We start from the raw sequence: 41,209 nt of genomic DNA, 5'->3' as shown, positions 1-41,209 counted from the left end.
TTACCGTGTTTCCTTTATCTCAGTCGATGCTCCTCCAGTTTGTACGGCGATGACCAAGGCGCTTGCGCTTTTGTTCATGCAGATAATGCTTCATACTGTTAATCAAGAATAAATAGCCTATACATTATTTTTTATTTCATCCATCAATTGTCGAGAACGTTTAGCATTACCCTCGGCAAAATTACGCAGTCGGTTTTGTAGTTCTTCATTGTCATGTATACGTTCAGCCATAATTAAGTATGTTTTCATCATTTCATTCTCTCTTTCTAACGACATTTGTAAGTTTTGTTTTAGTGACTTTTTAGATAATTCATCTTCGCTGTCATAGTCACGATCATAATCCAGTTCGTGATTCATTCTAATCCTCCTATAATTATATTCTTTTATGTTTTGCACATAAAAATCATCTTTTATTCTAAAAGACTGTTTTTTGATTCTTATGACTTCAATAAGAGGTAATATCCAAAAATTCCTAATCCTTTTCATTGCCGATAACATCGTATGTGAACTAGTTTTATCATAGATTTCTTTCAACAATTGCGCCAGATTGTAGCATAATGGATGAAAAATATATTGCTAAAGTAGAAAGGTTTTTTGAAGGCGTATTAATTACCTTTAGGGTAGCTCAATAAAAAACAAATTAGGTGTAATGATAATGTAAAGTGGTGTATAGTAAAAAGAAAAATTTTCCTTTATAACTAAGGGATGGGAGGATGCTATGGAAAAGCTAGAATATGAATGGGTAAAACAAACACGTCAGATTTTATTAGACCAGTGTAGAGAATTAAATGAAGATGACTTTACTAAAGAGTTAGAATTTGGTTTTCAGAGTATTAGAGATTCTTTAGTTCATCTGGCAGGTTGCTATCATGCTTGGCTAGGTTCTTTTGTACTTTCAGAAACATCATCACCATTATTTACGAAGGAAGTAATTAATAATATGAAGATAGATGATATTCAACGCTATTTTCAACAAGCTGATGTATATGTAGAGAGTGTATTTGAACATTTCAAAAACAAATTTGATGAGTTTATCGAAAAAGAGCCTTCTTGGAAAGCGGGCGGTGGGTTTGTAAGAAAAACGCCACATCAATTACTAATCCATTCAATTACTCATGAATCACATCATAAAGGACAAATTGTCGCAATGCTACGTCTACTTGGTCATATACCTAAAAATACAGACATATTGGGGTTGCCTGAAAAGGAATTCGCTAAATAAAAATAAAGAAGTCTTCCGCAATAGGGAGCTTTTATTGAAAAAAGATCACAGAAATGATCAATCTTTTTTTCAAAACATGCTTTTTCTTTTGCATGTTTATCAATAACAAGTATATAAGAAATTATACGCTCTCAATCACTTTAGAAAGTCTTTAGTAACAAAACCTTTTTCGAATATTGATAAAGCAATTTACGAGAAAATATTGATATCCATTAAGCAGTTTCTTTTGTCAAAAGAAAAATACTTAAATGAAGATGTAGAAGCATTAGATATCGCAGTTGAATGGATAAAAAGTGAGGGTATTTACTTTAAAAATGTCCCATATACCTTGCATGATGTAGCTTTAACCATTCAGCATTTTCGAAATAAAATGGTAAACCTAAAATAGAAACAAAATCTTATTGTTGAAATAATGGGAGAAATACGACCGTTTAAATAGAACAAGTAACTAAAGGATCTTCCAAGTTGAACTGCACCCCAATTGTTAGACACAACTAACAAGAAAAAGATGAAAATGTAATACTAAAGATACATATGGGAATTCAAAAAGTAGCAAAAAAGCTTGGTGTAGATAAAACGGGTTTTAGAGTCATAACTAATACAGGAACTCACGGACAACAAGAGGTTTATCATTTACATTACCATATTATTGGAGGTAGACAGCTTAAGTGGGAAATGTAAATGGTACTTATTCAATGAACGGGTTCACCTTTAGTTCAATAACGATCTTCGGCGTACTATTTGATGATCAACATATTGGTGAAGCAGGAAAATTTAATAGAAGGAGTGAGTCACATGTTAATCGGTCATATTAAGGAAATTGTTCGCCATCCTGTGAAGTCATTTTCCGGGGAGAGTGTGAAAAAAACAAACATAATGGAATATGGTTTATACGGGGACCGCAGCCATGCTTTTCTAGATGATACGAGAAAGGGAAAGTTTTTAACGATCACTCAATTCCCAGAGATGGTTACATATAAAGCAAGGTTTGCAGGAGAAGAATCAATGGAACAATACCCTAAGGTAGAAGTCATAACGCCAGAGGGTAAGGCTATGAATTGGGAAGATGAAGAACTCCTTGAAGAAATCGCAAGGAAATCGAAACGAACCATTTCGCCGATTACCTATACACCTGCCCGTGTACCTTTAGGGGCAATTGAAGAAGAACATATTCAACTTGTAACAGATGCCTCATTAATGAAATTAAAGGATATATGGGGAAAAACAGATGTCGATTATAGACGGTTCCGGCCTAATTTACTCATATCGTTACAGGAAAAAATTCCGTTTATAGAAGAAGAATGGTTCGGAAGACATCTCAAAATTGGAAGTGAAGTAGAAATCCAATTAAAAAGGCATTGTGAAAGATGCATGATTATTACCGTGGATCCTGAAAATGCAGACCGAGATGCCTCTTTGCTTAAAACAATTGTAAAGGAAAGAAAAAATCATTTTGGCGTTTATGCTTCTGTTATAAAGACCGGTCAAATTCATTTGGGTGATGAAGTGGTTTTGCTAAGATGACGCGTTTAACTACTAACGCGTCTTTATTTTACAATTAAGTAAAAAAGGAGTTGGTTAGTTTAGAAAAACTGAAATTGTTCCCTGGTCAAAAGAATGGGCCGAATTATACGCTAGTGAAGAGAGGATCCTTAAGGAACTATTTAGAGATGAATTGGTTGATATTTTTCATATTGGAAGTACCTCTGTAAAATCAATAGGGTATGCAAAACCAATAATAGATATTTTAGTAGTAGTTAGAAATATTGAACATGTTGATTTATACAATGAAAAAATGAGGTCTTTAGGATATGAACCAAGAGGCGAAAACGGAATATCTGGCAGAAGATACTTTCCTAAAGGCAAAGAGAAAAGAACCCACCATGTACATATCTATGAAGTTGGTAACGAGAATATCGAAAAACATTTAAGTTTTAAAAATTACTTGTTAAACAATCCAGAAGAAGCAAAAAAATATGGTGAATTAAAACTTGTATTAGCAAAACAGTTTCCAATTGATACGCATCGGTACCAAAAGGAGAAAGAAGCTTTTGTAAATGAGCTTGTTGAAAAATCTCTTAAATGGAGTTTCTTTAATAATTAGTTTTAAACTAGAGGGGACTAATAATGAAAATTCGTTTAGTAAAAGGATCAGACTACTATGCCATATCACCTCTAATAAATGAGTGGTGGGGCGGAAGACAAATGTCTGATAAGCTATCGAAATTATTCTTTGATCATTTTACAAACACAAGTTTCGTTGCTGAAAAGGAAGGGGAAATAATAGGTTTTCTGATAGGCTTTCTATCTCAATCACATCCTAATGAGGCATATATTCACTTTATAGGAGTTCATCCTGATTACAGAAAACATAATATGGGAAAAACATTATACAACGAATTTTTTAATAAAGTGAAACAAAATGACCGGAACATTGTCCGCTGTGTAACGTCTCCTGTTAACAAAGCTTCGATAGCGTATCATACCAAAATGGGGTTTGAGATTGAAAAAGGAGATAAAACAATTAATGGTGTTTCTGTCTTTACTGACTATGATGGACCAAATCAAGATAGAGTCCTATTTGTGAAACAGTTGGTTTAATTAAAAAGCTGCTTATTTTATAAATAGGCTTATTTCTTGATAAAGATGGGTGTTCTTTTGAGTATCATTATTTGAAAAATAGGTGATAGCTACATATATACCCAAGGCTTTTAAGGTTAATGAAGAACGAAAGTAAATATCTTTATCAAAATGAACAGTTATTGGCTGTTCATCAATTATGTGCGATTCTTCATTAAGGAAGGATCCCTTTTCTTTATACAATGAACTTATTTCTGTATAAATTTTCTATTTAGTGGAAAGATAAATGAGTAATTATTTTTGAGGAGGGTTTCATTTTGGCAGAAAATAAAGAGTTGAATGCTTCAAACGGAGAAGATGTGAAACGTGAGACGCTGACAACACGCCAGGGACATCCTGTAAGGGATAACCAAAATATCCGTACAATTGGCAATCGTGGCCCCGCAACTCTAGAGAATTACCATTTCATTGAGAAAATTTCCCACTTTGATCGAGAAGAGGTGCCGGAGCGTGTGGTGCATGCCCGAGGAACTGGAGCCTTTGGCTACTTTGAAACTTACGGAAAAGTTGGAGACGAACCGGTAGAAAAGTATACTCGCGCGAAGGTATTTTCCGGTGCAGGGAAGAGAACACCGTTAATGGTTCGCTTCTCTACAGTGGCAGGAGCGAAGGATTCGCCGGAAACCGCACGAGACCCACGCGGCTTTGCAGTAAAAATGTATACCGAAGATGGCAACTGGGATTTGGTTGGGAACAACCTGAAAATCTTCTTTATCCGTGATGCAATGAAGTTCCCTGATATGATTCACGCATTTAAAGCAGATCCTGCTTCGAACGTGCCAAATCCTGAGCGCATGTTTGACTTCGTTTCACGTACACCTGAAGCAACGCATATGATTACATTCCTATTCTCTCCATGGGGGATTCCCGCTACATACCGCCATATGCAGGGGTCTGGGGTAAATACCTATAAATGGGTAAATGACAAAGGTGAGGCTGTGCTTGTAAAGTATCACTGGGAGCCGAAGCAAGGGATCCGTAATTTAACACAAGAAGAGGCAAACGAAATTCAAGCGAAGAACGTAGGTCATGCGACGCAAGATTTATATGAAGCGATTGAGCGTGGAGATTATCCGGAATGGGAGCTTTTTGTCCAGATTATGGAGGATGATTACCATCCGGAACTTGATTTTGATCCGCTCGATGATACGAAGCTTTGGCCGGAGGAAAAGTTTCCATGGTTGCCGGTTGGTCGGATGGTTCTAGATCGCAATCCAGTGGATTTTCATGCAGAGATTGAGCAAGCAGCCTTTGGTACAGGGGTTCTTGTCGATGGAATGGACTTTTCAGACGATAAAATGCTGCAAGGCCGTACATTCTCATATTCCGATACACAGCGCTATCGTGTAGGAGCGAACTATTTGAAATTGCCTGTGAATGCACCGAAAGCTCCTGTTCGTACGAACCAGCACCGCGGCCAAATGGATATACGTGATCCGAAAGAGTCTGGAGAAAATCCGCATATTAACTATGAACCATCGATGCTCGGCGGCTTTGAGGAGGCAGGTAAAGAAAATCATCCGCCGCATCAGCCAACGTATAATGCGGCAGCAATGAGTGCGCCTATTGATCGTCCTAACAACTACGGACAAGCGGGTCACACATACCGCAGCTTTGAAGATTGGGAGCGCGATGAATTGATCAAAAACCTATCCGAAGCTCTTGCAGCATGTAATAAACGAATTCAGGATGCCATGATTGAGCACTTCACACAAGCAGATGAAGACTATGGCCGTCGTGTAAAAGAAGCTCTAGAAATGAAAATGAAAGAAATGAAAGAAATGGAAACAGAAAGCAAGGTTCCAGGCCGTGAAGCAGGTCAATCGAAATATGGTCAAGGATCATTAGCTGCGAACGAAGCAACAAGAGATGCTGTGAACAAAAGCCACGAAGCTGATCCTTATTAATGAAGAAGTAATAGGTTGTCTTAGATGGTTAGTGATTATAACCTGACTGGGCAGCCCTTTTTATATGGAAAAACTTTTGTAAAACAAGTGTTATTAGCTGAGAATTTGATTTATAACTTGTTAAGCGATCATGTGCAATGCTATTAGAATGGCATTGTTTTTTTTTGACAAATAAACAGGAAGTTTGATTTATGAAAGGAAATTTTATGTTGGATAGCGAATGCTCTTAAAGGAAACTATTTACATTTTAGGAGATGATAAAAATGAACATTGCCATAAAGGAATTGCCTGAATTAGAGGTAGCTTTTGTTAGACGGTTTGGAAGTTATTTTAAATCAACAGAAGATCATTGGGGACGATTGGTTAATTGGGCAGTAAATAATGGACTTTATCCACCTAAACAAAGTTTTATCGGAATATCATTAGATAACCCAGATGATGTATATGGAGAAAATTGTCGTCACGATGCCTGTGTTACGATTCCAGAGGGTTTTGAAAAGGAGAAACATATTCATAATGGCATTCAATTTAGAAAGCTAGATGGCGGGCAATATGCTTTGTATTCATTTTATGATACACCGGAAAAATTGAATCTTGCTTATAAATATATGTATGAAGAATGGTTAGCAACTAGCAAGTATGAAGCTGATTATGACCGGTTTAATCTTGAATTTAATTTGAATAATCCTGCTGAAGATCCAGAAGGGAAATGCAAGGTTGATTTATATGTACCGATAAAAAATCAATAAACAAATTGCGTACCTTTTGTTTCATCAATCTGGCGTAACGTGCCATTTTTGTGGGGAAATGAGAGAAAGAGAGTATGGAGGAAAGATGAAAATAATAGAACTACCAATTGAATTTGAATTTAATGGACAAAAAAATACCATATATCCTAGTTTAATTATCTTAAATAATGAACTAACCCTGGTCGATACAGGGTATGCTAATTTTTTGACGTTAATTGAAAATGAAATTATTAAAAGTGGATATGAAATGAAAAATCTAAAAAATATCATCATTACTCACTATGATGATGATCACATAGGTTCTTTATATGATTTCAAAGAAAAGTATCCCTGGATAAGCATTATAGCTAGTGAAATAGAATCAAAATACATTTGTGGTGAAAAGAAGTCAGAGAGATTGGTTCAAGCCGAAGAAATGCTAGAAAATTTGCCGGATGAAGAACAAGAATTTGGAGCGTGGTTTATACAGCAGTTAAAAAGTTTGAAGCATGTCCCAATTGATAGAAAGGTACAAGATGGAGATATGATTTTGAATAACAAATGCAGAGTAGTAGCAACACCTGGCCACACTTCAGGGCATATCTCCTTATATTTTCCTAGTTTAAAAAGCATCATAACAGGTGATGCAGCAGTTAAAGAGAATCATGAATTAGCTATTGCTAACCCTCACTTTTGTTTAAATCTTGAGAAAGCAAAACAGTCTTTGGCAAAGCTTAAAAATCTTAAAGCCGAACATTACTATTGTTACCATGGTGGAAAATTTACTTTTTAGTGGTAAAGGGACACTATTTCTTAATAAGAAAAATGGCATTTTTATTTAATGGAAAGATTACTAAAGTATGCGGTTCCATCTAAATTATTATGGGAAGGCGATTAATAAATTGAATTACATAAAAGAAATGAGAAAGCATATTGGTCATGAAACTCTATTAACAGTAGGGTGTGGGGTTATTATCGAAGATAACGGTATGATATTATTACAGCATCGTACTGATGAAGATAATTGGTGTATCCCAGGTGGAATGATGGAGGTTGGAGAAACATTCGAAGAAACAGCGAGGAGAGAAGTTTATGAAGAAACTGGATTAAATGTAACTAGTTTAGATTTGTTTGGTATATATTCAGGAGAGCAATGCTTTGTTCGATATCCGAATGGAGACAAGGTATTTAGTGTTCAAGTTATATTTATCTCTAAAAAATACAAAGGAAAGTTAAAACAAGTTGATGTCGAAAGTAGAGATCACAAGTTTTTCCGAAAGACCGATCTGCCTGTTCATATAAATCCACGCCAAAAACCGTTTATACTTGATTGGGTTAATGGTAAGGAAATACCAATAATAAATTAGTATGAAATATAATGATTTTTTCTTTACTAATGAGATCGATGCTTCAATAAACGAAGGATCGTTTTTTTGATAGTAAAGAAGGTAACAGTTTATTCAATATAGAAGGTTTATCGGAGGATGATGAACTATGAACAAACTTGATTTTATTCGTAAAGAGGAAAAGAAGTACCATGATTTTTGTTACGAGAATTATAAACTATTTGAAGAAGGTTCTTGGCTATCTAAACCCGTTAAAACAGTGCTGGATTACTGCCTTTATTAAAAAAAGACCATATCCAGGTATTAGATTTAGGGTGTGGAGTGGGAAGAAACAGTATTCCTATAGGCGATCATAATGGTAAGGTTGTCTGTGTTGATTTATTAGAATCGGCGTTAGAAAAATTGGGTCAATACAGTAAAGAATATGGTGTTAATGATGTAATTGTATTAGAAAAAGCTGATATAGGGGATTATCAAATTAAACAAAATAGCTATGACCTCATTGTTGCTGTATCTAGTTTAGAGCATGTGGCTTCAGAAACGATCCTTGAACATGTCTTTAGGCAAATGGAAGAAGGAACAAAAATAGATGGAATTAACTGCATTATTATCAATTCGGGAGTAGAAGAGATTGATATAAAAACAAATAAAAAAGTAGATGCCTTATTGGAAATTAACATCCGTACAGAAGATATGATCCGCAAATTACAACGTAATTACGATGGATGGGAAGTTTTAATGCAATTAGTAAAGCCTTTGGAATTCAAAATAGTGCGGAATAATAAAGATATATTATTAAAAACAAATGCAATAACTTACGTTGTAAGAAAAAGTAAATGATCTAACTATTAGTTTTCCCACAGGTCTAGTCGTCAGTATCCACCCGATCCCTCTGGAGAGAAATTGTTCCTTTTTTGCTTTTAGGAAAGGGTTTGAAATGACACTAGATGTATGTTTGGTTGTAAAGTTTGATACCATTTTATTGTATAAAGTTAAATAATCAACAAATACTAACAATATTGGACAAAATATAGACATAAGAAATCCGTCTTTCCTCTATAGTAAACACAATGAATATAGTATGCGGGAATGAGGAGAGTTTATGGAAATTGTTGAACGTTTATTTGCTCAGTATGGATATTTAGTGTTGTTGATTGGTCTTCCCTTGGAGCTAATTGCTTCCCCAATACCTCCTGGAAACTCGACATTAGCATACACCGGATATTTATCCTACAAAAAAATTCTCGATTTTCTACCAGCGCTTGCTGCGGCGTATTCAGGAGCATTGTTGGGTATAACAATTACATATTGGATTGGAAACAAGTTTGGTATGCCACTAATCGAAAAATACGGTAAATGGCTGCATTTGAAGCCGAAATATTTAAAGAAAACGAGAAATGCTTATGAAAAATATGGGAATAAAATGCTTCTTTTTGGTTTCTTCTTGCCTGGTGTTAGACAGTTTAACAGCTACTTTGCGGGTATCATGCATATACCCTATCGGACATTTGCTTTGTATGCCTATATAGGGTCATTCTTATGGGTATTGGTATTCATTGGTATCGGTTATGTGTTTGGGAATCAATGGCAGTTTGTTTTTGCTTGGATTGAGCATTTCTTGCTATTTATCTTACTTATCTTATGCTGTACAATTGTTGTTTATTTTCTATATAAATGGCGTAATCGGCTAAGAAACCAACAAGACATTCACAAAGGGGAATCTGAGTAAACGACTGCAAAAGATTTGACCTATCACTTGATAAGATTTAGCCAATAAAAAACTCAGTCATTCTTAATGACGAGTTTTTTATTGTGAATTTTTTTATTATAAAGAGGACTTTATAAAAAAGGGTTAATTTATCGGGTCTTTTTCAAACTGCTTATTAAAAACGATGTTGATTACGGCCTTGCCATCACTTGGGCAACCATTTGAGAGATCAGTAGGGAATAGAGAGAAAAACACATAGTAAACAGAAAAATAAACAAATTGATACAGTACAATATTAGGATGAAGAATTTCCTGAAGAATTAAGCCGTTAACAAGGATAATGGCTGCGATGTTAAAGATAGAACCGCCTAGATAAACAAAAATCCTTTTCGCTTTTCCATTCTTCTTTTGATGTAATGCTTTATATTTACACCAACCATCAAAAAAGTAAAGCTTACGGATATAAAGAGGGCCTATTTTGCACAGCATATTTCCTGTGCCGATATGGATATCTACATGACAGCCGAAAAGCTTTGCAAAAAATAAATGGCCGATTTGATGGATGATGGTCACAAGTGGAAATACTAAGAAAAGTGAAAGAAAGAATGTCCACATGTCTTCAAAGCCGAACAAGGTAATCCCCCTTTTTCAACAATGCTTTTAAATCACCTTCCCAAAATTAATAAAAACAAAACCTTTTAATAGAAAAGCTTTTTGTTATTATGATATTTTCAGATTCCAAGATAGGCAGAGAAAGAGATTATTTATATTTTGTATACGTGTGCTTTGCTTAATGATGAACTCGCCTTTTACCATTTGTATGATTTCGTTTTATTAACAAAATTCCCATTTACATTTTCTGGTTTAATGTTATTATCTTTTTAAGAATATAAGAGCACACGGAGATCAAAAATGGATATTATTATTGGAATCATTTTTGGGATAGATAAATGGAATTGGAACAATTAAAAATTTTTGACGATGACAGAAATCAAATCGGTGTTGCTTCCCGTAAGGATGTACATAGAATAGGATATTGGCATGAAGCGTTTCATTGCTGGTTCATTAGTAAAGAAGAAGGGACCGATTATATTTATTTGCAACTTCGCAGCGAGACTAAAAAAGATTATCCTAATTTATTGGATATTACGGCTGCTGGACATTTGTTGGCTGATGAAACGGTTAAGGATGGAATAAGAGAAATAAAAGAGGAAATAGGAATAGATGTTCTTTATGACGAATTAGTACCATTAGGCATCATTCATTATTGTGTCATAAAAGAAAATTTCATCGATAAAGAATTAGCAAACGCTTTTTTATATATAAGTGATCATACATTCGATGACTTTACACTTCAAGCTGAAGAGGTTTCAGGTATTGTGAAAGCTACATTCAACGATTTTGCCAAACTTTGGCTAGGTGAAAAAGAAACAATTAAGGTAAAGGGATTTAAACAAAATAAAGCCGGGGATAAAATCTTGATTGAAGAAAATGTGGGAAGGGATAAATTTGTTCCACATCAACCTTCATACTATAAATCTATTATCTTAAAAATAATAGAACGGATTGAATAGAGTCATAAAAAATCGATAGCAGGTGGTGCCAAAATGTTGATTAAACCAAAGGGCTTGCAGCCTGGAGATCTAGTCGCGACAGTCAGTACGTCATGGGGAGGAGCGGGTGATCCTGAAATAAGATGGCGTTATGAGCAAGGTGTAAAGAGATTAGAAGCAGTATTTGGCCTTAATGTGATCCCAATGCCGAATAGCTTAAAAGGTGGAGACTATCTTTATCACCATCCTCAAGCGCGTGCGGAAGACTTGATGACGGCATTTAAAGATAAGAAAATTAAGGGTATCTTTGCGAATATCGGTGGAGAAGACAGCATCCGCTTACTTCCTTATATTGATTTTGAAGTAATCCGTGCGAATCCAAAAATATTTGTAGGTTATTCAGATGTGACGATTTCACATTTATTTTGCCATAAAGCAGGGATTTCCTCCTTTTACGGTCCAGCTATATTAGTTGATTTTGCAGAGAATGTGGAAATGGATCCATATACGATTGAAATGGTAAAGCGAACATTTTTTTCAAATGAAGTTATTGGCGATATTCAACCAGCTAAGGAATGGACTAGTGAGTACTTGGAATGGGATATAGCCAATAAGCACCGAAGGCGTAAAATGAACAAGAACACAGGTTACGAGGTGATTCAAGGCTCCGGAGTCGTACAGGGACGTTTGATTGGTGGCTGTATTGAGGTACTTGAGTTTGCGAAAGGAACCGACATTTGGCCGAATCAGTCATATTGGGAGGATAGCATTCTTTTCTTTGAAACATCTGAGGAAAAGCCGGAACCTAATCTTATTAAATATTGGCTGCGAAATTATGCGACACAAGGAATTTTGCAAAAAGCGAAAGGTATTGTGTTTGGTAAACCACAAGACGAGAAATATTACGATGAATATAAAGAAGCCATAAAATCGGTGATGAAGGAATATCGGTTGGAGGAATTGCCAATCTTGTATAACTTGAATTTTGGCCATACTGAACCTAAATGTATTTTGCCATATGGCGCAATGGCGGAAATTAATTGTGAGAAGAAGACGTTTGCCATTTTAGAAAGTGGAGTGGAATAGTCAAAAATTTTATCCTTTGTTTTGGGGTGATATAGTGTCAATAAAAGGTCTTAACCATCTATTATTTTCCGTGTCCAATTTAGAGGATTCAATCGAATTTTATAAAAATGTGTTTGATGCAAGATTGTTAGTTAAGGGAAGAAGCACTGCTTATTTCGATTTAAATGGGATCTGGCTTGCGCTTAATGAAGAAAAGGATATTCCCCGTAATGAAATCTTGCAATCATACACACATATCGCTTTTTCAATAGATGAAGCAGAATTTGATCATCTCTACAACAAACTAAAGAAGTTAAAGGTAAAGATCCTCTCAGGCCGCCCAAGAGATGAAAGAGATAAAAAATCCATTTACTTTACCGATCTTGATGGCCATAAATTTGAATTTCATACAGGTACGCTGCATGACAGACTGGATTATTACAGACGGGAAAAAATACATATGGATTTTTACGATTAATTATTTCCTAGAGTTTTAAAATGATAACGATTAATTAATAACAGTCATAAAAAAGGAGGGATTTTAAATAATGAAACGAGTAGATGTTACATATGTACTGCTCTTTGATGAGTCGGGAGAAAATGTATTGATGGTTAAAAATAAGGGAGAAAAATCATTCTATTATACACTTCCTGGTGGAGCAGTTGAGCAAGGAGAAACATTAGAAGAAGCTGCCATTCGAGAAGTAAAGGAAGAAACGGGCTTGGATGTAGAAATACATGGTGTTTTCTCTGTCGGCGAGGCATTTTTCGAAGAAAAAGGACATCACGCCATTTTCTTTACTTTTAGCGGGAAAATAATCGGTGGGGAAATGAACATTTCAATGCCAGAAGAAATTGAAGAAATCATTTGGATGGATTCTCAAAAAGCTGAAAAATACATACATATAACAAGCGAATCAAAAGGAATGATATACAGTAAAACAACAGTGCCATATTTACTTAGAAAAAGAGTTATTCAGAATTCCTGAAAACAAATTATCCCAAAGGGGACAATCTATTAACATGAAACGAATTAACTACTCGATACAGTTAGTAAATCTGATGGAGCCTGTATCGAGTTTAACCTAGTATCTGTCAGTTAACTGTATCGTCCACAAAGAAAAAAACAGTGGAGGCATAGTTAGTATGAACATAAATAAGTTAAAAAAAGAATGGCTTGAATATGAAAAAGTACCATTTGAGGGATGGGATTTTTCTTATATAAAGGATAGCTGGGAAAATGAAACACTTCCCTGGGATTATACAGAAATTGTAAAGAAGTATTTGTCTTCAGATATAGAATTACTTGATATGGGCACAGGGGGAGGAGAATTCCTTCTATCTTTATATCATCCTTATGAAAAAACATCGGTAACAGAAGGCTGGGAACCTAATATAAATCTATTAAAGAGCAAATTGGTTCCTTTAGGGATAAAGCTAGCCCCGATAGGCGACGATGATATCATTGATTTTCCAGACAATCATTTTGATCTTGTTATAAATAGGCACGAATCTTTTCGTGTTGAAGAGGTAAAAAGAGTTTTAAAACCTAACGGTGTGTTCATTACTCAGCAGGTAGGCGGGGAAAATGGAAAACGATTATCCAATATGCTTATTCCGAACTTTCTTCCAAGCTATGAAACCTTTACTATGAAAACTGTGCTAGAAGTTTTAAACGAGCATAAATTTGAGATCATGTTTGCTGATGAATATTTTCCATACCAAAAGTTTTTTAATATGGAAGCGCTTATTTATTATGCCAAAGTGATCGAGTGGGAGTTTCCAGGGTTTAATGTAGAAGCTCACTTTAATCAGCTGTTGAATGCCTATCGTGAAATAACAAAGAATGGCTATATTTTAAACTATGAGCATCGATTTGTCATTGTTGCTTTTAATCATAAAGAAACTTAAATTCATCCCTTTTCAAAAATCGCTCATAGGAAGCTTATCAAATGAAACTTTTTTACGAAGATCTCGTATTATCTTTTATAAAAGGTAAAAGGGTGATAAATATGAATGCAAAGGGATGTATCAAGTGTGGCCATAATGGAGCTAAAACGAAAGAAATCGCAACCTCAGGTACTGGGTTATCAAAATTCATGGATATTCAACATAATCATTTTGTAGTTGTATACTGTACAAATTGCGGATACTCCGAACTTTATAATAAAAAGTCATCAAGATCTAGTAACCTATTAGATTTATTTTTTGGAGGTTAAAGGGTGTTTGGCTGTCAATTCAGCCAACATGTTTTAGTTTGCTGTGGAAACCATTTTTGTTTTTATATGTTTTACAAATTTGGTTCTACTAAAGAAGGATGAAACTTTCAAAAGATTAGGTGAGAAATGTGAGTACCGAGACATTACCAGCTTGGTTTTGGCTAATCTATTATTCATTTTTGTTTATAACATTTGGAACAGTCATATATAGCCTAATTCGAAAAAGTAATTTCCGAATGTCTATTACCCTCATCGTTTTTTTAATGACAGTTCCGGTCATTTCTTTGTTAGGTTGTATTGGAAGAGGAGAAGGGCAGAATGAATTTGAATATATATTTGCTCAATTCCTGCAAGGTGCTGTTTGGTCAATTTATGTGGTGATCGGGTACTTGTTTTTAGTTATTTGGTGGTTTGTGTTCAGCTTATCTAACAAGAAAATAAGGAATGTAAAAGGGTAGCTAAAAGTTTATATACAGCAGGATACTGGAAGCTGCAAAAAAGAAAGGGAAAGACAATTTAGTAAAATAACCGACTTGTTTAATGATATTTATATGAAAAAAACTAAATCATATTGGTTCCTGTTCCTTAGGCACCAATATGATTTTATCCAAGAGGGATTCTACATAATATTAGCTTTTAGTTTTATTGCTTAAATCGATCAGAATTTTCCCGGGCAAAGGCCCCGCCTTCTCTAATGGTTTTGGCTAGTGCTTCCTTTGCCAAGTTTTCCATACTCATTTCTTCCTTATAGCCTTGTTGATTAGAAGTCCTTACTTTCGATCTATTCATTGATTTGTTCGGCATTTTATCCCTCCTTTCTATCGTTAGTATGGTTTTAATTAGAAGAAAAAACAGAAGGGAAGGAAAAATAAACCCCAAAATTTTGCAAGTAAAGAAAGATGTATTAATGTCCTCATTTTTTTATCTAAGTGGATTGTAACTTCCCAAAGTTATTTTCATTTCTAATGAGCCTAATATGAATTGGTAATAAAAAGCCGAAAACGATAAGAAAAACAATAATTGACATTAACCAATCCCAGCCTTTATAGTTCATATACCCAACATTGACCATTCCAATATCTATGAGAAGCGATATGACAGTGAATATGATTGTTAACTTCCATTTGTTATTTTTTGTTAAGTAATTTAAATATAATATGGCAAGTGATGATGGTACAAAGGTATAACAAAGAGTATCTCCAAGTCCAGCTTTATTAGGGTGTCCTAGATCCAAGAGATCGAATTCCCTGGCAACAAGACCATCACAAAACCAAGTAACAAACCCTACAACCCCGAATGTAATATAGATTTCCCGCCAAGAAATGTTCTTTTTAGGAATAAAAAGGACGATAACAGCTAATAAAATGCTTACTGAAACAGGAAACCACAGTCCCTTGGCACCTAAGTCTAAATTTTCTATAAAACCCTGCATGTATTTTTGCTCCTTATTATTTTGTATTATCTTTTGTTATTGGTAATCGATATATATTGTGGAAAATAAAAAAGATAACAGGAATTATTTGAAATAGTGGCAGGCCTACGATGGGAAGAGTCCTTATTATAACAGCTGTGCTGCGAGTGGAGTTACAAAAAAGAGTGTGACCATTTACAGAGACGGTGCTTCAGCAAAATTAGAGTTGAAATTTAGTACAGTATGCAAAACGGCTTGGGCAAAAATCACGCTAAGTCGACCTGCAAAAACGGATGGAGAGGCAACTGCCTTAGTTGTTCGAAACACTGACAATAAGCAATATAGCTGTGCTTCTCCTGGAGGAAATGGTGAAATTAATAAAGGTCAAATGGGTTTCTGCAGAGGCCTTGCTGGTAAAGAAACTGGATGTACTGAAGAGGACAAAAAATGCTAGAACAGTTATGGAAATACACGACAAAATTCTCTTCAATGCTCTCATTAAACTCACCTCATTCCAAAAATTTCAAATACCACGTTATCTTACCCCCCTAATGGAATTTACTGGTAAGGGGATTTTAACCCAAATTTACTTTACAGTTTATAATCCGATATACCTCCAATTTGTAACAATTACTGGCAAATTTACTTAAAGAAGGAATTACTGCTAACAAAGGGAATTAGATAGTAAAAGATAATGATTATAAAGGAGGATATATAAAATTTGTCTTGATATTTGGACCGCAAGCAGTTGGGAAAATGACGGTTGGCCAGGAAAGAGAAATTAATGGACAATATTGATAAGCGAAATCGTTTAGACGAAACTCCTTTTAGTTATCGAATCAATAAAAATAATACAGTATTTTTAGATTATCATGGGAAACAAGTAAAAATTCTAAAAGGGAAAGAGGCAGAGAGGTTTTTAAGGAAAATCAGCATAGCTGAAGATGAAAAGGCAATACAAATAATAATGGCGAAGATAACAGGTAATTTCAAAAGAGGAAATGAAGGGAATCATCACTCGAAGAGATGATTTTACCAGCTATAACGTTCCATACTTTTAATAGGTTATGCTATTAACGAACACCCTCATGTAATAAAAAGGGTGTTTCGTCGTTTTATGTACCGTAACACCACACCTTTAAATGATCATAACCTTTAGAATCATAGCTCCTGTCGTGTATTCTTTTAGTCACAATATTGAGTTGGTTCGTGGCCTTATTCCTGATTCCCAATATACTCAAATGAGTAAATATGTGTTTTCGTAAGTTCAATAACTTCACGGATAAATTCTTCTTGAGTTTCTATAAAACCATTTTGGATCCAATTATGAAGGAGGCCGTAAAAGCCATAGGCTGTATAACGTTTGAAATAGTCCATATTCACTGGGATATTGTTAATTGTTTCGAAGATAAATTGTTCCTTATAGATTTTTAAGATCGTTTGCGGAAACCGTGTATGTAATCCTGGTAACGTGTCATCATAGTTGATCAACTCAAAAAAATCCCGGTTTTTATAAATATAGGAAACGATATTAAAAGATGATGTTTTAAGCTTGGAGGTATAAACCTTGTGACCAGATACATATGGTTTGCCTACTGAAGCTTCTAAACCTTGAAACATGGAAGCAAGTAAATCTTCAGCTAATTCAATTTTATCCGTGTAATGAATATAAAAGGTACTGCGGTTATAAGCGGCATAATCGACAATGTTTTTTACCGTAACGGAATGGTAGCCCTTCTCTTTTATAAGCTCTATTAATGCTTGTTTTAAATGTACTTCTGTACGATTTTGTCGCCCTGATGTTGTAATTTGTTCGTTATTCATGAAAAAACCTCCCTCAAAATAGACAGATTCATCATAAGTGTCTAACTAGTAGACACTTAATGATATCTTAATGATTGTGAAATGTGAACAAAGGAGTACAATTAAATTGTAAGCAATATAGTACTGATAGTAGATCTGTCTAGTACATTTCTCCAGTATGAGGAGAAAATTTTAACACTAGGAGGATGTATGATGGGTAAATTACAAGACAAAGTAGCTGTTATTACTGGTGGAGCATCTGGTATTGGAGCAGCAACCGCACGTTTATTTGTATCAGAAGGAGCCAAGGTGGTTCTTGTTGATTTAAATGAGGAAAAAGGAAAAGCCTTTGAAGTAGAGTTGAAAGCGCTTAATACTGAAGCTCTTTTTATAAAAGCAAATATTACGAGTGAAGAAGAAGTCGCAAATATCTTTAAACAAACGGTTGAAACATTCGGCAAGGTAGATGTTGTCTTCAACAATGCGGGAATCGGCCGCGTTCACCCTTCACATGATTTAGAGTATTCAGAATGGCGAAACACCGTAAATGTTGATTTAGATGGTGTTTTCTTAGTAGCACGTGAATCGATCCGTGAAATGTTAAAAACAGGTGGCGGTGCGATTGTGAATACAGCATCTATGTACGGTTTGGTTGGATCACCTGGTTCAGCAGCCTATAATGCAGCAAAAGGCGGTGTTGTTAACTTAACTCGTTCACTTGCACTTGAATACGCAGAAAAAAATATTCGAGTTAACGCGTTATGCCCTGGTTTTATTGATACACCTATTATTCCAGAAGAAAGCAAGCAAGTTTTAGCTGCATCCACACCTTTAAAACGCCTTGGTCAAGCTGAGGAAATGGCAAAATCCGTATTATTCTTAGCTTCTGATGATTCTTCATTCATGACTGGCAGCACATTAACAGTTGATGGTGGATATACGGCACAATAAAAAAATCATCGGGATGGATCTATTAATGACTGGGGATACTTACTAAAAGATATCTTTAATGCGAGATATTTTAATTGGGAATAATCTGAGGGATATCTCTATTAATGATAGGGTATTCCCTTAAGTTGGTAAAAAAGGAGGAAACTTAAATGAGCAATCGTTTTGATGGAAAAGTGGTCTTAATTACAGGTGCAGGATCTGGCTTAGGCCAAGCATCTGCTTTACAAATAGCAAAAGAAGGAGCAAAGCTATCACTCGTTGATTTAAATGCTGCTTCATTAGAAGAAACAAAAAGCAAAGTGTTAGAGGTTGCACCAAACGCAGAGGTATTGTTGATCACGGCAAATGTGGCAGATGAAAAAGCAGTTGAAAACTATGTAAATGAAACAGTTGAGAAATTCGGAAAAATCGATAGCTTCTTCAATAACGCAGGGATCGAAGGGAAACAAAACCTAACAGAGGATTTCGGCATTGAGGAATTCCATAAAGTAGTCAATGTTAACTTGAATGGTGTGTTTTACGGAATGAAGCATGTATTAAAAGTCATGAGAGAACAAGGTTTTGGTTCTATTGTCAACACAGCCTCTGTTGGCGGTATTCGCGGAGTAGGAAACCAATCCGGTTATGCAGCAAGCAAACACGGTGTGGTTGGATTAACAAGAAACTCTGGAGTTGAATATGGTCAATACGGAATCAGTATCAAAGCCATTGCACCTGGCGCCATCATGACACCAATGGTTGAAGGTTCGCTAAAACAAATTGATCCAGACAACTGGGAAGAAGTGGGTAAACAATTTGTGGAGCCAAACCCAATGAAACGTTTTGGTAAACCAGAAGAAGTAGGATATTTAGTGGCATTCCTGCTATCCGACCAGGCTGACTTCATCAACGCTGCCGTTATTCCAATCGATGGCGGACAATCTTATAAATATTAAGAAATGTGAAAGCATGGGGACTGCCTCGTGCTTTCTTTATGCCCAGATTTGTAACAATAGATCTAATTTGATGATTTATATCAGTGTCAGTGTCTTAAACCAATGGTCAGCATCTTTCAAAATATCAGTGCCCCTTCTTAATCAGTGCGATCTAAGATTTTTTCACGTCCTCTACGTATCTATCACTCACTTTCACTTTTTTTATTGAATATATAATTAAATTATTATATAGTAATATACGAATGAAAAATGGAGGTGTTTCAATGGCAGAATCATTCATTGAAATTGATAAAGCTGCAGTCATTTTGAAGCTATTAGGTGATAAAACAAGACTGGCAATGGTGAAAATGCTGGATTCTAATGATTGTTGTGTTTGTGAGTTTGTAGAGATTTTTAAGGCTAGCCAGCCTGCTATTAGTCAGCACCTTCGTAAGTTAAAAGATGCGGGAGTTGTCAAGGAATCAAGAAGGGGGCAGTGGATTTTTTATTCTTTAAATAAAAGCAGTGAATACTATCCGCTTGTTCAAAACATCCTTGAGCACTTGCCTGATCAGAATGACCGGGTTAAAGAATTAGAAGCACAGGGTTTACGAATTTCGTGTGACTAGATGGAGGATTTAACAAAATGACATCAATTATTTTGGCATCAGTGATCTTTTTACTCACACTTACGCTGGTTATTTGGCAGCCAAAAGGATTATCGATCGGATGGTCTGCATGTGGCGGTGCCGTTTTAGCACTCATCGTAGGTGTTGTTGATTTAAAAGATGTTTTGGATGTAACATCCATTGTTTGGAATGCAACATTAGCGTTTATTGCCATTATCATTATTTCACTTATTTTAGATGAGATCGGCTTTTTTGAATGGGCGGCTTTACATATGGCAAGAGCTGCACAAGGAAATGGCATAAAGATGTTCGTAAATGTCAGTATTCTTGGAGCGATTGTCGCTGCATTTTTCGCTAATGACGGAGCTGCATTAATACTTACACCTATCGTTCTTGCGATGGTTAGAAATTTACAGTTTAGCGAGAAAATGGTCTTTCCATTTATTATCGCGAGCGGGTTTATCGCAGATACCACTTCACTGCCGTTAGTAGTTAGTAACTTAGTGAATATCGTATCCGCTGATTTTTTTGGAATTGGGTTTGTTGAGTTTGCAACTCGCATGATGATTCCTAACTTTTTCTCATTAGCTGCAAGCATCTTGGTCTTGTTTCTCTTTTTCCGTAAAAGCATTCCGAGAAACTACGACCTATCTCAAGTAAAAAAACCGGTTGAAGCCATTCGTGATGAAAAGATGTTCAACTTGTCTTGGGTGGTTTTGGGGATATTACTAGTTGGCTATTTTACATCTGAATTTCTAGGAATCCCTGTTTCCATCATCGCTGGTATTGTGGCTATTTTCTTTTTATTTATGGCAAAAAGAAGTCCTGCGGTTAATACAAGAACCGTTGTCAAAGGTGCACCATGGGCGATTGTCTTTTTTTCAATTGGTATGTATGTCGTGGTTTATAGCTTGCGTAATGTTGGCTTAACAAATGTGTTGGCTGATTTAATCCAGGCAACAGCTGATCAGGGATTATTTGCTGCAACCGTTGGTATGGGCTTTATCGCAGCCGTCCTATCTTCGATCATGAATAATATGCCAACCGTGATGATAAATGCATTGGCTATTTCTGATACGAATACGACCGGTGTAATCAGAGAGGCGCTCATTTATGCAAATGTAATCGGTTCGGATTTAGGTCCAAAAATCACACCGATCGGATCGTTGGCGACACTACTATGGCTCCATGTCTTATCGTTAAAAGATGTGAAAATCTCTTGGGGCACCTATTTTAAAACAGGAATAATCTTAACGATCCCAACATTGTTTATTACGCTTGTTGGTCTTTATATTTGGTTACTTATCATTCACTAATCTACTTTAAAAGGAGCAATAAACATGTCTAAAAAAACAATATACTTCTTATGTACTGGAAATTCCTGCAGAAGCCAAATGGCAGAAGGCTGGGCAAAAAAGCATTTAGGTGACAAATGGGATGTAAAAAGTGCTGGGCTTGAAGCACATGGATTAAACCCGAATGCAGTGAAGGCAATGAAGGAAGCGGGAATTGATATTTCAAATCAAACTTCTGATGTGATTGATCGTGAAATCTTAAACAACGCGGATTTAGTTGTGACCCTTTGCGGTCATGCAGCAGAGAATTGCCCGGTAACACCTCCACATATTAAACGTGTGCACTGGGGCTTTGATGATCCGGCAAAAGCTGAGGGCACAGAGGAAGAAAAATGGGCGTTTTTCCAGCGTGTTCGTGATGAAATTGGCGAGAGAATTGAACGCTTCGCCAAAACTGGAGAATAATATTTGCAATTAAAAGCCGTGAGAACCTCTCTCGGCTTTAGCTTTACCCTCCCGTCAGTAGGTAGGGTCAAAAGGTAAAAATCTATCAAAAATAATTTTACATGGGGGAATGATTATGCAATAAGTAACGAAGGACCCTCATACTTTGTCATGTATGAGGGTGCTAGCTTTGTCTATCAAGCTATTCCAATTCCTTCTCAACCGTATCAACCTGATGCTTCATGTCCATTTGTTTATCTGTACGATGGTCGATGCTAATATTGGTGACAATTCGGTCAGGGCCTGCTGATAATGCTTCTTGGTGCATGTCTTTGGCAATATCCCATAGTTGTTCGATTTCACCTTCGATGACGGTTGCAGTAGGGGTCAACTTATATGTTAATCCTTTTTCCTCAATTTTTCGGACAACATTGGTGACCTCTGAACTAAAGCTGGTAGAATCAGTTCCTATGGGAATGATGCTTATTTCCAATAATGGCATTTTTGTCACTCCTCGTATTGTTTTGGGCCATTCAAAAGATTAATGATTCGGTTCGGCTGGAACGGAAATATCCTCAAGGGCTTTTCCGGCTTTTTCCGTTGATTTGTTATGAATGGCTAAATCACCAAGCGAGACCATTCCGACTAATTTGTCACCCTCGACAATAGGAAGACGGCGAATTTGATATTGTGACATGATCTCTGCCGCTTGCTCCACGGACATATCTGGCGTTCCTTTTATGACATCTTCGGTCATTAGCTTCGAAATGGACGTTTCTCCTGATAGATTGTTTGCGATTCCTTTTATCACCATATCGCGATCGGTTACGATCCCTACTAATCTTTCATTCTCACAAATTGGCATTGAGCCTATCTCTAGCTCCTTCATTTTCATCGCTACTTCGTTGCAAGAGCTTTTAAGTGTACAGCTTTCAACATCGGTTGTCATAACTTCGGTAATATTCATGTTTCATTCCTCCTTCATAAATTATTCGTTCTCATTTTCTTGCATACCCGTCCTCTTTTTTTGTAAACACATTCTTTTATACTATCACCAGAAAGTATTAGATTTTATGGAGGATAGTATAAGAAACTTTAGCCCTTCGCCGATAATCCAATTTTTTTAATTCTTTTTTGGGATTGGATTTTATTTGGATTGACCTTGTCAAACGTGTAGTTAAGAGCATGGTAAAACAAAAAACAGAAGGGAAGCTGCTTGGCAATATCGCTAAATATACGATTATTACATTAGCTTTCTTTATGGCACTTAATCAATTAGGTGTAGCTAGTACGATTGTGAATGCTGCATTTATCTTAATCTTGGGAGGATTCACACTTGCATTTGGATTGGCCTTCGGGTTAGGTGGAAGAGAAGCGGCTGGTCGTACACTGGACAAATTAGGTAATAAAGTGGAGCAAACGACGATTCAAAGCCCTGGTATTTCAGAATGGAAGAATCCGCAACAATCGAATATCACGACGAGTGACACAAATTTATTTCAAGGTCGAAACATGAAGGATCTAAACAATCCAATGAATACTCGTAACAATCCAAGACGAAATAAATAGGTTTTATCGAGAAAAAGGAATACTGGACCGCAATATGCAGTCTAGTATTCCTTTTTTGCGTGATAGGAAAGTATAAAATTCTGTACTAAGTTTCGGTGTCTAGCTCCAGCGCCTATCGCCTATCAAACTTCAGATCATCTCCCTACGATAAGTCAACATCGGCTCGCTTCGCTCACCGTGTTTCCTTTATCTCAGTCGATGCTCCTCCAGTTTGTACGGCGATGACCAAGGCGCTTGCGCATTTCTTATTTAGGGAGATCCCCTGAATGTTTATTTTTCCAAATGTGGCGGGTAATAGAACCTATAAACTAGTAAAAATGAGGAGAGGAATATGATCGAAACGTATTTGGAAAATAAAAAAGAAGAGATGATTGAGCTTTTGGAGCTGCTCGTGAATACAGATAGCGGAACTTACAATAAAGAGGGTGTCGATGAAGTAGGGGAAATTTTAGAAGAGAAATTTGAAGAGATCGGAATGACTGTAAAGGTACATCCTGAGCGAAAGCTTGGTAACCATTTGGAGGTGAAAGCCACAAGTGACAGCGACCCGAAAATTTTGATTATTGCCCATATGGATACAGTTTTTCCAAAGGGAGAAGCGGCAAAACGCCCGTTCAAGGTGATTGGAGATAAAGCCTTCGGTCCTGGTGTGAATGATGAAAAAGCGAGTCATGTTCAGGTTTTATATGCGCTAAAGGCGTTAAAAGCAGCCGGATCTGACGCTTACAAAAATGTGCATATTATCTTTAACAGTGACGAAGAAATCGGTTCACCTACCTCAAAGCCTCTCATTAAACAGGCAGCTGAAAACAAACAGTATTCGTTAGTCGTTGAATGCTCCCGCCCAGATGGAGGGATTGTGACAGAGCGAAAAGGTGTTGGCCTCTTTACACTTGATGTGAAGGGGAAGAGTGCACATGCAGGTGTAGAGCCGAAACGGGGAAGAAGTGCGATTGAGGAAATATCTCATAAAATCCTCAAGCTCCAGGAGTTAAATGATTATGATGAAGGGATATCTGTAAATGTAGGATTGGTACAAGGCGGGACCTCGACAAATACCGTCCCATCGGCTGCAAAAGCTAAAATTGATGTGCGTTTTAAGGAGGAACATCAGGCTGCCGAGATCGTCAGGAAGATGACTGAAATTTCTCAAGAGGAGTATGTATCAGGAACCAGTACCAAGCTAAAGGGTGATATTAATCGACCGCCTATGCAGAAAACAAACGAGACGGAGCAGCTCATTAACGTCATACAGGAAGCTGCTGCTGAGCTTGATATGTCGATACGAGAGGTAAGTTCAGGAGGAGGATCTGACGCCTCTTTTACGGCAATTGAAGGAATACCGACGGTTGATGGAATAGGTCCGATGGGTGAGTTTTCACATGATGAAAAAGACGAGTATACCGATTTAAAGACATTCCCTCAATTTACAGCATTACTTGCAAAAACAATAGAAAAATTAAGTAAGTAGTATTTTTGCTTAAATGGGCTGATTCATAAGGGAGGATAATCTTCCCCTTTTTCATTATTTTAAAACCAATACTTTCATAAAAAAATATAGCGTTTAAAAATTTAGGTTTAAGGTTTGTCCATTCAGTGAATAAAAAAGATAATACCAAACATGAAAGGTAGAAAGAGAATACTAGAATTCCTAAAAATTAAGTTTTTGAAAGCGATGAATAAACGAAAATACTAGTTTACAAAATATGGTGAATTCAGGGAGGTTTTAATATGGGAGAAGCAGCGAAACGATTAACAACGACGAAAGGTCAACAAATGATGAAATTTCGTCCAGCTTATTCAATGCAAGACATTTACGGAGAAGAAATCATCTACAATCCCAAATTGTATGCTGAAGATTATCAGCATTATTCAGGGGATTTGTTAAGCTTGGACGCTCTCACAGGAAGGGAATAAGCGTAATTGGAAACACACCGGTTGTTTGTCATGCTGCATGTGTGACAAAACCAGCTATAAGATTGCTGAAAAAAGCAGGGCTCCAGGTGCCGCCTATCCTTTATACGTATCAAACTGAAGATGAATATATAGACGTTCTTAAGCTTCTGTCTAATCAAAATAAAAAGATGATTTTTCAATATCCACACCCTGAAGAAAAGGTATCAACAGATCAATACAGGGTTGACCCTAAAGTGTTAGCCTATTTATGTGATAAACGGAATATACCTGAGCTTGTTCCTTCACAGCATATCCCAAAGCGAAGAATGATGAGCTTAGAACAAATTTTAGAGGAAAAGCCGAAGCTGCCTTTTGTTTTAAAAACAGGGGATGGCCGCCCGACCTCTGGTGGATACGGAGTCTTGCTTATTAATGAGGAACAGCAGCTGGATGAGATTACTGAAAGCTTTGGTGATTTATCATCGATCATCGTTGAGGAGTATATCCCTTACGAGCAGAATATTTCTGTTCATTACATGGTCAACAAAGAGAGAGAAATTGAATTTTTAGGAAAATCAGAGCAACTTGTAACAGAGGATGGCAATTTCTCAGGCAGCTGGATTACAACCGAGTTTGATCACAACATCGCTGACATTATTGAAACCGGCTATGAAGTCATGAAAAATATAGCGGATAAGGGATATATCGGAATGGCCGGCTTTGATGTCCTGCTCTATAAAGGACAATATTATTTTATTGATTTAAATGTTCGCTTTAATGCATCGACATGCGGACTCTTGCTCTATAATGATATTCAAAAAAGATTTGCCACAACGTTCATGCGACTTTGCAACTTCAATTGGACGAGTCATTTTGACAGTGCCATTCCAGTGGTTGAAAAATTTGTAGATAAGCAACAGTTTATTCCGTTAAGCTTATTAGATCCCGGTTATTTTCCAGATGAGGAACAGGTAACGAAGATCATTGGACTTGTGATCGGAAAGTCTTCGGAAGAGGTTGAAGATATCCTTGGAGACATGGCGAGAGCTGGTTTTATTTTGAAGGAATAACCGGATAAGAGATAAAAATGGAAGCTTTCGTGTTCAACTGCACCCCCTATATGTTAGTAGAGCTGACATATGGGAGGTGTATTTTTTTGCGGCTTTATTGGTTTTATGAACCAAAACTTCTATCAGTACCACTTATTGAGTTATGATAATAGGTAATCATTAGTTACGAACAATTTTATTCTAGAAGAATGATCATTTAAATAGAAAAAGCATGCTGAACCATTGAGGTGAAGAGATGAAAAAAGGAAAATGGAGTTTACAGACAACGATCACGCTTTTTGTCTGTGCTGTTGTTGCTCTTTCATTACTAATAACCGATTTGCTTATCAGCCGAACAGTTGCTGAAAGCATTGAGGATAGCCAAGCTGAAAAAGCAGGAAATGCTGCCCGAATGGTGGCAAGTTCGCCGCTAGTGATTCAAGGATTGAGCGGCAGAGGGGATGAAAAGGACATACAGACATTTGCAAATAACATACAAGCTGTTACAAACGTACAATTTGTAGTCGTAATGGATATGAAGGGAATCCGTAAATCTCATCCTGACCCAAATAAGGTAGGAAAGCGGTTTGTTGGAGGAGATGAAAAGGCGGTCTTAGCAGGAAAAGAGCATGTTTCGATTTCAAAAGGCACGTTAGGCCATTCCTTGCGTTCGTTTACCCCGGTATTCGATGAAAGCGGAAAGCAGGTAGGAGCAGTAGCGGTGGGCATATCTCTTGAGAAGGTCAATGAAGCGGTTGAAAAAAGCCGCTGGGACATTTATGCAGGGACGATTTTTGGCATCTTAACCGGAATTGTCGGAGCAGTCATTTTGGCCAGATATATTAAAAAGATTTTATTTGGGCTTGAGCCGATTGCAATTGCAAAGCTGCTTAAGGAGCGAAGTGCCATGTTACAATCAGTTCGCGAGGGGATTATAGCGGTTGACCAAGATTCAAGGGTTACTCTTATTAACAAGGCCGCATTAGGGATTTTGCAAAAAGCTGGCTTAAATGAAAATCCGATTGGAAAAAAGATCGATGATTATATGATTACCTCAAGGTTAAGCAGAGTTTTGCAAACAGGACAAGCTGAATTGGATGAAGAACAAAACATAAAAGGTGTTGCATTGCTGGTTAATCGTGTTCCTGTGCTTGTCGAAAACAAGATTGTTGGTGCTGTTGCAACATTTCGTGATAAAACGGAAATCAGCCAGCTGGCTGAGCAGCTAACAGGTGTACGGTTATACGCTGAGGCGCTTCGGGCACAGTCGCACGAATTTATGAACAAGCTCCATGTCATACTTGGTATGGTCCATATGCGTCAATATAATCAGCTGGCTGATTATATTAGTGTAATCGCAGACCATAGCAAAAACGAGGTTGGTTTTATCACAAGAAAAATGAAAGATCCCGTGCTGGCCGCCTTTTTACTCGGGAAGCTGAGTTATGCAAGGGAGTCAGGTGCTGAGCTTGTTTTCAAATCAGAATATCAATTGCCTGAACCTGAAGATGCAAGCATTACTCATGAATTGATTACGATTATTGGTAATCTCATCGATAACGCCATTGAAGCAGTTGAAAGCAGCACGTCCAAACAAATAGAAGTGGAGTTTGATTATGCCGATGAAATCTTGACAGTTGAAGTGAAGGATACCGGAATCGGAATAGTTGAAGAGATACAAAACCATATCCTTGAAAAAGGTTTTTCCACCAAGGGAGAGGATCGTGGATTTGGACTTTACTTAGTAAACAAGAGCTTAAAAAAACTTGGCGGAGAATTGGACATTTCCTCAAAAAAAGGACAAGGAACGATGTTTGCTGTTTACATTCCATATAAAAGCAAAGGTGATGCAAAATGATTCGTGTCATGATTGTAGAAGACGACCCGATGGTGGCAGAATTTAATAAACGTTACTTGGAACAAGTAGGAGGCTTTGAATTAGCTTCTGTTTGTTTTTCAGCTGAGCAGGCAATCTATGAATTGGAGAAGGAAAGAGTCGATTTATTGTTATTGGATATTTTTATGCCTGGCAAACATGGACTGGATTTGCTTTCATATATACGAGAAAGTGAAAAGAAAATCGATGTAATTGTTATTTCGGCTGCATCTGATATCGAAAGAATTCAAAAGGCCTTAAGGCTGGGGGCTGTCGATTATTTAATTAAGCCATTTGAATTTGAACGTTTTCGTGAGGCATTAGCAGCATATCAGGAGAAAGCAGCTTTTATTCAAAATCAGCAAGTCCTTAATCAGGCGGAATTGGATCAGCAAATTTTGCGTAAGGAAGAAAAACGGCTTCCAGAAGAATTACCGAAAGGGTTGACAAAAGATACATTAAACATCATTTGGAATGTGATCACGAGTATAAAAACAGGTCCATTTTCAACAGAAGATGTGGTAAGTCGTACAGGAATTTCAAGGGTATCGGTTCGAAAATATTTGAAATTCTTAAAAGATATTGGCGTACTTGACGTAAAAGTGATTTATGGAACGATCGGAAGGCCGGTTTATCAGCATGAATATATTGAAGAAAAAAGCAATATCATCAAACAATATTTGTAAGCAGTCATTCGGCTGCTTACTTTTTTTAATGACAAAAACACTTACATAAGTTACAAAAACTATTTATGTTTCGACAAAACGACTAACATAGAGTACAAGAAAAAAGGAGGTCATCAACATGGAATCAGTAAAAAAGTTGGAAACGCTTCACATAATAGAGAAAAAAGAAGAGAAAAGAGGATTGCTAGAACGGCTCAAACAACTCAAGGTAGGGGTCATCCCGTTGCCGCTTTACTTAGTGCTGGCAGCTATTATTTATGCAGCATCTGTCTATAATCAACTTCCGCCAGATATGATCGGAGGCTTTGCGGTCATCATGGTAATGGGAATTTTACTTGGGGATCTTGGTATGAAAATCCCGATTTTAAAAGATATTGGGGGACCGGCGATTTTAGCTCTGTTAGTTCCTTCTATTCTAGTATTTTATGACCTGTTTAATCCAGCTTCACTGGAAGCGGTCACAACTTTAATGAAAACGTCAAACTTTCTTTATCTATATATTTCTTGTTTAGTTGCAGGGAGTATTCTTGGGATGAATCGCAGTGTTCTTATTCAAGGATTCACAAGAATGTTTATTCCACTAATCCTAGGAACCCTTGCATCTGTTGCGGCAGGAGTATCGGTAGGATCCTTGTTTGGATATGATATGAAGCACACGTTCTTTTATATCATTGTCCCGATTATTGGTGGAGGAATTGGTGAGGGGATTTTGCCGCTTTCGCTGGCTTACTCGCAAATTCTAGGCGAGCCTGCAGAAGCGTTTGTTTCGCAAATGATTCCAGCAGCAGTGATTGGCAATATCGTTGCGATCATTTGTGCAGGATTAATGAAAAACTTAGGTGAACGAAAACCGGAGCTTTCCGGAAATGGCGTACTCGTCAAAACAAAAGGCGGAGACGGGTTGAAAGAAGATACGACGAGTAAAGTGCCGATTGATTTTTCGTTAATGGGAGCAGGATTGTTGATAGCTTGCAGCTTCTTCATTTTTGGGGCACTTGCCCATAAGTTCCTGGGGATTCCGGGTCCTGTCTTGATGATTGTAGCTGCAACATTAGTTAAGTGCCTTCAACTAATACCTGCCAAAATGGAACAGGGTGCTTATCATTTATACAAATTTGTTTCCACAAGCTTAACGTGGCCGCTTATGGTTGGGCTAGGTATCCTTTACATTCCGCTTGAGGATGTTGTGAAGATTGTCACTCCGGCTTATGTTGTTGTTTGTACAGCTGTTGTGGTTGCAATGGTCGGTACGGGCTATAATGTCGGAAAATTCATGAAAATGTATCCGGTTGATTCAGCCATTGTAACGGGATGCCATAGCGGTTTAGGAGGAACAGGAGATGTTGCGATTTTGTCTGCCTCCAACCGTATGTCATTAATGCCATTTGCTCAAGTGGCGACAAGACTTGGCGGAGCGTCTACGGTTATCATCGCAACGCTTTTAATGAAGTTATTAAGCTAATAAATTAAGAAAATAAGCAGGAAAAAGTACAGGAATCAAAATTCATTTTTTAACTTTAAAAGGAGATACATGAAATGCCAACTTTACGTGAAGAAACAATCAAGATGCACAAGGAAAATCAAGGAAAGCTTGGTGTTCATTCAAAGGTTCCCGTCCGTAATACAAAGGACTTAAGTCTTGCGTATTCTCCAGGCGTAGCAGAGCCATGCTTGGACATTTATAAAGATGAGAGTAAAGTATATGAGTATACGATGAAGGGAAATTTGGTTGCCGTTGTCTCAAACGGAACTGCCGTACTTGGTTTAGGTAATATCGGACCAAAAGCAGCCATGCCTGTTATGGAGGGGAAAGCATTACTGTTCAAATCATTTGCTGATGTGGACGCATTTCCGATTTGTTTGGATACAACGGACCCGGATAAAATGGTAGAAGTTGTGAAACTATTAGAACCAACGTTTGGCGGATTGAATTTAGAAGATATTGCAGCACCTCACTGTTTTGACATTGAGGAACGATTACGAAAGGAATGCAATATTCCGGTTTTTCATGATGACCAGCACGGTACAGCGATTGTAACAGCTGCCGGATTAATCAACGCGTTAAAATTAGCGAATAAAAAAATTGAAGATATTCTCGTTGTTGTAAACGGTGCAGGTGCTGCGGGAGTCGCAATTGTTAAGCTGCTTCTTCATATGGGTGTAAAAGATGTCATTTTATGTGATACAAAAGGAATCATTTATGAAGGCCGTCCAGTGGGCATGAATTCCTTTAAAGATGAAATGGCTCAAATGACAAATAGCGAACAAAAACAAGGTCTGTTAGCAGATGCGCTTGTCGGAGCGGATGTATTTGTGGGAGTGTCAGTTGCAGGTGCTGTCACAAAAGAAATGATTCAGTCGATGAATCAAGATCCAATCATATTCGCCATGGCCAATCCAGTACCAGAAATTATGCCGCAGGATGCTAAAGAAGCTGGAGCACTTGTCGTTGGAACAGGCCGTTCTGATTTTCCTAATCAGGTCAATAATGTCCTCGCATTCCCCGGGATTTTTCGAGGTGCGTTAGATATTCAAGCAAAAGAAATTAATGAAGAAATGAAGCTAGCTGCTGTTTATGGGATCGCTGGACTGATTGCAGAGGAAGACTTACATCCCGATTATGTCATTCCAAATCCATTTGATCCAAGAGTAGCAGCTAATGTAGCAGCATCTGTTGCTTATGCTGCAATGGAAACAGGTGTTGCGCAAAAACATGTGAATTTTGAAGAGATTAAAAAGCGTCTAGAAAACCTTGCAGTAGAAGCTTTTGTATAAATGATCACTTGCACTTATAGAGGGTGTCTAAAATGGGGCTGATTCCTGTTCTGGCACCCTCTATTTTTGTAGAAAATCAGCTAATTACAATTTATGTCCCCTCATCAATCGAATGTTAAGATACATTCTGTAAAGATAGTTCATCGTATTTTAGGCAAATGTTTAGTCCTAAGACAATAGTGGAACATAATATAAAATTGCAGGAAGAAGGATCTGCAATCTTATTATGATGATAAATATCTTATATAGTTTAAAAATAAATAAAGTATAGGATGTATGTTTTATAACTGTACTTTTAGGAAGGGATCGTATGCTTATTACTTTTTTACTTGAGAACTTACCCGTTATTATCTTATTAGCAATCACAATGCATGGTTCAATACTTAAAAATTCATTACAAAAGAAGAAAAAAGAATCGAATTAAGGGTTGAATTCTAAATTAACACTCTTATTACGATACCTCCTGATTTGATTAGGAGGTATTTTTTGTTGTTAAAACAATAATGTATACAGCGGAACTGTTATAAGTGAATCACTGATTTATCGGACAAAGAAATTGCAAAATAAAAAATCATAACATACTTCTTAAATTACATGCTTGTACATAGATTTATAGTAAAAAAATTAAAAGGTGATTTATATTTTCCAGAAGATAGCTGCTATTCTAATAGGTAGTTTATTGATAAGCATTGGAATAAATGGTTTTTTAGTTCCACATCATTTGTTAGACGGGGGAATTACAGGAATAGCTCTTATATTGCATTATTACTTTAATTTCCCAACTGGTTTAGCTATGTTTCTCTTAAGCATACCTCTTTTCATCTATGCGTGGTTCTATAAACGAACATATTTTTTTAATAGCTTTTTAGGTTTAATTGCTACTTCTATAATGATTGATTGGTTAACGCCTTTAAGAACTCAATTTTTGCTTTCTATCTATATCAGTGTCATATTAGGTGGAGCAATTATTGGAATCGGAGTAGGAATCATGCTTCGGTATAAAACAAGCACGGGAGGAACCGACTTGTTAGCCCAATTTATATCAGATTCTATTTCTGTCAATATAGGTGTTATTATTTTAATTATTGACGGCTTAATACTAACAGCGGGGTTTAATATGTTAGGAATAAAAGCATTCCTTTTTTCTTCCGTAAATATTTGTATAATTGGAATCATTACGTCAAAGATTGCAAAGCCAAATATCTTTTTGGAATAAATACCTTTGAGCGAGGTCAAGTTATGTAGCTCTAAATATCAATTGCATGTATTAATAGTGAAAAGGAACTATACCCAAAAAAGTGGAATAGTTCCTTTTCCTATTATAATAAACTTGATATGTTAAAAATCATGGAACCATTCTGTTTGACAAATTATTTAGAGTAAAGGAAACAAATGAATTAGTAAATGGTTAACAACTAGTTTTCTAGTCTCTGTAATTCTGATATTATTTTATTAATAAAGTTTTTTGAGGGAATGTTGGTATTTAGATATAACAATAACTTGATTAGTAAGGTGAAGGTGTATGGAAGAACAAAAATTGTCGAGAGGTCTTAAAAACAGGCATGTACAACTAATCGCCATTGGCGGGGCAATTGGAACGGGGTTATTTCTTGGAGCAGGGAAGTCTATTCATTTGGCCGGACCATCGATCTTATTTGCTTATTTAATTACAGGGGTCATTTGCTTTTTAATCATGCGTTCCCTTGGAGAACTTCTTTTAACTAATTTGAATTATCATTCTTTTGTTGACTTTGTAGGAGACTATTTAGGCAATATGGCAGCGTTTATTACAGGCTGGACTTACTGGTTTTGCTGGATTTGCATTGCCATGGCCGATTTAACTGCTGTTGGTCTATATACACAGTATTGGTTCCCTAGTGTACCACAGTGGTTACCAGGATTTATTGCCCTTGTTATTTTGTTAATAATGAATCTTGCAACCGTTAAACTGTTTGGTGAAATGGAATTCTGGTTTGCATTAATTAAAGTAATTGCAATTCTCGCACTAATTGTAGTTGGGATTTTCATGATAATAAAAGGGTTTTCCACAAATTCCGGCACATCCAGCTTCGCGAATCTGTGGAGCCACGGAGGCATGTTCCCAAATGGCATGAATGGGTTTATCCTTTCATTCCAAATGGTCGTGTTTGCGTTTGTTGGCATTGAACTCGTAGGACTTACAGCGGGAGAAACAAAAGATCCTGAAAAAGTAATCCCAAAAGCGATCAATAATATCCCGATTCGAATTTTGATTTTCTACATCGGTGCACTTCTTGTCATTATGAGTATTTATCCTTGGAGTGCCATTAATCCTGCAGAAAGCCCATTTGTTCAAGTTTTCATGGCGATTGGTATCGTTGCAGCTGCAGGTATCGTCAATTTTGTTGTCCTAACATCTGCAGCTTCTGCTTGTAATAGCGCTATATTTAGTACAAGCCGGATGGTTTATTCTCTTGCCAAAGAAAAGAATGCACCTGTTTCATTTGCAAAGCTTACTTCACGTAAAGTACCTTCCAATGCATTGTTCTTTTCAATTGCCGTCATTCTAATTGGCGTTGTTTTGAACTATGTGATGCCTGAAGGAGTCTTTACGCTGATTACAAGTATTTCTACCGTATGTTTTATTTACATATGGGGAATTACTGTTATTTGTCATTTAAAATACCGTCAAACAAGACCGGATCTTGCGAAAAAGAATAAATTTAAAATGCCGCTTTATCCATTTTCCAATTATTTGATCCTAGCATTTCTAGCATTCATTCTAGTCGTGCTGGCACTGGCGGAAGATACCCGTGTTGCCTTATTCGTTACACCTGTTTGGTTTATTTTATTGGTTGCGATTTATAAAATGCGGAAACCTAAGGAGAATTATGCGGATCAGGTAAAAGAGGAAAAAGCAGTGGGAAATTAAGCAATAACATGAAAAAAACAGAATCTTTCTAATTTAGAATAAAGAGTGTTAACTTTCAGGAAGAAAGGACAGAGAAGGGTAGATGAAACCAAGAAACTACTCTTGTCTGTCCTTTTTTGCATGGGGCAGAATGTGTCGTAAATTTTAGAAGAAGTGTCGCTTTTCTTACATCCATTAACAATGAACATGCTCAAGCTTAGTAAAAGAAAGGGTATAATAAAAACATGGAAACAGACACTAAACATATTAATCATGATATGGAACGAGAATACAAAGAAAGAGAGGAGATATGATGACGAACGAGAAAAGTGAAGCAGGATGGAACCTAGATAACAGCTATGCTCAGCTGCCGAAAATATTTTTTACCAGCCACAATCCAACCCCAGTAGAGTCACCAAAGCTAATCATACTCAATAAACCGTTGGCAGTATCCTTGGGATTGAACGATAAAGAATTGGAAAGTGAGGAGGGGGTGGAGGAGTTTGCTGGCAACAGGCTTCCAGAAGGTGCTTCACCGCTTGCGCAAGCATATGCAGGGCATCAATTCGGGCATTTTAACATGCTTGGGGATGGGCGGGCTTTACTGCTTGGCGAACAGATCACTCCTGAAGGAGAACGGGTTGATATTCAGCTAAAGGGATCAGGGAGAACGCCTTATTCCCGCGGGGGCGATGGGCGAGCTGCGCTTGGACCGATGCTGCGCGAATACATCATCAGCGAAGCGATGCATGCCCTTGGGATTCCGACCACGCGCAGCCTTGCAGTTGTCACGACTGGTGAGCCCATCTACCGGGAAACGGAAGTGCCTGGTGCGATCCTAACTCGCGTGGCTGCCAGTCATCTGCGCGTCGGCACCTTTCAATTTGCAGCACAATGGGGCACAGTCGAACATCTCCGGGATTTGGCTGATTATACATTGCAACGGCATTATCAGGACGTTCCCGCTGATGAGAACCGCTATCTTCGCTTGCTTCAGGAAGTGATCGAGCGCCAGGCTGCACTGATTACGAAATGGCAGCTAGTTGGCTTTATTCATGGCGTAATGAATACCGACAATATGACGATAAGCGGAGAGACGATTGATTACGGTCCATGTGCGTTCATGGATACTTATGACCCGGCAACCGTCTTTAGTTCAATTGATAGGCAAGGCCGCTATGCTTATGGAAATCAGCCATACATTTGCGGATGGAATCTTGCACGATTTGCTGAAACATTATTGCCGTTGCTGCATGACGATGAGGAAAAGGCTCTTGAATTGGCTCAGAATGAGATTTCTCATTTTTCGAAGCTGTATCAGGCTAATTGGCTTGAGGGAATGAGAGCTAAGCTGGGAATCTTTAATGAAGAGAAAGAGGATGAAGCCCTGATTGAAGATCTCCTCAAATTGATGGAAAAGCATCGTGCGGATTTTACAAATACCTTCCGTGCGTTAACGATTGAGCAACATGAGGGATCAGACCTGTTTGGAACCGAAGAATTTGCACAGTGGCATGAGTGGTGGCAGGCAAGACTGGGCAAGCAGCAGGAATCGAAGGAATCCTCACTTGAATTGATGCGGAACTCTAATCCGGCGGTTATTCCTCGTAACCACCGGGTAGAAGAAGCTCTCGATGCTGCAGTGCAACAAGGAGACTATAGTGTGATGGAACGGCTTCTTAATGTTTTATCAAAACCATACGACCACTCTCCTGAACAGATTGAATATTGCACTCTGCCTGCGCCTTCATCCCGACCGTATCGAACATTTTGCGGCACATAATAAATGAAGAACAATGTGGCTGTCTTTAAGGGGTCTGCTCTTCCACAACTATCAATATATATAGTGATATAGACTGATGAAGATCCTATATATTGTGTTGGAGGAGCTGGCCTTTTTTGAGTCAGCCTCATTTTTTGCAACATTTCCCAGCGGAATGGATTAAATCTTAAAGAAAAACAAAATTGTGTCGATATAAATGGTAGATATTGATAACTTAAATGTTTTACTTTTAAGGATTAATTTAGCGGTTGCTGATGAAGCATTGTAATAAAAGAAGGAATCAGATCGTAACGGTTGCCTCTTTCAAACTGCTAAAAGGTTGACATTATCATATTAGAAAAGAGGAACTCTCAATAATGTTCACCAAACAGTTAGAAAACAAAGTAAACAAGTTTATGAGAATACTGGATGCTCGTGATCCATATACCGCTGGCCATTCCGAGCGGGTTGCAAAATATTCCATTTGGATTGCAAAAAAACTGAGTCTGGATGATAATGCATGCAGTGAGCTATACAAAGCGGCCTTGTTACATGATATTGGGAAAATTGGCATTCCCGATCAGATTCTTCTAAAACCAGATCGGCTAACAGAAGAGGAGTTTGAGATCATTAAACAGCATCCTAGGATTGGAGCCTCAATTCTATCAAATATGGAACCGAAAGCTTCGATGGTTTATGCGATTCAAACAGTCAGGTCACATCATGAAAGAATGAATGGAACGGGGTATCCGGATCAGCTAAAGGGGGATGATATTCCGCTTTTCGCAAGAATTGTCGCGGTTACGGATTCATTTGATGCAATGACAACCCCTCGATCCTATAGCACTCAATTATCTTATCGAGAAGCCGCTGCAGAGCTCATTCGCTGTAAACATACTTTGTTTGACGCAAAAATCGTTGATTCGTTCACAGAAATACTTGAAAAATGTGATTATCAGATTGTAAACTATGAAATTGAATTTGGCGAGGGGTTATTGTGAGTTGATATGGCAACAAAAGAAGGTCAGATCCCTCAAACACCGTAAATATCATAAATTTAGATGTTGGAGGATCTGACCTATGTGCATCAAATACATCTTTTTGAACTGTATTTTATTCCCTTTGTCATTTTTGTTTGTTTACTATTCAGTTTGCGTATCGGTATTTTGTTCTGTATTAAAAGGATTTCGACCTTCCATGCCTTTTGGACCGCCGCCATCTCCGCCAAATCTCCCGGCAGGTGCCTCTGTCACACCAGATTCATCAAGATATGTGATGATATCAGATAGTGTAAATGTGATCGGTTGTGTGCCATCTTTATATTGTGCTGAATCATACAAGCCATCTTTATTTTCTCCGCTTAAAGCTCCGCCTGAACTAATTGTATAGGACTGGTCATTTTGCAGGTCTGGTGTACTGATGAGAATGGTTTGGTATTGCTTTTCAGGTGCAATGGCAAAGACTTGTTTACCTTTCTGATCTGCTACATAGACGGATGTTCCGGCTTCTTGGAACTCGGAGAAAGTCATCATCACCGCGTTTTGTGTTGAATCCTCTGAAATTCCTTGGGCCATGCCGCTGCTGCCTGCAGCAACTAAAATGCCTTCTTCCATCATGTAGGACTCCGTATAATCCAGCGAACCATTTCCAGATGAGGTAGGTCCGTATACAAGCACCGTCCCACCGGTCTGTTTAATTGCAGTATTTGAGTCGAGGCCATCACCATTTGCGTAAACATATAGGTAGCCTCCTTCAATTATTAATTGACTATCTTCCGTTGATTCTTCACCAGCTGTTTCTTCTTTAGCTGCCGCTGTTTCTTCCTCGGCTGAAACATTCATACCCATCCGGGGCATTTCCGCATCACTGCTGCCTCCATTAACATTTACGCCATCATCTTCTGAATGAACATAAATGTTGCCATCAGCGACTGTAATATTTTCGCCTTCAATACCTTCTAAGCTTTTTTCAATATCGATGGTTCCGCCGTTAATAGCTACGTTTGCACCACCGTGAATACCATCATCTCCAGTTGAAACCTTGATTTTGCCTCCAGCAATGGTTAGGTTTTTATCACTATGAAGAGAGTCTTCGAGAGAGTCGATGGTAAATGTTCCTCCAGCAATGGTCATCTCAGTGCCTGCTTTTATCCCTTTTGTGCTAAATGTATCCTCTGATTCTGTATCTTCCGTCGTTTCTTCCGCATTCATTTGCGGCGGCTCACCACCTGCTGCCATGGCACGGGACGCTTGCAATTGTTCTTGAATCTCGGGATAATTTTGTAAAATCGTTTGGATCTCCTCAAAGCTTTTTGCATTTTGAAGCTGTTCTTTTATTTCATCAGAAACCTCTATTCCCGCTAACATACGTTCGATCATTGTTGACATATCCTCAGTGGTTCCCATAGGACGATCCATTGGCTGTTCAGCACTTTCAATTGTTTCCGGGCTTCCTCCACCTGCAATAATCGAATATTCTCCGTCTATAACGGTAACAGCCTTTTCAGCTTGTATGCCATCACCTTTTGCTTGAACCGTTACCGAACCGCTTTCCAAAACAATGTTTCCTTTCGATTCGTTCTCATCATTCGAGGCTTTCAAACCATCACCGGTTGCTGTTACCGAGATCGCAGCATCCTTTACAGCTAATAAGTCACGGCCGACAAAACCATCATCAGCAGATGTAACCTCAATCGTTCCGCCTGTAATTTTTAAATCGTCACGACTCGTAATGCCGTCCTTGAAATTGCCTGTTACGTTTAACTTACCAGATCCATTGATCGTTAAATCGTCTTTACTAAAGATGGCCGCTTCTGGCTCATCTGTTTCACCATCTTCATAAACGTATTCTTTTCCATCAGAAAGGGTATTCTCAGTGTCCTTTTCAAGAGACAGCACGGTCTTATCTGCCTGTTTTACATAAATAGGTGCACTTGTTGAGGAGTGAATCTCTGCGCCATTTAAAATAAGTCGAACCGTGCCGGCATCCTCTGCATCGACCACAATTTGACCATCCTCTAGTGTTCCCTCTACAACATAGGTTCCTGTTGTACGAATCAATATTTGTGAATCCTCAACAATGACGCCATCATTTTCTTCCACCGTTGCCGTTGTTTCCTCTAAACGAATATAGGTTACATTTGAATCTTGCCAGCTGGTATACGTATCATCGCTGTCATATGTGACGAGATTACTAGCAAGCTCAGCTGCATTTGTCCTGCTGCTCGGATTGCTGCTGCAACCACTGGTGATAATGGCAAGACAAGCGAATAGAGATAAAAACCTAGTCATACTTTTGTTCATTTTATTAACCTCCTTTGTTAAAACTTTGCGTTTGATGGGAAAAAGAAGGGGCTAATATCCCCTTCTTATGCTGTAAAGTTACCATCATAACTTAGCATGACGGCAGAATGAACGCCTTGGATGGCTGAAAGCTCGGATGCAATCTTGGCATCGTTTTCTTTTACACGAATTTCATATGTGACTTCCATTTCATGATCTTGAATAATTGATTTTGATTTTAACGAGAATTTTTTTGTTTTTTCTTTCATGATGCTTTCAATTTGTTCCCCGACAGCATGTTGATCATATTTCACAACCAATAGGTAAGGGTTGTCCACTTTGATTTTATTTGCGAATAAAAGAATAACAAGCCCAATAAGGACAGAACCGACAGCAGATAATAATATGAATCCTGCACCGCTCAAAATACCGGCAATAACGGACCAAAATAGATAAACTAAATCCATTGGGTCTTTAATGGGTGTACGGAAACGAACGATTGATAACGCTCCAACCATACCAAGTGATAATAATACGTTTTGGCTGATTCCCATGATGACTAACGCCGTTGCCATTGTCATAATGATTAGTGAAATATTGAAGGAATGTGAGTAAATTACACCGTTAAAGGTTTTTTTATAAATGGCGTAAATAAATAACCCGACTAAAAACGCTACGCCAATCCCAAGCAGGGAATCAATAATAGAAAATGAGGTTGTTTTCTCTATAAAACTTGATTTGAAAATATCTGAAAAATTAGTAGTATCCATTTTTTTCTCTCCTATTATGTTTTTTAACCATACATGCGGCTTAATTGATATTTTGAATAGGCTTCTTGCCTTGTGTCTGACAGCTGAAGTAAAAGTTTAATAGAATCTGGCAAGTATTCATCATATTTTACTTCCAAGATGACCAGATTTGGTTCAAGCACATCTACCATTGGTAAATGTTTATTGAACATATCTGTATTTTGTAAGCTTGATTGAACCTTTGTATCAAAGGTGATTCGAACATTTCCATAAGGGTACATTAATGCTTCACGTTCATAGTCAACCACTGTCTTCGGTTTAATTTGGTGATTTTGCATTTCAAAAAATAAATCGCGAATAAGGGCTCGTTCGTCTTGATTCATCCAGTGAACGTCACCGGTCCGCATTTTTTCAAATTCTGCTCGTGTTATTTTGCATTTTGATTTGTATGTCAAATTATTTCGTTTGCTTTTTCGCTCAAGATTGATGACATCATCTTTTTTCTCATAAATGCGAACACGGTATTTATCCCTTTTTAGGAACCCTTCCTTTTTCTCGTTCAAAATTTTATTATCAAAATTATCGAAGTATGTTGAACGAATCAAATATTTCCCATTTGCACCAGCATTGGCATCTCTTTTCATAAAATGCAGCAGTTTACGACGCAGCACGTGATATTCTGCCACCGAAATCGCATGTTTAAGCTCTTTGCGACCCTTCGGATTAAATGAGGTCTGAATCGGCATTTTCATTTCCTCCCTTTTATCATTTTTATACCCATTCCTTTCGCTTCGCTCAAGGCACAAAACGTAATGAAATAAGTTTTGTACCTCGAGCGTCT

General features: G+C 37.5%; 46 protein-coding genes and 3 pseudogenes. 39 read left to right on the top strand and 10 right to left on the bottom strand.

Annotated elements, in window-relative coordinates:
• Positions 1-117 precede the first annotated feature (117 nt).
• Complete coding sequence (locus Q1B07_RS19615) at positions 118-357, bottom strand: hypothetical protein (protein ID WP_299095856.1); 240 nt, start codon at positions 355-357, stop codon at positions 118-120.
• 361 nt (positions 358-718) lie between these two features.
• Between Q1B07_RS19615 and Q1B07_RS19610 the strand changes: the two genes are divergently transcribed.
• The 13 genes and pseudogenes from Q1B07_RS19610 (at position 719) to Q1B07_RS19550 (ending at position 9,572) form a co-directional block, all read left to right on the top strand.
• Positions 719-1,222: a DinB family protein gene (locus tag Q1B07_RS19610; protein WP_299833372.1), complete on the top strand. Its 504-nt coding sequence runs from the start codon at positions 719-721 to the stop codon at positions 1,220-1,222.
• A 226-nt stretch (positions 1,223-1,448) separates the two neighbouring features.
• On the top strand, positions 1,449-1,610 hold the full coding sequence (locus Q1B07_RS19605; protein WP_299093260.1) for a hypothetical protein: 162 nt from the start codon (positions 1,449-1,451) through the stop codon (positions 1,608-1,610).
• Between the two features lie 146 nt (positions 1,611-1,756).
• On the top strand, positions 1,757-1,903 hold the full coding sequence (locus Q1B07_RS19600) for an HIT domain-containing protein (protein ID WP_299093261.1): 147 nt from the start codon (positions 1,757-1,759) through the stop codon (positions 1,901-1,903).
• On the top strand, positions 1,891-2,037 hold the full coding sequence (locus Q1B07_RS19595; protein ID WP_299093262.1) for a hypothetical protein: 147 nt from the start codon (positions 1,891-1,893) through the stop codon (positions 2,035-2,037). Before Q1B07_RS19600 ends, Q1B07_RS19595 begins: the two co-directional genes overlap by 13 nt.
• Positions 2,018-2,746, top strand: coding sequence for an MOSC N-terminal beta barrel domain-containing protein (locus tag Q1B07_RS19590; protein ID WP_299093263.1), 729 nt, complete (start codon positions 2,018-2,020; stop codon positions 2,744-2,746). The genes Q1B07_RS19595 and Q1B07_RS19590 overlap by 20 nt, the downstream gene beginning before the upstream one ends.
• A gap of 73 nt (positions 2,747-2,819) precedes the next feature.
• On the top strand, positions 2,820-3,326 hold the full coding sequence (locus Q1B07_RS19585; protein ID WP_299093314.1) for a GrpB family protein: 507 nt from the start codon (positions 2,820-2,822) through the stop codon (positions 3,324-3,326).
• A gap of 23 nt (positions 3,327-3,349) precedes the next feature.
• Positions 3,350-3,823, top strand: a complete 474-nt coding sequence (locus Q1B07_RS19580; protein WP_299093264.1) for a GNAT family N-acetyltransferase — start codon at positions 3,350-3,352, stop codon at positions 3,821-3,823.
• A 296-nt stretch (positions 3,824-4,119) separates the two neighbouring features.
• Entirely contained in the window at positions 4,120-5,769 is a 1,650-nt protein-coding gene (locus Q1B07_RS19575; RefSeq protein ID WP_299093265.1) for a catalase, read from the top strand.
• Positions 5,770-6,032: 263 nt separating this feature from the next.
• Positions 6,033-6,518, top strand: coding sequence for a GyrI-like domain-containing protein (locus Q1B07_RS19570; RefSeq protein ID WP_299093266.1), 486 nt, complete (start codon positions 6,033-6,035; stop codon positions 6,516-6,518).
• Positions 6,519-6,603: 85 nt separating this feature from the next.
• Positions 6,604-7,290: an MBL fold metallo-hydrolase gene (locus Q1B07_RS19565; RefSeq protein WP_299093267.1), complete on the top strand. Its 687-nt coding sequence runs from the start codon at positions 6,604-6,606 to the stop codon at positions 7,288-7,290.
• Between the two features lie 67 nt (positions 7,291-7,357).
• Positions 7,358-7,864 (top strand): NUDIX hydrolase, encoded by a 507-nt coding sequence (locus Q1B07_RS19560; protein WP_299093268.1) that lies wholly within the window; start codon positions 7,358-7,360, stop codon positions 7,862-7,864.
• 127 nt (positions 7,865-7,991) lie between these two features.
• A pseudogene (locus Q1B07_RS19555) lies at positions 7,992-8,683 on the top strand (class I SAM-dependent methyltransferase).
• Positions 8,684-8,945: 262 nt separating this feature from the next.
• Positions 8,946-9,572 carry a DedA family protein gene (locus Q1B07_RS19550; protein ID WP_299093269.1) on the top strand — a complete coding sequence of 209 codons (627 nt, stop codon included), beginning with the start codon at positions 8,946-8,948 and terminating at the stop codon, positions 9,570-9,572.
• A gap of 123 nt (positions 9,573-9,695) precedes the next feature.
• Here Q1B07_RS19550 and Q1B07_RS19545 read toward each other — a convergent pair whose 3' ends face one another.
• Entirely contained in the window at positions 9,696-10,184 is a 489-nt protein-coding gene (locus Q1B07_RS19545) for a site-2 protease family protein (RefSeq protein ID WP_299093270.1), read from the bottom strand.
• A gap of 317 nt (positions 10,185-10,501) precedes the next feature.
• On the opposite strand from Q1B07_RS19545, the gene Q1B07_RS19540 reads away from it, so the two are divergent.
• The 7 genes from Q1B07_RS19540 (at position 10,502) to Q1B07_RS19510 (ending at position 14,846) form a co-directional block, all read left to right on the top strand.
• Positions 10,502-11,125: an NUDIX domain-containing protein gene (locus Q1B07_RS19540; RefSeq protein WP_299093271.1), complete on the top strand. Its 624-nt coding sequence runs from the start codon at positions 10,502-10,504 to the stop codon at positions 11,123-11,125.
• A gap of 33 nt (positions 11,126-11,158) precedes the next feature.
• Entirely contained in the window at positions 11,159-12,190 is a 1,032-nt protein-coding gene (locus Q1B07_RS19535) for a S66 peptidase family protein (protein ID WP_299093272.1), read from the top strand.
• Positions 12,191-12,224: 34 nt separating this feature from the next.
• Positions 12,225-12,647, top strand: coding sequence for a FosM family fosfomycin resistance protein (gene fosM / locus Q1B07_RS19530; RefSeq protein ID WP_299093274.1), 423 nt, complete (start codon positions 12,225-12,227; stop codon positions 12,645-12,647).
• A gap of 70 nt (positions 12,648-12,717) precedes the next feature.
• A complete protein-coding gene (locus Q1B07_RS19525; RefSeq protein WP_299093276.1) occupies positions 12,718-13,158 on the top strand; it encodes an NUDIX hydrolase in 441 nt (146 codons plus the stop codon).
• Between the two features lie 157 nt (positions 13,159-13,315).
• Positions 13,316-14,080, top strand: coding sequence for a class I SAM-dependent methyltransferase (locus Q1B07_RS19520; RefSeq protein ID WP_299093278.1), 765 nt, complete (start codon positions 13,316-13,318; stop codon positions 14,078-14,080).
• A 101-nt stretch (positions 14,081-14,181) separates the two neighbouring features.
• A complete protein-coding gene (locus Q1B07_RS19515) occupies positions 14,182-14,388 on the top strand; it encodes a zinc ribbon domain-containing protein (protein ID WP_299093315.1) in 207 nt (68 codons plus the stop codon).
• Positions 14,389-14,516: 128 nt separating this feature from the next.
• The gene (locus tag Q1B07_RS19510; protein ID WP_299093279.1) at positions 14,517-14,846 is read left to right on the top strand and encodes a hypothetical protein; all 330 of its coding nucleotides are present in this window, start codon (positions 14,517-14,519) and stop codon (positions 14,844-14,846) included.
• A 184-nt stretch (positions 14,847-15,030) separates the two neighbouring features.
• Here Q1B07_RS19510 and Q1B07_RS19505 read toward each other — a convergent pair whose 3' ends face one another.
• Positions 15,031-15,192 carry a hypothetical protein gene (locus Q1B07_RS19505; RefSeq protein WP_299093280.1) on the bottom strand — a complete coding sequence of 54 codons (162 nt, stop codon included), beginning with the start codon at positions 15,190-15,192 and terminating at the stop codon, positions 15,031-15,033.
• A gap of 121 nt (positions 15,193-15,313) precedes the next feature.
• Positions 15,314-15,820, bottom strand: a complete 507-nt coding sequence (locus tag Q1B07_RS19500) for a hypothetical protein (protein ID WP_299093282.1) — start codon at positions 15,818-15,820, stop codon at positions 15,314-15,316.
• A gap of 103 nt (positions 15,821-15,923) precedes the next feature.
• On the opposite strand from Q1B07_RS19500, the pseudogene Q1B07_RS19495 reads away from it, so the two are divergent.
• Positions 15,924-16,187: pseudogene (locus Q1B07_RS19495) on the top strand (DUF2690 domain-containing protein); the annotation flags it as partial.
• Positions 16,188-16,583: 396 nt separating this feature from the next.
• The gene (locus Q1B07_RS19490; RefSeq protein ID WP_299093283.1) at positions 16,584-16,829 is read left to right on the top strand and encodes a hypothetical protein; all 246 of its coding nucleotides are present in this window, start codon (positions 16,584-16,586) and stop codon (positions 16,827-16,829) included.
• A gap of 185 nt (positions 16,830-17,014) precedes the next feature.
• Here Q1B07_RS19490 and Q1B07_RS19485 read toward each other — a convergent pair whose 3' ends face one another.
• Positions 17,015-17,623, bottom strand: a complete 609-nt coding sequence (locus Q1B07_RS19485) for a TetR/AcrR family transcriptional regulator (RefSeq protein ID WP_299093284.1) — start codon at positions 17,621-17,623, stop codon at positions 17,015-17,017.
• A 192-nt stretch (positions 17,624-17,815) separates the two neighbouring features.
• Between Q1B07_RS19485 and Q1B07_RS19480 the strand changes: the two genes are divergently transcribed.
• The 5 genes from Q1B07_RS19480 (at position 17,816) to arsC (ending at position 21,856) form a co-directional block, all read left to right on the top strand.
• Positions 17,816-18,553 (top strand): SDR family NAD(P)-dependent oxidoreductase, encoded by a 738-nt coding sequence (locus tag Q1B07_RS19480; RefSeq protein ID WP_299093285.1) that lies wholly within the window; start codon positions 17,816-17,818, stop codon positions 18,551-18,553.
• A 149-nt stretch (positions 18,554-18,702) separates the two neighbouring features.
• On the top strand, positions 18,703-19,488 hold the full coding sequence (locus Q1B07_RS19475) for an SDR family oxidoreductase (protein WP_299093286.1): 786 nt from the start codon (positions 18,703-18,705) through the stop codon (positions 19,486-19,488).
• Positions 19,489-19,751: 263 nt separating this feature from the next.
• Positions 19,752-20,096, top strand: a complete 345-nt coding sequence (locus Q1B07_RS19470) for a metalloregulator ArsR/SmtB family transcription factor (protein ID WP_299093288.1) — start codon at positions 19,752-19,754, stop codon at positions 20,094-20,096.
• A 17-nt stretch (positions 20,097-20,113) separates the two neighbouring features.
• Entirely contained in the window at positions 20,114-21,412 is a 1,299-nt protein-coding gene (locus Q1B07_RS19465; RefSeq protein WP_299093290.1) for an arsenic transporter, read from the top strand.
• A 24-nt stretch (positions 21,413-21,436) separates the two neighbouring features.
• Entirely contained in the window at positions 21,437-21,856 is a 420-nt protein-coding gene (gene arsC / locus Q1B07_RS19460; protein WP_299093292.1) for an arsenate reductase (thioredoxin), read from the top strand.
• Between the two features lie 181 nt (positions 21,857-22,037).
• Here arsC and Q1B07_RS19455 read toward each other — a convergent pair whose 3' ends face one another.
• Together Q1B07_RS19455 and Q1B07_RS19450 are read right to left on the bottom strand one after the other, a co-directional pair.
• A complete protein-coding gene (locus Q1B07_RS19455; protein WP_299093294.1) occupies positions 22,038-22,337 on the bottom strand; it encodes an MTH1187 family thiamine-binding protein in 300 nt (99 codons plus the stop codon).
• A gap of 39 nt (positions 22,338-22,376) precedes the next feature.
• Positions 22,377-22,802 carry a CBS domain-containing protein gene (locus Q1B07_RS19450; RefSeq protein WP_299093296.1) on the bottom strand — a complete coding sequence of 142 codons (426 nt, stop codon included), beginning with the start codon at positions 22,800-22,802 and terminating at the stop codon, positions 22,377-22,379.
• A 169-nt stretch (positions 22,803-22,971) separates the two neighbouring features.
• On the opposite strand from Q1B07_RS19450, the pseudogene Q1B07_RS19445 reads away from it, so the two are divergent.
• The 12 genes and pseudogenes from Q1B07_RS19445 to Q1B07_RS19390 all read left to right on the top strand — a co-directional run.
• Positions 22,972-23,209, top strand: a pseudogene (locus Q1B07_RS19445) (hypothetical protein); the annotation flags it as partial.
• A gap of 526 nt (positions 23,210-23,735) precedes the next feature.
• Complete coding sequence (locus Q1B07_RS19440) at positions 23,736-24,875, top strand: M20 family metallopeptidase (protein WP_366945238.1); 1,140 nt, start codon at positions 23,736-23,738, stop codon at positions 24,873-24,875.
• A gap of 260 nt (positions 24,876-25,135) precedes the next feature.
• Positions 25,136-25,321: a hypothetical protein gene (locus Q1B07_RS19435; protein ID WP_299093298.1), complete on the top strand. Its 186-nt coding sequence runs from the start codon at positions 25,136-25,138 to the stop codon at positions 25,319-25,321.
• An 86-nt stretch (positions 25,322-25,407) separates the two neighbouring features.
• The gene (locus Q1B07_RS19430) at positions 25,408-26,370 is read left to right on the top strand and encodes an ATP-grasp domain-containing protein (protein WP_299093299.1); all 963 of its coding nucleotides are present in this window, start codon (positions 25,408-25,410) and stop codon (positions 26,368-26,370) included.
• A gap of 235 nt (positions 26,371-26,605) precedes the next feature.
• Complete coding sequence (gene dcuS / locus Q1B07_RS19425; RefSeq protein ID WP_299093301.1) at positions 26,606-28,207, top strand: DcuS/MalK family sensor histidine kinase; 1,602 nt, start codon at positions 26,606-26,608, stop codon at positions 28,205-28,207.
• Complete coding sequence (locus tag Q1B07_RS19420; RefSeq protein WP_299093303.1) at positions 28,204-28,911, top strand: response regulator; 708 nt, start codon at positions 28,204-28,206, stop codon at positions 28,909-28,911. Before dcuS ends, Q1B07_RS19420 begins: the two co-directional genes overlap by 4 nt.
• 118 nt (positions 28,912-29,029) lie before the next feature.
• Positions 29,030-30,373 carry a 2-hydroxycarboxylate transporter family protein gene (locus Q1B07_RS19415; protein ID WP_299093304.1) on the top strand — a complete coding sequence of 448 codons (1,344 nt, stop codon included), beginning with the start codon at positions 29,030-29,032 and terminating at the stop codon, positions 30,371-30,373.
• Between the two features lie 74 nt (positions 30,374-30,447).
• Entirely contained in the window at positions 30,448-31,686 is a 1,239-nt protein-coding gene (locus Q1B07_RS19410) for a malic enzyme-like NAD(P)-binding protein (protein WP_299093305.1), read from the top strand.
• Between the two features lie 640 nt (positions 31,687-32,326).
• A complete protein-coding gene (locus Q1B07_RS19405; protein ID WP_299093317.1) occupies positions 32,327-32,902 on the top strand; it encodes a YitT family protein in 576 nt (191 codons plus the stop codon).
• Positions 32,903-33,208: 306 nt separating this feature from the next.
• Positions 33,209-34,597 carry an amino acid permease gene (locus tag Q1B07_RS19400; protein WP_299093306.1) on the top strand — a complete coding sequence of 463 codons (1,389 nt, stop codon included), beginning with the start codon at positions 33,209-33,211 and terminating at the stop codon, positions 34,595-34,597.
• A gap of 292 nt (positions 34,598-34,889) precedes the next feature.
• Complete coding sequence (locus tag Q1B07_RS19395; RefSeq protein ID WP_299093307.1) at positions 34,890-36,359, top strand: YdiU family protein; 1,470 nt, start codon at positions 34,890-34,892, stop codon at positions 36,357-36,359.
• A gap of 356 nt (positions 36,360-36,715) precedes the next feature.
• The gene (locus Q1B07_RS19390) at positions 36,716-37,339 is read left to right on the top strand and encodes an HD-GYP domain-containing protein (protein WP_299093309.1); all 624 of its coding nucleotides are present in this window, start codon (positions 36,716-36,718) and stop codon (positions 37,337-37,339) included.
• A 141-nt stretch (positions 37,340-37,480) separates the two neighbouring features.
• Here Q1B07_RS19390 and Q1B07_RS19385 read toward each other — a convergent pair whose 3' ends face one another.
• The 3 genes from Q1B07_RS19385 to Q1B07_RS19375 form a co-directional block, all read right to left on the bottom strand.
• The gene (locus Q1B07_RS19385) at positions 37,481-39,640 is read right to left on the bottom strand and encodes a carbohydrate-binding domain-containing protein (RefSeq protein WP_299093310.1); all 2,160 of its coding nucleotides are present in this window, start codon (positions 39,638-39,640) and stop codon (positions 37,481-37,483) included.
• Between the two features lie 65 nt (positions 39,641-39,705).
• A complete protein-coding gene (locus Q1B07_RS19380) occupies positions 39,706-40,389 on the bottom strand; it encodes a DUF4956 domain-containing protein (RefSeq protein ID WP_299093312.1) in 684 nt (227 codons plus the stop codon).
• A gap of 23 nt (positions 40,390-40,412) precedes the next feature.
• Entirely contained in the window at positions 40,413-41,114 is a 702-nt protein-coding gene (locus Q1B07_RS19375; protein ID WP_366945237.1) for a polyphosphate polymerase domain-containing protein, read from the bottom strand.
• Between the last annotated feature and the right edge of the window lie 95 nt (positions 41,115-41,209).

This window comes from uncultured Metabacillus sp. (assembly GCF_947503125.1).
Classification (GTDB): Bacteria; Bacillota; Bacilli; order Bacillales; family Bacillaceae; genus Metabacillus.
The sequence above is the reverse complement of the archived record's forward strand: the minus strand, read 5'-3'. Positions and strand labels throughout refer to the sequence as shown.

Bases quoted from the DNA above. Each gene is read 5' to 3' on its own strand.
- Q1B07_RS19615 (WP_299095856.1), bottom strand. From the start codon at position 357: ATGAATCACGAACTGGATTATGATCGTGACTATGACAGCGAAGATGAA.
- Q1B07_RS19610 (WP_299833372.1), top strand. From the start codon at position 719: ATGGAAAAGCTAGAATATGAATGGGTAAAACAAACACGTCAGATTTTA.
- Q1B07_RS19600 (WP_299093261.1), top strand. From the start codon at position 1,757: ATGGGAATTCAAAAAGTAGCAAAAAAGCTTGGTGTAGATAAAACGGGT.
- Q1B07_RS19590 (WP_299093263.1), top strand. From the start codon at position 2,018: ATGTTAATCGGTCATATTAAGGAAATTGTTCGCCATCCTGTGAAGTCA.
- Q1B07_RS19580 (WP_299093264.1), top strand. From the start codon at position 3,350: ATGAAAATTCGTTTAGTAAAAGGATCAGACTACTATGCCATATCACCT.
- Q1B07_RS19570 (WP_299093266.1), top strand. From the start codon at position 6,033: ATGAACATTGCCATAAAGGAATTGCCTGAATTAGAGGTAGCTTTTGTT.
- Q1B07_RS19565 (WP_299093267.1), top strand. From the start codon at position 6,604: ATGAAAATAATAGAACTACCAATTGAATTTGAATTTAATGGACAAAAA.
- Q1B07_RS19560 (WP_299093268.1), top strand. From the start codon at position 7,358: ATGCGGTTCCATCTAAATTATTATGGGAAGGCGATTAATAAATTGAAT.
- Q1B07_RS19550 (WP_299093269.1), top strand. From the start codon at position 8,946: ATGGAAATTGTTGAACGTTTATTTGCTCAGTATGGATATTTAGTGTTG.
- Q1B07_RS19540 (WP_299093271.1), top strand. From the start codon at position 10,502: ATGGAATTGGAACAATTAAAAATTTTTGACGATGACAGAAATCAAATC.
- Q1B07_RS19535 (WP_299093272.1), top strand. From the start codon at position 11,159: ATGTTGATTAAACCAAAGGGCTTGCAGCCTGGAGATCTAGTCGCGACA.
- Q1B07_RS19525 (WP_299093276.1), top strand. From the start codon at position 12,718: ATGAAACGAGTAGATGTTACATATGTACTGCTCTTTGATGAGTCGGGA.
- Q1B07_RS19520 (WP_299093278.1), top strand. From the start codon at position 13,316: ATGAACATAAATAAGTTAAAAAAAGAATGGCTTGAATATGAAAAAGTA.
- Q1B07_RS19515 (WP_299093315.1), top strand. From the start codon at position 14,182: ATGAATGCAAAGGGATGTATCAAGTGTGGCCATAATGGAGCTAAAACG.
- Q1B07_RS19505 (WP_299093280.1), bottom strand. From the start codon at position 15,192: ATGCCGAACAAATCAATGAATAGATCGAAAGTAAGGACTTCTAATCAA.
- Q1B07_RS19500 (WP_299093282.1), bottom strand. From the start codon at position 15,820: ATGCAGGGTTTTATAGAAAATTTAGACTTAGGTGCCAAGGGACTGTGG.
- Q1B07_RS19490 (WP_299093283.1), top strand. From the start codon at position 16,584: ATGGACAATATTGATAAGCGAAATCGTTTAGACGAAACTCCTTTTAGT.
- Q1B07_RS19485 (WP_299093284.1), bottom strand. From the start codon at position 17,623: ATGAATAACGAACAAATTACAACATCAGGGCGACAAAATCGTACAGAA.
- Q1B07_RS19480 (WP_299093285.1), top strand. From the start codon at position 17,816: ATGGGTAAATTACAAGACAAAGTAGCTGTTATTACTGGTGGAGCATCT.
- Q1B07_RS19475 (WP_299093286.1), top strand. From the start codon at position 18,703: ATGAGCAATCGTTTTGATGGAAAAGTGGTCTTAATTACAGGTGCAGGA.
- Q1B07_RS19470 (WP_299093288.1), top strand. From the start codon at position 19,752: ATGGCAGAATCATTCATTGAAATTGATAAAGCTGCAGTCATTTTGAAG.
- Q1B07_RS19465 (WP_299093290.1), top strand. From the start codon at position 20,114: ATGACATCAATTATTTTGGCATCAGTGATCTTTTTACTCACACTTACG.
- arsC (WP_299093292.1), top strand. From the start codon at position 21,437: ATGTCTAAAAAAACAATATACTTCTTATGTACTGGAAATTCCTGCAGA.
- Q1B07_RS19455 (WP_299093294.1), bottom strand. From the start codon at position 22,337: ATGCCATTATTGGAAATAAGCATCATTCCCATAGGAACTGATTCTACC.
- Q1B07_RS19450 (WP_299093296.1), bottom strand. From the start codon at position 22,802: ATGAATATTACCGAAGTTATGACAACCGATGTTGAAAGCTGTACACTT.
- Q1B07_RS19440 (WP_366945238.1), top strand. From the start codon at position 23,736: ATGATCGAAACGTATTTGGAAAATAAAAAAGAAGAGATGATTGAGCTT.
- Q1B07_RS19435 (WP_299093298.1), top strand. From the start codon at position 25,136: ATGGGAGAAGCAGCGAAACGATTAACAACGACGAAAGGTCAACAAATG.
- dcuS (WP_299093301.1), top strand. From the start codon at position 26,606: ATGAAAAAAGGAAAATGGAGTTTACAGACAACGATCACGCTTTTTGTC.
- Q1B07_RS19420 (WP_299093303.1), top strand. From the start codon at position 28,204: ATGATTCGTGTCATGATTGTAGAAGACGACCCGATGGTGGCAGAATTT.
- Q1B07_RS19415 (WP_299093304.1), top strand. From the start codon at position 29,030: ATGGAATCAGTAAAAAAGTTGGAAACGCTTCACATAATAGAGAAAAAA.
- Q1B07_RS19410 (WP_299093305.1), top strand. From the start codon at position 30,448: ATGCCAACTTTACGTGAAGAAACAATCAAGATGCACAAGGAAAATCAA.
- Q1B07_RS19400 (WP_299093306.1), top strand. From the start codon at position 33,209: ATGGAAGAACAAAAATTGTCGAGAGGTCTTAAAAACAGGCATGTACAA.
- Q1B07_RS19395 (WP_299093307.1), top strand. From the start codon at position 34,890: ATGACGAACGAGAAAAGTGAAGCAGGATGGAACCTAGATAACAGCTAT.
- Q1B07_RS19390 (WP_299093309.1), top strand. From the start codon at position 36,716: ATGTTCACCAAACAGTTAGAAAACAAAGTAAACAAGTTTATGAGAATA.
- Q1B07_RS19385 (WP_299093310.1), bottom strand. From the start codon at position 39,640: ATGAACAAAAGTATGACTAGGTTTTTATCTCTATTCGCTTGTCTTGCC.
- Q1B07_RS19380 (WP_299093312.1), bottom strand. From the start codon at position 40,389: ATGGATACTACTAATTTTTCAGATATTTTCAAATCAAGTTTTATAGAG.
- Q1B07_RS19375 (WP_366945237.1), bottom strand. From the start codon at position 41,114: ATGCCGATTCAGACCTCATTTAATCCGAAGGGTCGCAAAGAGCTTAAA.